The sequence below is a fragment of the Marivita cryptomonadis genome, assembly GCF_002115725.1.
Classification (GTDB): Bacteria; Pseudomonadota; Alphaproteobacteria; order Rhodobacterales; family Rhodobacteraceae; genus Marivita; species Marivita cryptomonadis.
Window position 1 is genome coordinate 115344 of the sequence record NZ_JFKD01000003.1, and the last position, 56167, is coordinate 171510.

General features: G+C 59.2%; 57 protein-coding genes and 2 tRNA genes (2 of these 59 only partly in view). 23 read left to right on the forward strand and 36 right to left on the reverse strand.

What is annotated here, in order from left to right; all coding sequences use genetic code 11:
* The 4 genes from ribD to MCRY_RS04370 form a co-directional block, all read right to left on the reverse strand.
* A protein-coding gene (ribD, locus tag MCRY_RS04355) for a bifunctional diaminohydroxyphosphoribosylaminopyrimidine deaminase/5-amino-6-(5-phosphoribosylamino)uracil reductase RibD (RefSeq protein WP_085628264.1) crosses the window boundary here: on the reverse strand, positions 1 to 144 show its 5' portion. It extends 969 nt beyond the left edge of the window; the window shows 144 of its 1113 coding nt (coding positions 1-144); its start codon is at positions 142 to 144; its stop codon lies off the left edge, out of view.
* A 9-nt stretch (positions 145 to 153) separates the two neighbouring features.
* Positions 154 to 633, reverse strand: a complete 480-nt coding sequence (nrdR, locus tag MCRY_RS04360) for a transcriptional regulator NrdR (protein ID WP_085628265.1) — start codon at positions 631 to 633, stop codon at positions 154 to 156.
* Between the two features lie 170 nt (positions 634 to 803).
* Entirely contained in the window at positions 804 to 1508 is a 705-nt protein-coding gene (locus MCRY_RS04365) for a DUF1353 domain-containing protein (RefSeq protein ID WP_176234495.1), read from the reverse strand.
* Between the two features lie 75 nt (positions 1509 to 1583).
* Positions 1584 to 1988, reverse strand: coding sequence for a secondary thiamine-phosphate synthase enzyme YjbQ (locus MCRY_RS04370; RefSeq protein ID WP_085628267.1), 405 nt, complete (start codon positions 1986 to 1988; stop codon positions 1584 to 1586).
* Between the two features lie 83 nt (positions 1989 to 2071).
* Between MCRY_RS04370 and yghX the strand changes: the two genes are divergently transcribed.
* From yghX to MCRY_RS04385, 3 genes are all read left to right on the forward strand, one after another.
* A complete protein-coding gene (gene yghX, locus MCRY_RS04375; protein ID WP_085628268.1) occupies positions 2072 to 2977 on the forward strand; it encodes a YghX family hydrolase in 906 nt (301 codons plus the stop codon).
* Positions 2978 to 3057: 80 nt separating this feature from the next.
* Complete coding sequence (locus tag MCRY_RS04380) at positions 3058 to 3732, forward strand: SDR family oxidoreductase (protein ID WP_085628269.1); 675 nt, start codon at positions 3058 to 3060, stop codon at positions 3730 to 3732.
* Positions 3733 to 3742: 10 nt separating this feature from the next.
* On the forward strand, positions 3743 to 3940 hold the full coding sequence (locus MCRY_RS04385) for a hypothetical protein (RefSeq protein ID WP_085628270.1): 198 nt from the start codon (positions 3743 to 3745) through the stop codon (positions 3938 to 3940).
* Positions 3941 to 3974: 34 nt separating this feature from the next.
* Here the strand turns inward: MCRY_RS04385 and MCRY_RS22805 are convergent, their stop codons facing one another.
* The 6 genes from MCRY_RS22805 to MCRY_RS04410 all read right to left on the reverse strand — a co-directional run bounded on the left by MCRY_RS22805 (position 3975) and on the right by MCRY_RS04410 (position 10468).
* Positions 3975 to 4142, reverse strand: coding sequence for a hypothetical protein (locus MCRY_RS22805; RefSeq protein WP_171046122.1), 168 nt, complete (start codon positions 4140 to 4142; stop codon positions 3975 to 3977).
* 113 nt (positions 4143 to 4255) lie between these two features.
* Positions 4256 to 4537 carry an HlyU family transcriptional regulator gene (locus tag MCRY_RS04390; RefSeq protein ID WP_085628271.1) on the reverse strand — a complete coding sequence of 94 codons (282 nt, stop codon included), beginning with the start codon at positions 4535 to 4537 and terminating at the stop codon, positions 4256 to 4258.
* A gap of 3 nt (positions 4538 to 4540) precedes the next feature.
* Positions 4541 to 6529 (reverse strand): RNA polymerase sigma factor RpoD, encoded by a 1989-nt coding sequence (gene rpoD / locus MCRY_RS04395; RefSeq protein ID WP_085628272.1) that lies wholly within the window; start codon positions 6527 to 6529, stop codon positions 4541 to 4543.
* Between the two features lie 112 nt (positions 6530 to 6641).
* Entirely contained in the window at positions 6642 to 8588 is a 1947-nt protein-coding gene (gene dnaG, locus MCRY_RS04400; RefSeq protein ID WP_085628273.1) for a DNA primase, read from the reverse strand.
* Between the two features lie 74 nt (positions 8589 to 8662).
* Positions 8663 to 8965: a hypothetical protein gene (locus MCRY_RS04405; RefSeq protein WP_085628274.1), complete on the reverse strand. Its 303-nt coding sequence runs from the start codon at positions 8963 to 8965 to the stop codon at positions 8663 to 8665.
* Between the two features lie 66 nt (positions 8966 to 9031).
* Entirely contained in the window at positions 9032 to 10468 is a 1437-nt protein-coding gene (locus tag MCRY_RS04410; protein WP_085628275.1) for a Glu/Leu/Phe/Val family dehydrogenase, read from the reverse strand.
* A gap of 296 nt (positions 10469 to 10764) precedes the next feature.
* Between MCRY_RS04410 and MCRY_RS04415 the strand changes: the two genes are divergently transcribed.
* Genes MCRY_RS04415 through MCRY_RS04425 form a run of 3 tightly spaced genes read left to right on the forward strand, consistent with a single transcriptional unit; the run spans position 10765 to position 13723 of the window.
* A complete protein-coding gene (locus MCRY_RS04415) occupies positions 10765 to 12435 on the forward strand; it encodes a TadE/TadG family type IV pilus assembly protein (RefSeq protein ID WP_085628276.1) in 1671 nt (556 codons plus the stop codon).
* Entirely contained in the window at positions 12432 to 12971 is a 540-nt protein-coding gene (locus MCRY_RS04420) for a TadE/TadG family type IV pilus assembly protein (protein ID WP_085628277.1), read from the forward strand. Before MCRY_RS04415 ends, MCRY_RS04420 begins: the two co-directional genes overlap by 4 nt.
* Positions 12971 to 13723 carry a TadE/TadG family type IV pilus assembly protein gene (locus tag MCRY_RS04425; RefSeq protein ID WP_085628278.1) on the forward strand — a complete coding sequence of 251 codons (753 nt, stop codon included), beginning with the start codon at positions 12971 to 12973 and terminating at the stop codon, positions 13721 to 13723. Before MCRY_RS04420 ends, MCRY_RS04425 begins: the two co-directional genes overlap by 1 nt.
* Positions 13724 to 13726: 3 nt before the next feature.
* Here the strand turns inward: MCRY_RS04425 and MCRY_RS04430 are convergent, their stop codons facing one another.
* The 7 genes from MCRY_RS04430 to MCRY_RS04460 all read right to left on the reverse strand — a co-directional run bounded on the left by MCRY_RS04430 (position 13727) and on the right by MCRY_RS04460 (position 20337).
* Complete coding sequence (locus MCRY_RS04430) at positions 13727 to 14203, reverse strand: hypothetical protein (RefSeq protein WP_085628279.1); 477 nt, start codon at positions 14201 to 14203, stop codon at positions 13727 to 13729.
* Positions 14204 to 14249: 46 nt separating this feature from the next.
* Entirely contained in the window at positions 14250 to 15200 is a 951-nt protein-coding gene (locus MCRY_RS04435) for an NAD(P)-dependent oxidoreductase (protein WP_085628280.1), read from the reverse strand.
* A gap of 98 nt (positions 15201 to 15298) precedes the next feature.
* The gene (locus tag MCRY_RS04440) at positions 15299 to 17098 is read right to left on the reverse strand and encodes an ABC transporter transmembrane domain-containing protein (RefSeq protein WP_085628281.1); all 1800 of its coding nucleotides are present in this window, start codon (positions 17096 to 17098) and stop codon (positions 15299 to 15301) included.
* Positions 17099 to 17234: 136 nt separating this feature from the next.
* A tRNA-Gly gene (locus MCRY_RS04445) sits at positions 17235 to 17308 on the reverse strand.
* A 91-nt stretch (positions 17309 to 17399) separates the two neighbouring features.
* Positions 17400 to 18137 carry a maleate cis-trans isomerase family protein gene (locus MCRY_RS04450; protein ID WP_085628282.1) on the reverse strand — a complete coding sequence of 246 codons (738 nt, stop codon included), beginning with the start codon at positions 18135 to 18137 and terminating at the stop codon, positions 17400 to 17402.
* Positions 18137 to 19297, reverse strand: a complete 1161-nt coding sequence (locus MCRY_RS04455; RefSeq protein ID WP_085628283.1) for a M24 family metallopeptidase — start codon at positions 19295 to 19297, stop codon at positions 18137 to 18139. Before MCRY_RS04455 ends, MCRY_RS04450 begins: the two co-directional genes overlap by 1 nt.
* Entirely contained in the window at positions 19294 to 20337 is a 1044-nt protein-coding gene (locus tag MCRY_RS04460) for a pyridoxal-phosphate dependent enzyme (protein ID WP_085628476.1), read from the reverse strand. Before MCRY_RS04460 ends, MCRY_RS04455 begins: the two co-directional genes overlap by 4 nt.
* Before the next feature lie 135 nt (positions 20338 to 20472).
* Here MCRY_RS04460 and MCRY_RS04465 point away from each other — a divergent pair, with 135 nt between their 5' ends.
* Positions 20473 to 22125: a thiamine pyrophosphate-binding protein gene (locus MCRY_RS04465; protein ID WP_085628284.1), complete on the forward strand. Its 1653-nt coding sequence runs from the start codon at positions 20473 to 20475 to the stop codon at positions 22123 to 22125.
* Between the two features lie 6 nt (positions 22126 to 22131).
* Here MCRY_RS04465 and MCRY_RS04470 read toward each other — a convergent pair whose 3' ends face one another.
* From MCRY_RS04470 to MCRY_RS04490, 5 genes are all read right to left on the reverse strand, one after another.
* Positions 22132 to 23343, reverse strand: a complete 1212-nt coding sequence (locus MCRY_RS04470) for an APC family permease (RefSeq protein WP_085628477.1) — start codon at positions 23341 to 23343, stop codon at positions 22132 to 22134.
* 117 nt (positions 23344 to 23460) lie between these two features.
* Positions 23461 to 24087, reverse strand: coding sequence for an ABC-type transport auxiliary lipoprotein family protein (locus tag MCRY_RS04475; protein WP_085628285.1), 627 nt, complete (start codon positions 24085 to 24087; stop codon positions 23461 to 23463).
* Positions 24084 to 25823 carry an MCE family protein gene (locus tag MCRY_RS04480; RefSeq protein WP_085628286.1) on the reverse strand — a complete coding sequence of 580 codons (1740 nt, stop codon included), beginning with the start codon at positions 25821 to 25823 and terminating at the stop codon, positions 24084 to 24086. Before MCRY_RS04480 ends, MCRY_RS04475 begins: the two co-directional genes overlap by 4 nt.
* Position 25824: 1 nt before the next feature.
* Positions 25825 to 26607, reverse strand: a complete 783-nt coding sequence (locus MCRY_RS04485) for an ABC transporter ATP-binding protein (RefSeq protein ID WP_085628287.1) — start codon at positions 26605 to 26607, stop codon at positions 25825 to 25827.
* Positions 26604 to 27731, reverse strand: a complete 1128-nt coding sequence (locus MCRY_RS04490) for an ABC transporter permease (RefSeq protein WP_085628288.1) — start codon at positions 27729 to 27731, stop codon at positions 26604 to 26606. The genes MCRY_RS04485 and MCRY_RS04490 overlap by 4 nt, the downstream gene beginning before the upstream one ends.
* 329 nt (positions 27732 to 28060) lie before the next feature.
* On the opposite strand from MCRY_RS04490, the gene MCRY_RS04495 reads away from it, so the two are divergent.
* Complete coding sequence (locus MCRY_RS04495) at positions 28061 to 28897, forward strand: HTD2 family dehydratase (RefSeq protein ID WP_238939404.1); 837 nt, start codon at positions 28061 to 28063, stop codon at positions 28895 to 28897.
* A complete protein-coding gene (locus tag MCRY_RS04500) occupies positions 28858 to 30132 on the forward strand; it encodes a CoA transferase (RefSeq protein ID WP_238939403.1) in 1275 nt (424 codons plus the stop codon). The genes MCRY_RS04495 and MCRY_RS04500 overlap by 40 nt, the downstream gene beginning before the upstream one ends.
* An 8-nt stretch (positions 30133 to 30140) precedes the next feature.
* Here MCRY_RS04500 and MCRY_RS04505 read toward each other — a convergent pair whose 3' ends face one another.
* From MCRY_RS04505 to MCRY_RS04520, 4 genes are all read right to left on the reverse strand, one after another.
* A complete protein-coding gene (locus MCRY_RS04505; RefSeq protein ID WP_085628289.1) occupies positions 30141 to 30917 on the reverse strand; it encodes an alpha/beta fold hydrolase in 777 nt (258 codons plus the stop codon).
* Complete coding sequence (locus MCRY_RS04510; protein ID WP_085628290.1) at positions 30914 to 32455, reverse strand: ABC transporter permease; 1542 nt, start codon at positions 32453 to 32455, stop codon at positions 30914 to 30916. The genes MCRY_RS04505 and MCRY_RS04510 overlap by 4 nt, the downstream gene beginning before the upstream one ends.
* Entirely contained in the window at positions 32452 to 33507 is a 1056-nt protein-coding gene (locus MCRY_RS04515; protein ID WP_085628291.1) for a quaternary amine ABC transporter ATP-binding protein, read from the reverse strand. The genes MCRY_RS04510 and MCRY_RS04515 overlap by 4 nt, the downstream gene beginning before the upstream one ends.
* 81 nt (positions 33508 to 33588) lie before the next feature.
* Positions 33589 to 34554 (reverse strand): ABC transporter substrate-binding protein, encoded by a 966-nt coding sequence (locus MCRY_RS04520; protein WP_085628480.1) that lies wholly within the window; start codon positions 34552 to 34554, stop codon positions 33589 to 33591.
* Between the two features lie 269 nt (positions 34555 to 34823).
* Here MCRY_RS04520 and MCRY_RS04525 point away from each other — a divergent pair, with 269 nt between their 5' ends.
* Positions 34824 to 35708, forward strand: a complete 885-nt coding sequence (locus MCRY_RS04525) for a LysR family transcriptional regulator (protein WP_085628292.1) — start codon at positions 34824 to 34826, stop codon at positions 35706 to 35708.
* 72 nt (positions 35709 to 35780) lie between these two features.
* On the opposite strand, the gene MCRY_RS04530 is transcribed toward MCRY_RS04525, so the two are convergent.
* From MCRY_RS04530 to MCRY_RS04545, 4 genes are all read right to left on the reverse strand, one after another.
* Positions 35781 to 35857, reverse strand: a tRNA-Arg gene (locus tag MCRY_RS04530).
* 80 nt (positions 35858 to 35937) lie between these two features.
* Complete coding sequence (locus MCRY_RS04535; RefSeq protein WP_085628293.1) at positions 35938 to 37320, reverse strand: sensor histidine kinase; 1383 nt, start codon at positions 37318 to 37320, stop codon at positions 35938 to 35940.
* Between the two features lie 24 nt (positions 37321 to 37344).
* Positions 37345 to 38763, reverse strand: a complete 1419-nt coding sequence (locus MCRY_RS04540) for a dihydrolipoyl dehydrogenase family protein (RefSeq protein ID WP_085628294.1) — start codon at positions 38761 to 38763, stop codon at positions 37345 to 37347.
* 3 nt (positions 38764 to 38766) lie between these two features.
* Positions 38767 to 39501 (reverse strand): TVP38/TMEM64 family protein, encoded by a 735-nt coding sequence (locus tag MCRY_RS04545; RefSeq protein ID WP_085628481.1) that lies wholly within the window; start codon positions 39499 to 39501, stop codon positions 38767 to 38769.
* A gap of 503 nt (positions 39502 to 40004) precedes the next feature.
* Between MCRY_RS04545 and rpmH the strand changes: the two genes are divergently transcribed.
* The 3 genes from rpmH to yidD are packed head-to-tail and all read left to right on the forward strand — an operon-like array spanning position 40005 to position 40791.
* Positions 40005 to 40139 carry a 50S ribosomal protein L34 gene (rpmH, locus tag MCRY_RS04550; protein ID WP_072775959.1) on the forward strand — a complete coding sequence of 45 codons (135 nt, stop codon included), beginning with the start codon at positions 40005 to 40007 and terminating at the stop codon, positions 40137 to 40139.
* A 29-nt stretch (positions 40140 to 40168) separates the two neighbouring features.
* Complete coding sequence (rnpA, locus tag MCRY_RS04555; RefSeq protein WP_085628295.1) at positions 40169 to 40573, forward strand: ribonuclease P protein component; 405 nt, start codon at positions 40169 to 40171, stop codon at positions 40571 to 40573.
* Positions 40570 to 40791, forward strand: coding sequence for a membrane protein insertion efficiency factor YidD (gene yidD, locus MCRY_RS04560; protein WP_085628296.1), 222 nt, complete (start codon positions 40570 to 40572; stop codon positions 40789 to 40791). Before rnpA ends, yidD begins: the two co-directional genes overlap by 4 nt.
* A 39-nt stretch (positions 40792 to 40830) precedes the next feature.
* On the opposite strand, the gene MCRY_RS04565 is transcribed toward yidD, so the two are convergent.
* From MCRY_RS04565 to truA, 5 genes are all read right to left on the reverse strand, one after another.
* A complete protein-coding gene (locus MCRY_RS04565) occupies positions 40831 to 41169 on the reverse strand; it encodes an arsenate reductase family protein (protein ID WP_085628297.1) in 339 nt (112 codons plus the stop codon).
* A gap of 34 nt (positions 41170 to 41203) precedes the next feature.
* A complete protein-coding gene (locus MCRY_RS22810) occupies positions 41204 to 41380 on the reverse strand; it encodes a hypothetical protein (protein WP_171046123.1) in 177 nt (58 codons plus the stop codon).
* A 60-nt stretch (positions 41381 to 41440) separates the two neighbouring features.
* Positions 41441 to 42367: an ornithine carbamoyltransferase gene (argF, locus tag MCRY_RS04570; protein WP_085628298.1), complete on the reverse strand. Its 927-nt coding sequence runs from the start codon at positions 42365 to 42367 to the stop codon at positions 41441 to 41443.
* A gap of 9 nt (positions 42368 to 42376) precedes the next feature.
* Positions 42377 to 43558 carry an aspartate aminotransferase family protein gene (locus tag MCRY_RS04575; protein WP_085628299.1) on the reverse strand — a complete coding sequence of 394 codons (1182 nt, stop codon included), beginning with the start codon at positions 43556 to 43558 and terminating at the stop codon, positions 42377 to 42379.
* Between the two features lie 300 nt (positions 43559 to 43858).
* The gene (gene truA, locus MCRY_RS04580; RefSeq protein WP_085628300.1) at positions 43859 to 44629 is read right to left on the reverse strand and encodes a tRNA pseudouridine(38-40) synthase TruA; all 771 of its coding nucleotides are present in this window, start codon (positions 44627 to 44629) and stop codon (positions 43859 to 43861) included.
* Positions 44630 to 44740: 111 nt separating this feature from the next.
* Here truA and MCRY_RS04585 point away from each other — a divergent pair, with 111 nt between their 5' ends.
* The 8 genes from MCRY_RS04585 (at position 44741) to MCRY_RS04620 (ending at position 53320) form a co-directional block, all read left to right on the forward strand.
* The gene (locus MCRY_RS04585; protein ID WP_085628301.1) at positions 44741 to 46156 is read left to right on the forward strand and encodes a YcjX family GTP-binding protein; all 1416 of its coding nucleotides are present in this window, start codon (positions 44741 to 44743) and stop codon (positions 46154 to 46156) included.
* A complete protein-coding gene (locus tag MCRY_RS04590) occupies positions 46153 to 46593 on the forward strand; it encodes a GNAT family N-acetyltransferase (protein WP_244897880.1) in 441 nt (146 codons plus the stop codon). The genes MCRY_RS04585 and MCRY_RS04590 overlap by 4 nt, the downstream gene beginning before the upstream one ends.
* The gene (locus MCRY_RS04595; RefSeq protein WP_085628302.1) at positions 46590 to 47597 is read left to right on the forward strand and encodes a YcjF family protein; all 1008 of its coding nucleotides are present in this window, start codon (positions 46590 to 46592) and stop codon (positions 47595 to 47597) included. The genes MCRY_RS04590 and MCRY_RS04595 overlap by 4 nt, the downstream gene beginning before the upstream one ends.
* A 56-nt stretch (positions 47598 to 47653) precedes the next feature.
* A complete protein-coding gene (locus MCRY_RS04600; protein WP_085628303.1) occupies positions 47654 to 48376 on the forward strand; it encodes a VIT1/CCC1 transporter family protein in 723 nt (240 codons plus the stop codon).
* Positions 48377 to 48605: 229 nt separating this feature from the next.
* Positions 48606 to 51539, forward strand: coding sequence for an isoleucine--tRNA ligase (gene ileS, locus MCRY_RS04605; RefSeq protein WP_085628304.1), 2934 nt, complete (start codon positions 48606 to 48608; stop codon positions 51537 to 51539).
* On the forward strand, positions 51523 to 51759 hold the full coding sequence (locus MCRY_RS04610) for a DUF3253 domain-containing protein (RefSeq protein ID WP_085628305.1): 237 nt from the start codon (positions 51523 to 51525) through the stop codon (positions 51757 to 51759). The genes ileS and MCRY_RS04610 overlap by 17 nt, the downstream gene beginning before the upstream one ends.
* Positions 51756 to 52214: a methylated-DNA--[protein]-cysteine S-methyltransferase gene (locus tag MCRY_RS04615; RefSeq protein ID WP_085628306.1), complete on the forward strand. Its 459-nt coding sequence runs from the start codon at positions 51756 to 51758 to the stop codon at positions 52212 to 52214. The genes MCRY_RS04610 and MCRY_RS04615 overlap by 4 nt, the downstream gene beginning before the upstream one ends.
* Positions 52215 to 52462: 248 nt before the next feature.
* Positions 52463 to 53320, forward strand: coding sequence for a DMT family transporter (locus tag MCRY_RS04620; protein ID WP_085628307.1), 858 nt, complete (start codon positions 52463 to 52465; stop codon positions 53318 to 53320).
* A gap of 19 nt (positions 53321 to 53339) precedes the next feature.
* Here MCRY_RS04620 and MCRY_RS04625 read toward each other — a convergent pair whose 3' ends face one another.
* Complete coding sequence (locus MCRY_RS04625) at positions 53340 to 54173, reverse strand: prephenate dehydratase (RefSeq protein WP_085628308.1); 834 nt, start codon at positions 54171 to 54173, stop codon at positions 53340 to 53342.
* Positions 54174 to 54296: 123 nt separating this feature from the next.
* Here MCRY_RS04625 and MCRY_RS04630 point away from each other — a divergent pair, with 123 nt between their 5' ends.
* Positions 54297 to 54815, forward strand: a complete 519-nt coding sequence (locus MCRY_RS04630; protein WP_085628309.1) for a c-type cytochrome — start codon at positions 54297 to 54299, stop codon at positions 54813 to 54815.
* A 185-nt stretch (positions 54816 to 55000) separates the two neighbouring features.
* Positions 55001 to 56167, forward strand: partial view of an extracellular solute-binding protein gene (locus tag MCRY_RS04635; protein WP_085628310.1) — the 5' portion only. Its footprint extends 783 nt past the window's final position; only the first 1167 of its 1950 coding nucleotides appear in the window; it begins with the start codon at positions 55001 to 55003; its stop codon lies off the right edge, out of view.

Sequence of the window (56167 nt, forward strand, 5' to 3'; positions counted from 1 at the left end):
GCTGGGTTGGGTCCAACCTTCTCCAACCACGACGTCACCGTTGACGATGACGCAGCCCACCGCCGGGTTGGGCCACGTATTTCCAATTCCGCGGCGGCCCAATTCCAGCGCCCGGTGCATATGGCGCGCATCATCCGGGCGCATGGTGCAATGTCACTCTTCGGATTTAGGTTTGTCTTTTTCGTTTGGCCGCAATTCGCTGACGAATTTGTCGAAATCGTCGGCTTCCTGAAAGTTCTTGTAAACACTTGCGAAGCGCACATAGGCAACCGTGTCGATCCGGGCAAGTGTTTCCATCACGATCTCGCCGATCTGTTTGGACGCAATGTCGGTTTCCCCGAGACTCTCAAGGCGCCGCACAATCCCCGAAATCATCTGGTCAATGCGTTCCGGTTCGATCGGGCGCTTCTGCATCGCCATCCGGATCGAGCGCTCCAGCTTGTCGCGGTCGAAATCCTCGCGCCTGCCGTTGGACTTGATAACCACGAGGTCGCGCAACTGCACGCGCTCGTAGGTCGTGAAACGGCCTCCACAGGCTGGGCAAAAGCGTCTGCGCCGAATGGCTACATGATCTTCAGCCGGACGACTGTCCTTCACCTGTGTGTCGATGTTTCCACAAAACGGGCAGCGCATTGGCCGTTCCCCTCTTTTTATCTCTGCCTCAAACTGTGGGTTTTCCCCACTTATCCACAGCCACTATAGGTCAGCCGCGAGGTTTTGGGTAGAGGGGAATTCAGGCCGCAAACTGTGGTGGTGCAGAAGCGCCAAGGTAGGGAATTTCCCTGATGTTTCAGGGGATCGGCTTACAAGACCGGGGCAACTGACGTGCCTGCGATCAGGTTGGCTTCGCGGTTTTGCATCCAAGTCTTAATCTCATCCGCTGTAGGATTTGTCGCGTCGATCCATTCGGCACACCACTGCAATTCACGAAGCAGATCGCTGTTCGGAACATTGTCCAGCCCCCGCTTGGGATCATCCCAGCGTGGGCCACCCAGATAGACGGCCGCGAACATCAGTTTGGCTTTCTGCGGCGGCGTCCCGGATGCAATGAGCGCCTCAAAGAACATACGGTGCACGTCTTCCCATGCGCGGGTCTGAAACGTTGACAGCGCTTCGTTCCCTACGCCGCAAAACGCGTCATGCAAAGCCGCCGCCAAAAGGTAGTCGCGGCTTTGGCGATCGCCGATGATGGGCTCGAAAATCGTGGGAATGGACGCGCCGTCGGTTAGCGTTTTGACCGGAGCTGTCCAGACATCCCCACGCGAGTCGATAAAGGTCAGTTCCTTGGAGGTCGGCAGAAAGGCATGGGCGAACTTCTCGACAAAGACCGGCGATCCGGCCATCTCAAGCGGCGCCCCAACGAACTTGCATCGCTCTGGCGTCGCGCGAAGGGTCAGGCAACTGCCACCCTCGGTCGCCGCGTATCTGGACAGGTAGAACGGCACCACGGTCACGGCGGTGAAAAGTACCCCCACACCAAGCAGTCCTGTCCAGATCAGTTTGCGCATCGTTTCGCCCGTGTTTTGTCGTCGGTCTGGCAGCAGGTCACCAGAGGAGCGAAACATCGCATTACGGTATCTCGGTCAAGACACATGCGCTACCACTCGCCTTGTATGCGGTGGTGACCGGTGTTCGAATAGGAAAATACCCTGCCACGTTCCAAGCGCCAACTGTCCGTTCGAAACTGGGATCGAAAGGCTCACCGGCAGCAGCGCCGCCTTGATATGTGCAGGCATGTCGTCTGGCCCTTCATAGGTGTGGGTCAGGTAGGACATGGACGGATCGGTGCTGGGTGGCACGAGACGGTGGAAGAATTCGGTCAAATCGGTCCGAACTTCTGGATCGGCGTTTTCTTGCACCAAAAGGCTTGCCGATGTGTGCTGCACAAAAAGAGTGAGCAGCCCTGTACCCGTCACCCAACCCGCAACCGAATGGGTGAATTCGTACAGCCCCGGCCCATTTGTGTGTATTTGAAAAACGGTCTGCATAAACGAACAATAGCCACACGCCGCAAGAGCGCTATCCTAACTCACATCGCTGCCGATGCGGCGGCCTGACAGGGAGCAAAGACATGAACGAGATTACCCCGACTAAGCGAATGACGGCCAAGGATTTCGATCAGGAACTGCTTGAGCTGTATGACTATTACGCCCATGGCCGGATCACCAAGCGCGAATTCCTTGACCGCGCGGGCAAGTTTGCGGTGGGCGGTCTGACCGCTGCAGCGCTGCTGAACATGATGTCGCCGAACTATGCGCTGGCCGAACAAGTCAGCTTTAACGACCCCGACATCTTACCGGAGTACATCATGTACCCGTCCCCGAACGGACATGGCGAAGTTCGTGGCTACCTTGTGAGGCCTGCCAACCTGACAGGTCCGGCACCAGCGGTGGTTGTCATTCACGAAAACCGCGGCCTCAACCCCTATATCGAAGACGTGGCACGCCGTGTCGCGAAGGCGGGTTTTATCGCTCTGGCTCCAGATGGTCTGACCAGTGTCGGAGGCTATCCCGGCAACGATGCGGAAGGCCGCGAACTGCAGCGTACGGTCGATGGTGAAAAGTTGATGAACGACTTTTTCGCCGCCTACGAATTCCTTGCCGATCACTCCGACACAACAGGCAAGGTCGGCTGTGTCGGCTTCTGCTATGGCGGCGGCGTCTGCAACGCAATGGCGGTGGCCTATCCCGAATTGGGCGCATCGGTACCGTTCTATGGCCGACAGGCCAGCGCGGCGGATGTACCGAAGATCGAAGCCCCGTTGCTGATCCATTATGCCGAGCTCGACGAGCGGATCAACGAAGGCTGGCCCGCCTACGAGGCAGCGCTGCAAGAGCATGGCAAAACCTATACCGCGCACATCTATCCCGGTGTGAACCACGGGTTCCACAATGACAGCACACCCCGCTATGACGAAGCGGCGGCAGATCTCGCATGGGATCGCACTATTGCGTTTTTCAACGAGCATTTGAGCTGACCTAACGGTTCCGGGGGAACCCGGACCAACCCCTTCTGCGTTGGTGCTCTGACATCAGACATCAACGCAGAGGACATTTCATGACCCGCAAGACACTCTTCATCACCGGCGCCTCCACTGGCATCGGAGCAGCAACAGCGCGCGCAGCCGTGGAAAAGGGTTGGAATGTCGGCCTCTTTGCTCGGTCCGAAGACAAGCTAGCCAAGCTGGCCCAAGAATTCGGCGATCACGCACTGGCGCTCCCCGGTGACGCAACCGATCTCGCCTCTCAGACCGATGCGCTGGCAAAGCTGGCGGATAAATTTGGCGCGGTCGATGCAGCCTTTGCCAATGCGGGCACAGGCCTGAGCGCGTCCGGGACCGAGGCAGGAGACCCCGAAGAATGGCATAACATGGTGCAACTGAACATCATGGGTCTGCTCTGGACGACAATGGCAGCGATGCCGCACCTCAAGTCCGCCAAGGGGCACCTCTTGATGACCGGCTCCGCGGCGGGCCGTCGCCACATCAAAGGGTCGGTCTATGGCGCATCCAAGTGGTTCGTGCATGGCTATGGCGGAAACATCGCAGAGGAAATGCGCGAATGGGGCGGTCGCTGCACAGTGATCGCGCCCGGCATGGTGGACACCCCGTTCTTCGACGACGCCAAGCCTGACAAGCTGAAGCCTGAAGACGTGGCACGGTCGGTGCTCTTTGCACTGAACGCGGACCCACGTGCGACCATTCAGGAAGTCTTTGTGATGCCCACGAATTAAGGAGCGAATTATGACAGCGGAAAACTCAGACCCAAGAACCGGCCCCGGCTCCACATTGGACCCAAACCAAGCCGATCGCACCGGCTTTCCTTGGCCCGACAAATTCAAGGACGTGCCGAAAACGTCGGACAGTCCGAAACAGATAAACCCGGACCCGAAAACAGGCCCGGGTACGACAAGCGATCCCAATCAGGCGGATCGCACGTGAAGAAAAGGCGCGCACCAAGGGCGCGCCTTTTGCGTCAGGATGTGCCTGTCGGGGTCGTGGCCACCACCGGGCCGGTGGATGGCTCCGGCAGGACAGTGTCCACAATATCTCCGGCACTTTGACCGTTCGGAACGTTTGGGTCAGGATACGCCACGGCAGATACCGGCAAGAGCAGGAGCAAAGCAGTCAGGGTGTGTTTCATCTGAGTGTCCTTTCATGACGCTCAGATGTGCATTCCCCGCCATTACAAAAACGCATATTCGCGCAGAGCCATTGTGCGAGATGGCCCTGTCACGTCTGTGTGAATTCCGGGGCTTACCTGAAAATACTTTCGCCTTGCTGGTCCACCAGCATGCGCGCTTTATTCAAAGACGCGGCACATGCCTCATCAAAGCTCTGCAAGGTATCTGCACGCATCATGAAGTGTGATTTGACCTCGCCATCGATTTCTTTCTCGATGCGCGCACCAATGCGCCACGTGCCGCCATCTTTGACCGGCTCGGGGTACAGCGTGTAACCGTTGTGAGTTTCGGCAGGGGTCGAAGGCGGTGTGCTTGATCCACCGCCTCCGCCAAAGAGTTTCTTGAGAAACGACATCGCTTACTGATCCAAGAACGACCGCAGCTTGCGCGACCGGCTCGGGTGCTTGAGCTTGCGCAGCGCCTTGGCTTCGATCTGACGGATACGTTCACGCGTCACGCTGAACTGCTGGCCCACTTCTTCAAGCGTGTGGTCGGTGTTCATGCCAATGCCAAAGCGCATCCGCAGAACACGTTCCTCGCGCGGGGTGAGCGACGACAGAACCCGAGTGGTCGTTTCCTTGAGGTTTTCCTGAATGGCGCTGTCCAACGGCAGCACAGCATTCTTGTCCTCGATGAAATCACCAAGCTGGCTGTCTTCCTCGTCGCCAATCGGCGTTTCGAGCGAGATCGGTTCTTTGGCGATCTTCATCACCTTTCGAACCTTCTCCAAAGGCATTTGGAGCTTTTCGGCCAGTTCTTCCGGCGTCGGCTCGCGGCCGATCTCGTGCAGCATCTGACGACCTGTCCGGACCAGCTTGTTGATCGTTTCGATCATGTGCACCGGAATACGGATCGTGCGCGCCTGATCCGCGATAGAGCGTGTGATCGCCTGACGGATCCACCATGTCGCATAGGTCGAGAACTTGTAACCGCGGCGATATTCGAACTTATCGACCGCCTTCATCAGGCCGATGTTGCCTTCCTGAATGAGGTCAAGGAACTGCAAGCCACGGTTGGTGTACTTCTTGGCAATCGAGATAACCAAACGAAGGTTCGCCTCGACCATTTCCTTCTTGGCCTGACGGGCTTCTTTCTCGCCCTTCTGGACCTGCTGCACGATGCGGCGGAATTCGCTGATATCCAGACCGACATATTGGCCAACTTGCGCCATGTCGGCGCGTAGTTCTTCGGCCTTGTCCAGCGAGCGTTCGATGAACATCTGCCAACCGCGACCAGCCTTCTCGGCCATCTCATCAAGCCAGTTGGGGTCAAGCTCGCGGCCACGATAGGCATCGATGAATTCGCGGCGGTTGATGCGGGCCTGATCGGCAAGCTTCACCATCGCAGAATCGATCGACATGATGCGCTTGTTGATCCCGTAGAGCTGGTCGATCAGCGCTTCGATCCGGTTGTTGTGCAGGTGCAGTTCGTTCACCAGAACAACGATTTCCGAACGCAGTTTCTGATACCGCTGTTCGTCACCTTTGCTGAATGATCCGTCTTCGTTCAACGTGGCTGAGATGCGGTTGTCCTGCATGCTGGCCAGTTCTTCGTAGTCCTGAGCGATGCGGTCCAACGTTTCAAGCACGCGCGGCTTGAGCGCGGCTTCCATCGCGGCAAGCGACATGTTGGCCTGTTCGTCCTCGTCATCATCGTCTTCGCGACGAATAGGATTTCCATCCGCGTCGTATTCTTCGGTCTCGTTATTTTCCTTCTCGGACGAAGACGCCTCTGTCCCAGCAACAACGCTTGAGGCGACATCTTCCTCATCGCCCATCTGGTTGCCGAATGTGGTCTCAAGGTCGATCACATCGCGCAACAGGATGTCTTCACTCAGAAGTTCTTCGCGCCAAATGGTGATCGCCTGAAAGGTCAACGGGCTTTCGCACAAGCCCGCAATCATCGTGTTTCGACCGGCCTCGATCCGCTTTGCGATCGCGATTTCGCCTTCGCGGCTCAGCAGTTCAACGCTGCCCATCTCCCGCAGGTACATCCGGACGGGATCATCGGTGCGATCCAGTTTTTCCGAAGTACCCGATGCAAGGGCAACCTCGCCAGGCCGTGCTGTCTGAACGAGGTCTGTCGAACCCTTGTCATCGTCTTCGTCGGACTCTTCATCATCCTCGGTGACCTGGATGCCCATCTCGGACAACATCGACATAACGTCTTCGATCTGGTCGGAACTGACCTGATCGGGCGGCAATACGTCGTTCAGCTGATCGTATGTGATGTAGCCGCGCTCACGCGCCTCGGCGATCATCTTTTTGACCGCAGCTTGGCTCATGTCGAGGCTGACATCATCCTCGCGGTCTTCGGTCTTGGCGTCGTCGTTATCTTTGGCGGCCATGGATGCTCCTGTCGAGGCGGGGCGATTCGATTGACCCGAATCAATAGCGCGAATTAGTGATTCGCACACCCGTTTACCCTGTTTCGTTTACGCTTTCCTTAGCAAAACACCGTCAACTCCGGGGTTTCTCGAAGCGAATGGTTTCCATCAAAGCGGCAAATGCGCTGCGTTCTTCTCGATTGATCGCGGCCCCGTTCGGGCCAAGATCATATTCAGCCTTGTCTTCGGACTGCGCCTTTTGCGCAATTTGCCGTGCTGCTGCTGCCTGACTCAGTCGCCATGTCAGCGATTCATCTGCAGCACCGTACAAGTCTTCGGCTGCATCGGCAATTTCGGCATCCAGCCCAATCCCTGCTTCCAGTTTTGCCAACTCTTCGGCGATGGTGAGCCGAGCCAAGTCACGGTCGCCTGCATTGCGGATACACGGTGTGATCGCGACATGGCGTGCGCGACACAGCTTTTCAAGGGCCGGTTCGCCAAGTAGCGCGTCGGCAGCGGCTTGCACCACGTCCGCCGTTTGGCCCACATTCTGCAACAGGCAGGTCCTGAGAACGGCATGATCAGGATCGACGCAGGGAAGGTCTTCCAGCTGAGCTTCGAACTCCGCGATCAAGTCAGGCGTGGCTAGAAGCGCGGCAAGGATCACCGCTTCACGCAAACGGGTTTCGACGCCCTTGCCTCCCGCAACAAGCAAAGAGGCGCGCGTCCCTTCTGACGGTTTCGTGGGCAAAGGCGACCCAAAGCGCCGTGTGGTAGACCGGCCCGGTTGCGCAGGTGCGCGGAACAGCCCCCACCTCAGACGTTTGATGTCTTCGCCATAATGGCTGCGCAGTGACGGGTCCTTGATGGTCCTCAGCTTTTCGCGCAGGGTCTTGTCCAGCGCCGCCTTGCGTTCAGGGCTGTCGAACACCCGGCCTTCGGTTTCGCGACGCCAGAGCAATTGAACCATCGGTTGCGCCGTATCCAGCAGGCTGCGCATGGCATCCCGACCTTCCGAGCGGATCAGATCATCAGGATCTTTACCCTCGGGCAAAAGAACAAAGCGCAGAGATTTCCCAGCCTCAAGAAGTGGCAGCGCCGTATCAATCACGCGGTACGCCGCGCTCAACCCGGCCTTGTCGCCGTCCAAAGCCATGATCGGTTCGTCCGTGATCCGCCACAGCATCTGCAACTGGGCCTCGGTCACCGCCGTGCCCAATGGCGCAACCGCGGCCTCGAACCCGCCCGAGGCCAACGCGATTACGTCCATATACCCTTCGGCAACGATCAACGGCTGACCTTTGCCCGCGGCCTCACGCGCTGGACCCTGATTGTAAAGCGTCCGGCTTTTATCGAAGAGCGGTGTTTCCGGGCTATTGAGATACTTGGCGTTGTCATCCGGGTCCATCGCCCGACCGCCAAAGGCAATGGTCCGCCCGCGCGCATCGCGGATTGGAAACATGATACGGTTGCGGAATGTGTCGTAGGGTTTGCCGCCTTTTTGCGACGGCTTGGCAAGCCCTACCTCAATGATCTTTTCCGGCGCGATCCCCTGCCCTGTCAGATGGTCCCACAGTGTTTGCCAGCCCGGTGCCGCAAAGCCGATGTCGAACCGGTCCTGCGTGGCCTCATCCAAACCACGCCGTGTGAGGTACTCACGTGCGTCCGATCCGGCCCCACTGCGCAACTGAAGGCGGAAAAAGCGCACGGCTTTTTCCATGACCTCGACCAGCTCAGTGCGATGATCCGCCTTTTCCTGCGCCTTTGGATCCCGGGCGGGCATAGGCATCCCGGCCTCGGTCGCAAGAATCTCGACCGCTTCCATGAAACCTACGTTTTCGGTTTCACGGACAAATGAGATGGCATCGCCTTTGGCGTGACAGCCAAAGCAATAGTAATACCCCTTGCGATCATCGACGTGGAAACTGGCTGATTTTTCCTGATGAAACGGGCATGGCGCCCACATGTCACCCTTGGCCTGATTGGACTTGCGCGTGTCCCACAGGACCTTGCGCCCCACCACCTGTGACAGGCTGATGCGGGTCCGCAAATCGTCCAGAAAATTGGGTGGCAGGCTCATGCCAAGAATATCGGGTTTCGATCGCCGAGAGTCCAGTGGGCCAACGACGCAACTGAACTAAGAGGACAAGAGCGCTATTGCGACAGGCAGGTTTGGTAAAGCGCGTTGCTGACCTCTGGTGTCAATTGCTCTTCCGGCAACGAATAAATCCAGTCGACCAATTGTACGGCCAGCACTTCGTCATTCTTGGACTTGTTTGGAATGGCCCGGATCACGCGCCGTTCCGCGCGACGCACATTTGTCCCGTTTTTCCGTTCGGCCATGATGTTCGTGGCAATCTGACCGATTTTGCGACACTCGGCTTCCTTGTCTTGCGCCATTGCCGGGACGGACAGGCTGAAGATGAGGGGAACGGAGGCAAGCAGAGTGCGGATCATGGATGTTCTCGTGAATTGGGCCGGGTCAGGCCAACACCTAACCCAGCCCAATCGGAATGTCATCCGTCAGAGACCTTTGGCCCGATAGCTTGCTGCGACCTTGGTGATTGCAACGATGTAGGCCGCCGTCCTCAGATCGCTGACGTCTTCACGCCCGTGCCAAACTTCGCGCATGGACTGGTAAGCAATACGCATCGTGTCATCGAGACCAGAGCGCACCAGTTCCAGTTCATCCGCTCCGCGCAGATACCTGTCTTTGAAGTCAGGCGTCATTGACCACTTGTCCCCCATCATGTCGTCAAGGCGCTGCAATTCGTCGATGACCAACTGGTGCCGCGCTTCTTCCTGACGGCGCTGCATGCGGCCAAAGCGGATATGGCTCAGGTTCTTGACCCATTCGAAGTACGACACCGTCACACCACCCGCGTTGGCGTACATGTCCGGGATCACGACCGTTCCTTTGGCACGCAGAATGTCATCCGCACCGGCCGTGATCGGGCCGTTCGCTGCTTCGATGATCAGCGGAGCCTTGATGCGGTTGGCATTGGTCAGGTTGATGACACCTTCAAGCGCAGCCGGGATCAGGATGTCACAATCCGCCTCGAGCACCTCTGGCCCGTCCGCCGTGTGGCGTGCATCGGGATACCCACTGACGCCACCATGTGAGACGATCCAGTTGCGGACGGCATCCACATCAAGACCGTTTTCATTGTAAAGCGCGCCATCACGTTCGATGATCCCGATGATCTTGCAGCCGTCTTCAGAGCCAAGGAACTTGGCAGCGTGGTAGCCCACGTTGCCCAAGCCCTGAACAACCACGCGTTTGCCATCGAGTGTTCCTGTCATGCGAGCGGCTTTGACATCTTCAGGGTGACGGAAGAATTCCCGCAGCGCATATTGCACGCCGCGTCCCGTCGCCTCGACCCGTCCGGCGATACCACCATTGTTGATCGGCTTGCCGGTTACGCAGGCCCGCGCGTTGATGTCAGTTGTGTTCATCCGCGCGTATTGGTCCGCGATCCACGACATCTCGCGTTCGCCGGTGCCCATATCGGGGGCGGGCACGTTCTGGGCCGGATGGATCAGGTCACGCTTTGCCAGTTCATAGGCAAAACGACGGGTGATCTGCTCTAGCTCGTATTCGTCGTATTCACGCGGGTCGATCCGCAATCCGCCCTTCGATCCGCCAAACGGCGCTTCGACCAAGGCGCATTTATACGTCATGAGCGCAGCTAGCGCCTCGACCTCGTCCTGATGGACGGAGGGCGCGTAACGGATGCCGCCCTTGACGGGTTCCATGTGTTCCGAGTGCACGGACCTGTAGCCAGTGAACGTTTTGATCTGGCCCCGCAGTCGCACGCCGAACCGCACCGTGTAGGTCGCGTTGCAGACGCGGATCTTTTCCTCAAGGCCGGGCGGGAGGTCCATCAGCGCAACAGCGCGATTGAACATCAGATCAACTGATTCCCGAAACGTCGGTTCATTGGCTGGTATCGTGCTCATTTGTCCCTCCCAAGGTTGCGGGCACTTCGCCCTTATTCCACCAGCCTATGACAGCTTGGTTAATTTCATAACGTTTAATCTTGGACACGGTTTAGCAAACGAAACCTCAAAATACGCCAGACTGTTTCGGCCAAGGCATCAATAAGGCCTTGAAACCCCGAATTATCCATAAAAAACAATACACTCCTTATTTTCTTCATAATTGCAGCCGTAATCCCGCCGCGTTTCGCCTTCAGATCTCCCAAAATCTAAGTGGGGTGTCAGACCGTCCTGAAAGGTCGGGAAAGAGGTAACAAATGATCGGACTAAGCAACCTTCTGCCAAGGGTGCGGACCGAGACACGGGGCAAGTCGAAGTTGCGTTCCAGCGCCGCCTCGATCCTGTCCCGGTACTCTCGGGAAACCGACGGCAACATGACCATCTTTGGGATTGCTGGCGTCTTCATCATGTTGGTCTACGGTGGCATCGGGATCGACATGATCTACTCCGAAGTAGAGCGCACGCGACTTCAGAACACGCTTGACCGCGCTGTTCTGGCGGCGGCCGACCTTGAACAGCAGATCGACCCGCAAACACTCGTTCAGGATTATCTGACCAAGATGAACCTGGAAGACACACTTGCAAACGTGAACATCTCGGTTGATTCGGGTTTGAATTACCGGACCGTTACTGCCGAAGCGCAGAGGACCTACAATTCGAACTTCCTGCACCTGCTCGGCTTTGACAAACTGCAATCGACCGGCCTCGCTGCTGCGGAAGAGCGGATCTCCAATATCGAGATTTCCATGATCCTCGATATCTCTGGCTCCATGGGCCAGAATGAGAAAATCGAGAACCTGCGGACTGCGGCAACCGAATTCGTCGATACGGTAATCAACAATGACGATGCCGGTCTAACGACGATCAGCATCGTGCCGTACAACGCAACGGTGAGCCTTGGCCCAACGGTTTCGCAGTACTACACGCTGTCCGACGAGCACGACATCTCGAACTGCGCGATCTTCCCAGACAGCGCGTTTACGTCGCGTTCGATCTCGACCAGCGAGACACTGCAACGTCTGGCGCACTTTGATCCGTACACGCTCGATCAAAACACGGTCGTCACACCTGATTCGTGGTGTCCGGTCGGGACCTATGGATCGGTCATTGCCCACAGCTCTGACCGGGATCAACTGGTTGACCACATCGCGACTCTGAGCGCGGGCGGCAACACGGCCATCGATCTCGGGATGAAGTGGGGTGTCGCACTGCTCGACCCGTCTGCACGTCCGGTCGTCACTGGCCTGATCGGCGAAGGCGATGTTGTGCCCGAAGCCGCAGGTCGTCCCGCGGCCTATGATGCGCCGGATGCGCTCAAGATCGCAGTGGTCATGACCGACGGTATGAACACGACACAGTTCGATCTTGCACCCGAATATGCCAGCGGCATGTCTAATATCTGGATCGATGATCGCGGTGACAACGATGCGACCAATGATCGTTTTTCGCACCGGGTACGTGACTGGAGCGGAACCAGCAACGACGTCTATTTCTGGTCCCGGTTCGAATATAACAGCTGGAACGACAAGTATCGGACCACGCCCGACGGCGGCAACAGCGCACGCCGGATGAGCAACGCAGAAGTCTTTGCACGCTGGGGCACCCGTGCCTTTGGTCAGCGGTTCTTCCGTCAGCCCTATTGGGATGGCTGGGTGTCATACAACCAGTACTACAATGCGTATTACTCGTATGTGCCGATCGTCTCAGGCGACCAAGCCGATGACCGTCTGTCGACAATCTGTAGTGCGGCTCGTGATGCTGACATCACAGTTTTCGCTATCGGTTTCGAAGCACCCGATGCGGGTCAGGCCGCCATGCGTGACTGCGCCTCTTCTCCGGCTCACTATTTCCCGGTCGAAGGTCTCGAAATCTCCGACGCGTTCCAAGCGATTGCCCGGACCATTAACCAGCTGAGGTTGACACAATGATGCGGTTTACTCCTAAAAACATCCGCAGATTCCTGCGGGACGAAAGCGGCTCTGTCGTTACGATCCCCTTCGTCATCTGGCTGCCGGTCTTCCTTGGCGTGATCGTCGCGGGGATGGAAATCGGGGCACTCTCGGTCCGCCACACGCAACTCGAGCGCGGATTGGACCTCGCGGTTCGCGAAGTGCGCCTCGGCACGGGTGAGAACATGGATCACGACACGATCAAGACCATGATCTGCGAGAACACCACCCTGCTGTCGGATTGCGATCAGATGCTGCGCCTCGAAATGATCCCGCTCAGCCTTCGGGAATGGACAGAACCGGCACGTGAAGCGGACTGCTACGACTCTGCAGAACCCGTACGCCCGGCACGCCAATTCGATCCGGGCCAGCCCAACGAACTGATGCTGCTGCGCGCCTGCTACAAGTACAAGCCGATCACTCCGGCCGGCAGTGTGGCGGCAGCGATGCCCAAAGACGCCGAAGGCTACGCAGCTATCGTATCCTTCTCGGCCTTCGTACAGGAGCCTTACTAATGACTGCTCGTATCCAGAAAAGTGTGTCGCGGTTCCTCCGCGACACCAAGGGCGATGCTTCGCTTGAGGCAATCATCATCCTTCCGGCCCTGATCGTGATCTTCGCAATCTCATGGCTGTATTTCGACGTGATGCGCCAACAGGCCATCAACCAGAAAGCCAACTATACAATCGGTGACATCATCTCGCGTGAGACTGAAATCCTCGATGATGAGTACATCGACAGCGCCCGCGACCTGTTGTTCCACCTTGCCCAGGCACAGGGTGACGATGTCGATTTGCGGATCTCGGTGGTGCAGTACAACAAGCAAGGTACAGGCCTAAGTATAGGCAACGAAACCTATGATCTTGTCTGGTCCGCGGCTCGTGGTGACTGGTCTGCTCTGACACAAGGCGACATGACCACGTATCGGCCACTTCTGCCGATCCTTGCGGTTGGAGACCAAACCATCATCGTCGAAACACGCGACTGGTATCAGCCGCTGGTTCATCTGGCGAATGACGGCTTCGACATCTCGACCTATTCCTTCACACGTCCCCGCTTTGCCTCGCAGGTGATCTTTGAAGGGGCCAATGATGGTTCCGGCAAGACCTGGCAGAACAACGGCTGGGGCAACGGTGACCAGGATGCACCGGGCGGCTCGCTCTGCAACAACAACGCAGAAAACGCCGATGAAGGGGATGCCTCCACCGAGTGCGCATCTACCACGACCAAGCCGACCAATGGCAAAGGCAAGAAGAAGAATACCTGATCTTCAAGCCTGACGCCGGGCGATGATGATGGCAATGATATCAGCCATCGGGCGGGCCTGTGACCCAGGGGTCACCCCGCCCACAGCAACCCGGCGACCCAGACGCCACCACAAACCCGGCTGCCACGCCCGTGGCGCCGGGTTCTTCAATTTCAGGGTAAACCCGTTCGATGGCTTCATCGCAAACGCGCCACGATTGACCGCAACGATATCCTCGACCCGAGCGATCATTGTGCCTTCACTGTCCGTCAACGCTTCTTCCGTCAGAAAAAGCTTGCGCGTCGTCGCCACCTGCAGCTTGTACGCCATCCAAAGCGAGACCAGACCCATACCTATCAGGAAGGCTTGCCAAAGCGGATTGGCGGGCGGCTGCAAGAACGCCAGATAAAGCACAATACCGCCCAACATGAGCAGCATCCCGATACCGATGACACGACGGGGACCGCGTGGGTCGACCTCGGCAAGGATCTCATCATGCATGGCGTCTCTCCTTTGATGCAAAGACGCCGATAGCGCATTCATCGCATCAAGGCGAGACCGCTCTGCCGATCTCCGATCCGCGTTCCTCGGGTTCGTCGTCGATGAGTTCGGTCGGGAAGCCGGGTGCTGTGATCGAAAGCCCGGTCGCTTCCTCCAGCCGCTCGATCAACCGATCCGACTGCGCCCGATCGCCGTACCGTGCTTGCCCATCCTTGACGATGTCGATCAGCAAGGGTGACAGTTCCAGCGGCACATTCTTGGCATCTGCCAAGGATTGGAACAGTCCAATATCCTTGAGCACCAGATCCAGTGTGAAATCCACGTCGCGATTGCCCGACAGGATCAACTGGCTTTCGGTTTCATGCACAAACGATGTGCCGGACGACGCCTTGATCGCCTCGTAAGTCGTGCCAAGGTCGATCCCGTGCGCGGCCATCGTCGTCATCGCTTCACAAAGGCTCGCCAGATGGATGGTGGCCAGATAATTGGTCATCACCTTGAGAACCGATGCACTGCCCACGTCGCCTGTGTGCAGCACACGCCGCCCCATATGGGTCAGCAGCGGCAGCACGGTTTCAAACGTCGAGCGGTCACAGCCCGCAAAGATCGAAATATTGCCCGTCGCCGCGCGGTGGCATCCACCCGAAACTGGCGTGTCCGCCGCCTGCCCTCCCCTGTCCTGAACGGCCTTGGCTTGAACGCGGATCGCTTCGGCATCCGTGGTCGACATTTCCAGCCAGATTTTGCCGGGCCCGACCTCGGGCAATAGCTGCTCCAACACCGCCTGTGATGCGGCAGGGCTGGGAAGGCTGGTGATCACCACGTCACAATCACGCATGACTTGGGCAGGACTCGTCCCTGCCTTGGCCCCTTTGGCCACCAGCAAGTCGATCCGCACGGGATCAAGGTCGAAGACGGTCAGGTCCACCCCGTTACGCGCGAGTGTGCCCGCCAGCTTGGCCCCGACAGCCCCCAATCCCACAAATCCAACCTGCATGGCCTTCTCCCTATTCGCCGTTTGGCATCAAGGTGCCGCTGCCGGAGTTGACCTGTCATGGTCAAAACCGACACTTGCCGACCTGCTTGTCGAAATTTCTACTCGGCCGCCATGCCGTCGGTGAATTGCAACCGCGCCAGACGGGCATAAAGACCGTCCTCAGATACCAGAGCATCATGCGCACCCGACGCGACAATGCGGCCCTGATCCATGACGATGATCCGATCCGCCTTTTTCACGGTCGCCAGACGATGCGCGACGATCACGGTCGTGCGGCCTTCGGACAGTTCGTCCACCGCGTGCTGCACCGCCCGTTCGCTTTCTGCATCCAAGGCGCTGGTCGCCTCGTCCAGCAACAGAACGGGAGCGTCCCGCAGAATGGCGCGGGCAATGGCGATCCGCTGTTTCTGACCACCCGACAGCATCACGCCACGTTCGCCAAGATAGCTGTCATATCCATCTGGCAGCGCCTCGATAAAGTCATGCGCAGCCGCAGCCTGTGCCGCAACTTCGATCTCAGCATCGGTGGCATCCGGCCGCCCAAAGCGGATGTTTTCCCGCGCCGAAGCGGCAAAAATCACCGGGTCCTGGGGCACAAGTGCGATATGCTTTCGGAAAGCATCTCGCGTCAGCCCGTCAACCCGCATCCCATCCAGACAAATCGCGCCGGAATCAGGGTCGTAGAAGCGTTGAATCAACTGGATGATGGTCGTCTTGCCTGCCCCGCTGGGTCCAACAACAGCCACCGTTTCGCCCGGTGCGATCCGCAGATTGACGCCATCCAAAGCGGCCACACCGGGACGGCTTGGATAGGCGAAATGGACGTTTTCGAACGTGATCTCACCGCGCACCGGCTGCGGCAGCGAAAGCGGCGTTTCAGGGTCGTTGACTGTGTCCTCGGCATGCAGCAATTCGACAAGACGCTCAGTGGCACCCGCAGCGCGCTGCAATTCGCCAAAGATCTCGGACAGCGCCGCCACAGACCCCGCGACCATCACCGAATAGATCACGAACTGAACCAGCTCACCTGCGCTCATCAAGCCGTTGCGCACATCCGTAGCACCGATCCAGAGAACGCCGACGATACCGGTGAACACAAGAAAGATCACAATCGCGGTCATCTGCGCCCGCGTCCAAATGCGGCGGCGCGCGGCGTCAAAGCTCTTTTCCGTAACATCGCCAAACGCATTGCGCGAAATGTCCTCATGCGTGAACGCCTGCACGGTCTGAACAGACGACAATGCTTCGGACGCGTTGCCGGAAGAGGCCGCGATCCAGTCCTGGTTTTCGCGGCTCAGCTTGCGCATCTTGCGGCCCAGCACGAGGATCGGCACCACAACCGCAGGCACGATCAACAGCACCATCCCGGTCAGCTTGGCCGATGTGAACAGCATCAGGATCATGCCACCGAAGAACAGCAACACATTGCGCAGGGCGATGGAAATCGACGAACCCAGCACGCTTAGGATCAGGGTTGTGTCGGTGGTGATCCGACTCAGCACTTCACCTGTCATGACACGTTCATAGAACGATGGGCTTAGCCCGATCACGCGCCCGAACACGGCCTTGCGGATATCCGCAACAACCCGTTCACCCAACCGCGTGACCAGCGCGTAACGCAGCGCGGTTCCGATCGCGAGCAATCCCGCGATGCCCAGGGCCGCCGAGAAATAGAGATCCAGCAGCGCACCGTCAGAGGTGTTGAAATTGTCGACCACCCGACGCACCGCCATCGGCAGGATCAAAGACACACAGGCTGTCGCACTCAAAGCGAACAGCGCTGCGAACATCAGCAGCCTGTAGGGCAGGATGAATGGCCACAAGGCCGCCAGCGATCCGATCTTCTTGGATTTCTCGCGTTCTTCGTTCTTTGCCGGTATCGGTGTCGCGTCCGCCATCAGGTTCCCGTTTTCAGCTGCACTCGCTTAAACATTGGCCTGCCCGTAATGGTCAAGCCGAACGCGCAGCAAATGCCGATTTGCCGCGCTAAAGTCTTAGAAATTTCGAGGCAACACGAGGATTTTGGGAAGATTTTGGAGCGGGCGGCGGGAATCGAACCCGCGTCATTAGCTTGGAAGGCTAAGGTCTTACCACTACACAACGCCCGCTCAACGCCCTTGGACCTATGATATGGTCGGTGCGCCGTCAAGTGGCTCGGTTCGTCGGATCTCCGGAAAAAACAACCTTGGCATCGGCGCGTCACGCCGCGTCGAAAAGCCGTCCGATACGCGTGCAGCGGCTGGAAAACCCCGCCAGCACCCCAAGATGCCATGCCAGAACCTGATTGCTAGACAGCGCGGGCACGCCCAGTTCGGCCTCGATCTCGTCGATCACCTCAAGCGCGCGCAGATTGGTGCAGGACAAGAACACCGCATCACACGCACCTCTTCGCCCCACATGGATGGCCGCATCCCGCACAGATTGTCTCGAAATACGCACCACGCGCTCTTCGAGCGGTTCATCGAAACTGCCAAACGATGTCACGCTGATCCCAGCCGCCTCAAGCCCTTGGATCAACCGGTCGCTGACTGAGGCGACATAGGGGCTGATCAACCCGATCCGGCCAATCCCGTGCGCCGTGCAAGCCGCGATCAACGACGTCAATGGATCGGACACATAAGGCGTGTCCGCACCTTTCCGGATCAGCTCTGCCACCCGGGCCGCGCCAATGGCCGCACTCGCCGAAGTACAACCATACCCAACCGCCGCCAGTTCTGCGCCGATCGGCAACAGCCGCGCAGACGCCGTCAGGCTGTCTTCCATCGCGCAAAGGCTGTCCAGCGAAACTGTTGCACCAGACGGCACCCGGGACACCAAGAGCTCCACATCCGGTGGCAAGAGCATGCGGAAATCCCGCTCGATGGTTTCATCGCTTTGCAATGTCACCAACCCGATCTGCGTCGGGCGATGCGTGTCGATCGTATAAGGCAGCGCCATCAGATCACCCTCATATCGCGTGATTGCGGTTGCGACAGGAATGCGGCTCCCGACTCGCGGATCACGATGTTCTCTTCATGTACAAGGATCTTGCCGGGAAGGACTGTCACGGACGGCTCAAGCGTAAGAACCATACCCGGCACAAGAACGGTATGATCCTGCGGGATGATCGACGGCCATTCCGTCAATTGCATCCCCAGACCATGCCCAAGACGCCCCGCCTCCATCGCCTCGCCTCCGGGATTCACCACGTCGTTCATGGCATGAAAGAGATTGGCAATCGTCACGCCCGGTTTGGCGATCTCTGTCGCTGCATGCGTGGCGTCGATCAGGCGGGCATGGGCCGTCGCGACATCCGCCGAAGGTACTCCGACACTGTAGTTCCGATCGAAATCACAGAAATAGCCATCCCAGACCAACCCGGTGTCCAACATCAGGACATCACCTGACACAAGCGGAGTATCCGTGGCAGGCGAGATCACGTCAGCATATCCCGACGCATCTGCCGCACCAGCCAAATACGGCACCCAATCCGCACCGTCTTCGAGGCACAGCATCTGAAACCTGCGGAACACGTCCGACAACGACATGCCAGGCGACACGTGGTCAGGCGCTCGGTCAAACGCTCGGGTCGCGATTTGGGCGGCATGTGCGATCTTCGCAATCTCCGCTTCGGATTTCACCATGCGCAGACGCCGCGTGATCGTTGTATCCCCCACCAATCGGCGCGGCGCCAACGCCTGTTCCAACCGACGCAGGTCGGCCAGCGGCATGCGCACATGGCTTTCCATCTGGTCAGCGATCCCAATCCGCCCGTCTTTCGGGACAGTCTCGGTTAGTGCGTCTGTCAGCAGGCCAATGCCGTCATCCGTATAGTCAGGCGCCGCCCATGTGCGGATATCAGTGATCCAGCTTTGCCCCATTAAATGCGCCCCGATAGAGGGGATCACCGCAATCGGATCACCCGACACAGGCAGGATCACGAACCAAGGCCGTGTCGGGCTTTCCCAGAACCGGGTCAGGAACCCGGTGTAGTAGCGAATTTCGGGCTCTGTCGTCAGCAACATCGCAGCAAGGCCCTGCTCGACCATCAAAGCCTGCGCGGCAGAGGTGCGCTGCCGAAACTCCCCAACATGGAAGCCGCGCGGCGGTGATGTCATGACGCCTGCTCGCTGAGGATGACCAAGACACGCGACTCCGCTGTCAGGCCCAAGTCAGCACGTGATGTCCCTGCCGCAAGCAAACCGGCAATCCCCGCCCCACCCGACGGAGTGGTCGGAAAGCCCGCGTCGGCACAGACCGCGCTGCCCGCAGCACCTTCATCCTCCGAAATCAGCATGAAATCGTCCGCATCCCGCGCCAGCCCCTTAAGCGCGATCAGCGACGGCGCTTTACAATCAAGTCGCCCCATCGCAGATTCCGGTCCCTCGGTGACTTGCGCGGCTCCGGCTTTGATCGATGCATAAAGCGCCGGGGCGACTTCGGGTTCGACCACGATAATCCGCGGAGTATCGCCCCACGCAATCCGCGCATAAGCGGCGCAAGCTGTGGCCAAACCACCAACACCGGCTTGCAGGAAAATGTGCGTCGGCGGCGAGGGCATCTGCGCGACAGCCTCCCGCATCAGGACCAGATAGCCCTCCATCAGAGTATATGGCCGGTCGAGGTAACCCGGCCACGAACTGTCCGACAGCAAGGCCCAATCGTTATCCGTTGCAGCCTGCGCGGCGCCTGCCATCGCCTCTTCATAGATCGCCCCGTGTCGGACAACTTCCGCACCAAAACTGCGCAGCCGGTCGGCAAAACCCTCGGGCACCGTATCGGCAAGGTAAACAACGGCGCGCGCGCCAAACGCCTGCGCGCCCGCCGCTACAGACAGGCCGTGGTTGCCTGCACTTGCGGTGACATAGGTTCTGCCGTTGGCGTTGCCGACTTCGGCATCACGCGCAATCACATAGGCCGCACCCAACGCCTTGAAGCTTCCCAACCCCATGCGCGCGCGTTCGTCTTTGATATGCAGGTGCCCAACACCCGCCACCTTCGCCAAGGCAGGCGCATCGTGAAGCGGTGTCACACCGGCGGCAGGACACCGGGTCAACAGGGTTGACGGGCGGTCCGCATCAACGCTGGGAAAAGGAATTTCTGCCAGTGTCGCAAGCACGGCATCTGCAAGGTCGGGGGTTTTGTGCAGCACGTTCATATCCGCACTGTGACAGCACATTGCCGCGTCTGTCACGCCAAGTCCGACATCCTCCGCGCCTAGACCGACCATCTGTTTGCCCTGCCCTGCGAACCGCTTTAGCGTTTGGACAAATCAAAGAAGGCCTTGCTCAGAATGACCCGTCCGAACACCACGATCCGCGCCGCCGACCACCTTGTCGACCTGCTTGTTGCCCAAGGGACAACAGCCGCCTTCGGGGTGCCCGGAGAAAGCTACCTGCCCGTGCTCGACGCGTTCTATGGGCGCGAGACGGACATCCGTTTTGTCACCTGCCGGCAAGAAGGCGGTGCCGCGATGGCCGCTGATGCATACGGCAAACTCACAGGTCGTCCCGGCATCTGCTTTGCCACGCGCGGACCGGGTGCCACCAATGCCAGCGCCGGGGTGCATGTGGCCCATCAGGATTCGACCCCGATGATCCTGTTCCTAGGTCAGGTCGCGCGGGACATGATGGATCGCGAGGCGTTTCAGGAAATCGACTACCGCCGCATGTTCGGCCAGATGGCCAAGTGGGTTGCCCAGATCGACGATGCGTCGCGGCTTCAGGAATACATTTCCCGCGCATTTAGGACGGCTATGTCCGGACGGCCCGGCCCGGTGGTGCTCGCCCTGCCGGAGGACATGCTTTACGATGAGATCACCCAGCCCACGCCGCCTTCGCGGATCGAGACTCCTCGTTTTTTACCATCCGGTAAAATCATGGATGACCTCAAGTCCCGGATCGCCAAAGCCCAACGCCCGCTGGTCATGGCGGGGGGTGGTGGATGGACCAAAACCGGGATCGCAGCCTTGCAACGTTTTGCAGAAACGCAAAGCCTGCCCGTTGCCGTTTCACTGCGATGCCAAGGACTTATGGACAACCGGCATCCGAATTACATCGGCCATTACGGCGTCGGCACCCCGCCCTACCTCAAGGACATCATGGCCGAGACCGACCTGCTCATCGCCATCGGCCCGCGTCTGGGGGAAATGACCACAGCAGGCTATTCGATCCTGACACCGCCGGTATCGGACCAATCGCTGGTGCATGTCTTCCCCGAACCCGAAGAAATCGGCCGCGTCTACGAGCCGGAAATCGCGCTGGTAGCAGATACCGAAAGCTTCTGTACGGCTGTCGCTGACTGGGCCCCCATCGCGCCTGACAGCTTTGCGAACCGTACGAAAGACCTGCACGAACAGTACGTTTCGTTCAGCGACCCAGCCTCGGTCGGGGATGATCCGCTCGCCCCCTATTTCGCACATCTGGCCGAGATCCTGCCCGACGATGCGATCCTGTGCAACGGCGCGGGAAACTACGCGGGCTGGCTGCACCGCTTCTACAAGTACCGCGCACCGGGATCACAACTGGCCCCAACGTCCGGCTCTATGGGCTACGGCCTGCCTGCTGCCATCGGGGCTGCGATCTGTGAACCAGAGCGCGAAATTTTCGCGATCGCAGGGGATGGATGTTTCATGATGACCTGTCAGGAAATGGCCACCGCCGTGCATCACGATCTGAACCTGACCGTGATCATCATCGACAACGCCCGCTACGGCACGATCCGCGCGCATCAGGAACGGGAATATCCAGATCGGGTATCTGGCACGGTACTGACCAATCCCGATTTCAGTGACTTCGCGCGGTCCTTCGGCGCCCATGCTGCCAAGGCACCAGACTACGAGAGCTTTGTTACGGCCTTGGCCGAAGCGCGGTCGCACACAGGGGTCAAGTTGATCGAGGTGAAGGCCGATCCCAACTTCCTGTCACCGGGAAAGCGGCTGTCCTGACTTGGCTCATAACAGGCCCGTTGCGAGCAGCAGCAGGCTTGTTCCAACCCCCAGCACTGGCACAGCCATTGGCACGCGGAAATGCTGGTCAGCAGGTGCGCCGGCCAGCTTGATCCGGATCAGAGCAAGGTTCACCAGAACGAAGACGAACAGCACGATCTGCGACGTGCGTTCGGCCAGCGCATCAATGGGGAACGTCAGAGCTAAGAGCAGGATTGTAAGACCAACGACCAAGGTGGCGACGACTGGTGTCTGGGTCTTGGGCGAGACATAGGCCAAAGGCTTGGGCAGATGTCCCCTGTCCGCCAAACCATAAAGCACGCGTGACGCCATGATCATCTGGATCAGAACGCCATTCACCGTTGCAACGATTGCAACAAGGCTGAACCCCTGTTGCAACGGGGCCGGAGCGTCCGCGAAGACCAGCAACAAAGGTGCCGCCGATGCGGACAGCGTTTCAAGCGGAACCGCCATCAAGACGGCAGTGGTCGTTCCGATGTAAAGCACGGTCGCAAGAACAAGCGTCCACAGGATCGCGCGGGGCATGGTATGCAGAGGGTCTTTCACCTCTTCCGCGACGTTGGCCATGTCTTCGAACCCGACAAAGGCAAAGAACGCGAGAAGCGACGCCGTACCGATCCCCACCCAGTGCGGGCCGGTCAGGGGCGGGATGATCTCAGGTAATGTCACGCCGGATGGGTCCGAAAAGACAAACCCCCAGAGCATCACCATGAGAAGCCCCGAAACCTCGATGACCGTGATCACCGCGGCGACGGTGACTGACTGGGTGATTCCCCAAAGCGCGATCACCGCCATGAGCGCCACAACGGCGACGGTCAGACCTTCGGTTGGCGCACCGGTCAACCCATGCAGATAGGAGGCCGCACCAAGCGACACTGCCGCCGCAGACACCAAACCCGACAGCACGACGGCAAGCCCCACCACCGTGGCCAAGCTTGCAGACGAAAACCCCGCTTCGACGTAAGCCGCCTCGCCCGCGCTGACGGGATACCGGGTCGACAATTCGGCATAGGAAAAGGCGGTGAAGGCAACAACCACCGCTGCCACAACAAAGGACACAGGCGCGAAGACCCCGGCCTCTGCTGCCGTTGCGCCGACCAAAACGTAAATCCCCGCACCCACGGTCACGCCAAGCCCGTAGAGCGTCAGCAAGGGCACATTCAAAGCGCGGCGCAGTTTGTTTTCGGGGGTCACCATGGTGAAACCGGCCTGTCTATCAGGCGGCGCATGGGTGCCCGCCTTGTCACCCATGTTCTAGCGCGGATTGCGTTCATCCAAGATGATATGGGTCAAGCCACGCTTGGCTTCATCGGATCAGAGCGTCGAGCGAACCCATCCAGCAAAGGCGTCGAACACCTGATCCGACGCTGTACTGAAGGCGTCGATCACGACAGATGTCTCGGTCGTTGCAGCCGTAGCGATTGCCGAGAACCGGCGACTGGCGATGATGCTGGCGTCCCGTTCGCGTACGATCCGCACGAGAAGCGCGATCTGCACATTGGCGGTCTCGGTGCCCGGAACCACATCGGCCTGAAAGTCGATGACCTCAGTCACAATGGCGAAGTCCCCACTGACGCCCAAGGGTTTGCGACCGACATAGCGCACAGCACCCGTGGCTTCGATGGAGCGCAGCATCAACGTCTGGATCATCACCGGGGTCGGTTCGCTCCACCGGACGTCGGGAAGGTACTGCGCCTGCAAGGCATTGGGCCGGATCATGATCCGGTCAGTGGCCAAGGCCCCGCTTGTGGTGGGGATTTCGACAATCACATCGCGCGCCGATACGCGCCCGCCACTGGGCGCAATGCCGCCCGGTGCGCGCAATTCGTACACGTCCAGTGGCGTCGCTGCATCGCTGACGGCGGTGATCGCAGCACAGCCCGACAGCACGGCCAGACTTGCCGCCGCGATGATGCTCCGAAGGGGGGCCCATAGTGTCATCGTCTGAACTCCGGGGTTTCGCTGTCGAGGAAGAAGCGCGTCGGGTCTCGTTGTATCTGATCGGTCAAACGGTCGAGATTTGCAATCAATGCACGGCTTTCCTGTGCCAGCCGGGAATAGAGCGGCAGCGCGGTCGTGGTGAATTCGCGGATCGCTGGCGACGCGGCGCTGGTCAGGCTGCGCAGCTCGGCAAAGGTGTCGCTTGCCGCCTGACTGGCAGCACGCAGATCAGCCGACATGCCGGGGATGTCTTCAGACACCTGAGCGATCGCCGCATCGAGGCTGCCCAACGATGCTTCCAACCCGGTGATGATGCCATCCAGATCCTCGTTTATGACACGATCCGCGCCGGTGAAGGCACGTTCTGCCGCGCCAAGAGCACGGTCGCCAGTTTCCAGCGCGTCGTTGATTGCAGCCAGCGTCGTGTTGGCATTGGCAAAGGACACTCTCGCGTCTTCAAGCGTCACTCGCGCCGTGTCCAACACCGCCTCGGCGGATTGGCTGGAGGCGGTCAGGTTGCCGCCAACTTCGGTGGCAACGGTTCGGAAGGTTTCGGCAGTCTGGCGGATGTCGGCGATGATCACGGGCAGATCTTCGTTGGCGATGGTCGCAACAGATGCGATTGCGCGGTCGGCTTCGGCTACCATCGCGCGGGTTTCCGACAAAAGCGGCGCGCCTTCGTCGCGGATCAACGTGTCAATGCTGCCTGCAGTTTCGGTCACGGCCTCGGCGGTGCCATCAAGCCGGGCAATCAGCGCGTCGGTGGCTTGCAGGGTCGTCTGCGCCTCTTGCAAACGCGCGGTTGCGGTTTCGCCGGTGGTGTTCAACGTCGCCATCAGCGCGCGGGCGTCGGCAGAGAGCGCGGTGAGTTCGCTTTGCAATGCGGCAGTGGTGGCCCGCAAATCAGCGGTGGCTTGGGTAAGATCGGTGGCGATGTAGGATTCCGTCTGGTCGATGGCGGATCGCGCGCTGATCAGGGTTTCGGCCCCGGTTGTCAGCACCCCTTTGCCCTGTTCAGAGAGTTCGCCAATCGACACGAGTGTGGCATCAGCGGTTTGCAACACACCCGTAAGATCACCGGTCAGCGTGTTCAGCGTTTCGTTGAAGCGGTTGATCTGCTCGGCAAAGTCATTGACCGTTTCAGAGACCGCTGAAAACCCATCCAGCGTCTCTGCAAAATCGGCAGAGGCGGTTTCGACATTGGCGATGATGCTGTTGATCCGCGCGCGGTTTTCATCCCCCAGCAGTTCCCCCACATCCGACACCAGTTGCAGGGATTCCTGCAAAAGCTGCGGCGCGTCTTCCGACAGGCTTTGCAGCGTAGAGCGTCCTGCAGTGATCTCGGGCACGGGCTGGTCTTCGGTCGGCTCCAACAGTTCAGCGGTGGTCGAACCGGGCCCAATGCCCACAAAGGACACGCCGGTCACGCCCTGCGCTTCGATGGTGGCGATGCTGTCGGTGCGCACGGGTGTTTCGGCATCCACCTCGACCCGAACAAGGATTGTGCCGTCCTGATTGGGGGACAGGCGCACATCCACCACCTGACCGACGGGCAAACCGCTAAAGCGCACGTCAGACGCGTTGCCAAGCCCGGACACCGACGAAAACCGAATGTCGTAATAATCGAACTGGCGGTCCAGCTCGACCTGCGCGAACCAAAGGAAAAACCCAAGGATGCCCAGCAGCCCAGCGAGAGTGAACGCGCCGATCAGGACAAAATTCGCCTTGGTTTCCAAATCAGTCGCCTTTCGTCTTGTCAGGCACAGCGGCGCGGGCGCGGGGGCCGTGGAAATATTCGTGCACCCACGGGTGATCCACCTCAAGCATATCCGCCATGCTGCCGGTCACCAGTACCTTTCGTTCCGCCAGCACCGCGATGCGGTCACAGGTCGCGTGCAGCGTGTCGAGATCGTGGGTCACAAGGAACACGGTCAGACCCAGAGAATGGCTGAGGCCCCGGATCAATTGATCGAACGCCGACGCACCAATCGGGTCAAGACCAGCGGTCGGTTCGTCGAGAAACACGATATCAGGATCAAGTGCGAGCGCCCGTGCAAGGCCCGCCCGCTTGCGCATCCCGCCCGAAAGTTCGGACGGGTATTTGTCACCGGCAAGGTATTGCAGACCCACCATTGAGATCTTGAGATCAGCCAAATCGCGGCGGATCTGCGGGTCAAGACCCGGTATCGCGCGCATTGGCACTTCGACGTTTTCACGCACGGTGAGCGAGGAAAACAGCGCACCGTCCTGAAACATCACGCCCCAGCGACTTTCCAGTTTTTGCCGGGTGTCCTCGTCCGCGTTCAGAACATCGGTTCCCAGCACATCCACTGATCCGGCAGCAGGTTTCTGCAACCCGGCGATGGTGCGCAGCAGAACCGATTTGCCTGTGCCAGAGCCGCCTACAACGCCAAGGATTTCACCGCGATAGACGTCGAGGTCCAGATCCTCGTGCACCACCTGCCGCCCGAACTGATTGCGGATACCGCGCAGCTTTATGACCACCTCGCGTTCGGTCATATGCCGATCCGCGCGAAGAAGATGGAGAAGACGGCATCGGCCACGATCACTGCAAAGATCGCTGTGACCACCGCGTTCGATGTCATCCGGCCCAGCGATTCCGCGTTGCTTTGCACCTGCATCCCGGCATGGCAGCCGACAACACCAATGATCAGGGCAAAGACAGGCGCTTTGACCAGACCGACAAAGACATGGCTGACCGCCGTGCCTTCGACCAACCGTGTGGTGAACATCGCAGGCGAGATGCCAAGGTCGATCCACGCCATCAATGCACCACCGAAAAGCCCGGCAAGGTTGGCGATCAGTCCCAGAATGGGCAGCATGATGAACAATGCCAAAATGCGCGGCACAAAGAGGTTCATGCCGGGATCAAGCCCAAGCGTGCGCATTGCGTCGATTTCCTCGCGCATCTTCATCGACCCGATGGCGGCAGTGAAGGCAGAGGCGGTCCGACCTGCGACGATGATGGCGGTTAACAGGATGCCCAGTTCACGAAGGATGGAAATCGCGATCAGGTCGACGACGAACACCTCGGCTCCGAACTGGCGAAGCTGTGTGGAGCCTTGAAAGGCCAAGACAACGCCGATCAGGAACGCCATCAGCGCCACGATGGGCACCGCCTTGAGGCCCACCTCTTCGCAGTGATGCACCAAAGAGGTCAGTTTGAATTCGCTGGGATGGCGCAGGGCGCGCGCAAGGCGGTGGAGGAATATGCCTAGATACGCCGTCAATGCGCGCAAGAACATCAGGCCCGAATAGACCCGCTGTCCAAACCGGTTGAGCCACGCTGCAAACGATCCATCATGCCGAGGGGGGGCTTCGGGGTTGGGCAGGGCGCGTTCAACGGTCTGCAACAGGCTTGCCGCCTCTGTGCCAGCGCCTGCGATTTCAATGCCCTCCAGCAGTCCGGCGCTTCGCGTCAAAGTGACCAGCGCCCATGCGCCGGCCGTGTCGAGCCGGGTCACAGCGGACAGGTCTATCCGTTGCACCGCACTCGCATCCAACGCCTGCAATTGGCGGCGCGCAGTCGTCACTGTCTGGATTGTCAACGCTCCTGACAGGTGGACCGTGCCTGTATCATCGGCTGGTTTCAGGCCAAACTCCGCCGCGTCAGCGCCCGTCATAGCAGCGCTATCGCAACAAGTTCTGGCGGTTGTGTTGGCGCGATGCGTCCTGAGTCCATGCGCCCAAGCTAACTGGTCCTACCAGCACGTGAAAGCGGTCATCCCCTGCGGCGAAGAGCCTCTGTTTCGCGAACCAATTCAGGAAAACAGCGGAATTTTGCGCGGCGCTGCACATGCAGAAAAACCGGGAATTTCCTTTTCCGTCAAATGCCGCACCTGCGAAACAGCCTGTACGGTATACCGTGGTATTCCCATAAGTACTTAAAATCATTTGATTTTTTTACTTTTCGGCGCTAACTATCGACCTGTGCGCTGTGGGGAGGAAACACATGGACATGCTAAATCTGGATGCCTGGACTGGGCGCGTGACCCATGACGCTGGTTGTGTCACACCCGAATTGGCCCGGCAGCTTCATGCTACGGTCGGCTTCGGAAAAATGCCCAATCATGGTGATCCGCTGCCGCCGCTTTGGCATTGGTGCGCGTTTCCTTTGGCCACGCCGAATGAAAAACTGGGACGCGACGGTCACCCTCGCGAAACCAACCTTCTGCCGCCTGTGCGTCTGGACCGGCGTATGTGGGCGGGCGGGGCTCTCAAATTTTATGGCCCAACGCTGCGCATTGGCGATCCACTCGAACGGCGCTCATCGATCCGGTCGGTGACCGAAAAAGATGGATCAAGTGGGCCGATGGTGTTCGTGACTGTCGATCACGCAATCTACGGCCCCTCTGGCCTTGCCATCGAAGAACGGCAGGACATTGTCTATCTGGAAATTCCAGACACCTACTCACCGCCGAAGAAAAAGCCGCTGCCCACTGCCCCGATCGAGGAAATCGACACAACCGAAGCACTGCTTTTCAGGTATTCCGCAGTCACCTTCAACGCGCACCGGATTCACTACGACCTTGCCTATACCAAGGAGGTTGAGAAATACCCCGGCCTTGTGGTGCATGGCCCGTTGCAGGCCACACTGCTGATGCGCGCCGCAATCCGTGAACGCGGCAGGACGCCCAAGTATTTCGATTTCCGTGGTGTGCATCCGATGTTTGCCGGTGCGCCTTGCGAGATTGCGATGGAAGCCGAAGACGCGGTTCTGAGCCTCTGGACCGGACAGGACGGGCATCAATGCATGCAAGCCACAGCCATCTGGGCGGACGCACAATGAGCGTGCTCAAGGGTATGCGGGTCGTCGAAGGATCGGCCTTTGTTGCGGTGCCACTGGCGGGCATGACGCTGGCGCAGATGGGGGCCGAGGTGATCCGCTTTGACCGTTTGGGCGGTGGGCTGGATGCAGGGCGCTGGCCGTTGGCACCGAACGGCGAAAGCCTGTTCTGGGCCGGGATGAACAAGGGCAAGAAATCCATCGCTTTGGACATGAGATCCCCCGAAGGCCGCGAATTGATCACCCGGATCATCACCGCGCCGGGTGACGATGCAGGGCTGTTCCTGACCAATCTGCGGGTGCGCGGCTGGATGGATTACGAGACCCTGAGTCAGTATCGGCGCGACCTGATCATGGTCACTCTGACGGGGGATCGGCACGGGCGGCCACAGGTGGATTACACCGTGAACCCGGCGTTGGGCATTCCGCACATGACCGGCCCTGCGGACAGCGACGACCCTGTTGCCCATGCGTTGCCTGCGTGGGATCTGATTGCTGGCAACATGTGTGTCTCAGCGCTTTTGGCCGCCGAACGCCACCGGCTGCGCGGAAAGGGTGGGCAAGAGGTCGAGATTGCGCTCAAAGACGTCGCAGCGGCCACGCTGGGCCATCTGGGTATGATCGGGGATGTCACCCTCAACACCGAGGACCGAGGCAAATCCGGCAATGCACTTTATGGCGCATACGGGCAGGATTTCGTCTGCGCCGATGGTCGCCGCGTGATGGTGATCGGCCTGACTGACCGCCAGTGGCGCGGCATCTGCAAAGCGACGGGCACGATTGAGGCGATGACGGCGTTGGAGGGGCGGCTTGGCGTGTCCTTGGCCGACGAAGGCAACCGTTGGCGCTTCCGCGAGGATATCACGGCGATCCTCAAGCCTTGGTTTGCCCAGCGTCGCGTGGCCGAGTTCGAAGCGGCGTTCAACGAGGCCGGGCTGACTTGGTCCGAGTTCCGCAGCGTGCGCGAGGCGGTGGAGAAGGATGTGGACCTGAGCACTGACAATCCGATGTTTTCCGACATCCAGCAGCCGGGGATCGGCACGTTTCGCGTGCCTGCCCATCCGGCAGTATTTAACGCAACGCAACGCAGCGCAGCCACGCCTGCCCCTACTTTGGGTCAGCACACCGAAGAGATCCTATCAGATGTCGCAGGGTGCACAGGCACCGAGATCGCGCGATTGTTTGATGCCGGGATCGTGCAATCTCCGACCTTCGCCAAACCGCGCAACGCGGCCTGACCGGGCGGTCAGGTCACGGGAGCAGAGGATTTCAGCACGGCGCGGCTTTGGTTCTGCAAACCAACATCTTCAAAGAAATCCCGAAGGATGCGGTTGAAGATGCCGGGTTTTTCCAGATGCGCCGCATGGGCGCAGTTGGGGATCACTGCAAGACTGGTATCGTCGATGGCTGTCCAGAGCTGCTCAGTCTGGTGCCATGGATAGGTGCGGTCATGATCGCCCCAGATCACAAGAGTCGGGGCTTTTATGGCAACCAGATTTGGCTCCCCATTCCACCCCTCCATCGCATTCAGGCCTGCTTCGATAGCTTGCAGGCTGCTGCGCTCGGCAATGGCAGCACAGCCTTCGAAGCCAGCGGCCGATTCCCGGTCAAGGAACCATGTTGCAGCGATGCGGCGGGCGGTCTTGCGCGGGCCATCGGTCTGGGCCCGGCTTTTCGAGATGTGGATCGGTTCGAACCGCCCCGGCAAGACACCCGTCGCTCCGGTTCCATAGAGCACAAGCCGGTCCACCCGATCCGGCGACAGCGCGACCATCTCCTGCGCAATCATGCCGCCCATGGAATGGCCCAACAGGTGGAACCGCTCGATGCCCTGCGTGCGCAGGTGGTCCAGCACCCATGTCGCAAAGGCGGTGATCGTGTCAGGCGCGCGCAGATGAGCGTTCAGCCCAAAGCCAGGAAGATCAATCGTCACAACGTCAAGACAGGAGGCAAGCGCCTTGGTCTGCTCGGCCCATTGGCGGCTGCCGCCCATAAACCCATGCACCATGACCAAAGGCATCATTTGCGTGCGCCTTGGACGATGCGATCAAGGATCATCGCACAGAAAAGGATCGAGAACCCGGCAAGGATACCCTGTCCCACATTGGCGTATTGCAGCGCCTCCAGCACATCCTCGCCCAGCCCTTTGGCCCCGATGAGCGAGGCCACAACCACCATCGCCAGCGACAGCATGATGGTCTGGTTGATCCCGGCCCGGATCGATGGGCTGGCAAGCGGCAGGTCCACTTTGGTCAGCAAATACCACTTGTTCGCGCCAAAACTGATCGCCGCCTCACGCACGCTTTCCGGGACGCCACGCAGCCCAAGCACGGTCAGGCGCACCACGGGTGTGCCACCAAAGATCATGGTCACGATGACCGCCGCTGGTTTGCCGACACCGAAGAACGCGATGACCGGGACCATGAAGACAAAGGCGGGCATGGTTTGCATGAAGTCCATGATCGGTTGGATAAACGCATAGAACCTTGGGCGGCGGGCGGCGAACATGCCAAGGGGGATGCCGATGATGATGGACAAAAGCGCAGCTGTCCCAAGAAGGGCAAGCGTCGTCATCGCCGCCTCCCAAAAACCCAAGAGGCCCATATAGGCGAGGAATGCGCCTGAGTAGATCGCGGTACGCAATCCGGCGGTCAGCCATGTGAGCAGCACGATAAGACTGACGATTACGATCCATGGTGTCTGGACAAGGATCACCTCGAGCGCGTCGAGCAGGGATCGGATGCCAAAGGTCAGTCCGTCGAAGAACGCCTCAGAGTTGCTCACGCACCACGCGATAAAGTTCTCAACCAACGTGATCCCAGTCAGACGAATATCAGGGTCAGTTGGAAAGGTACTCAGCAACGAATAGCGCCCCGGAAAACTGTAGTGCACCATGGCAGTGGCCACGATAATCACCATGAAAAGCGCACTCAGAACGATGTGCTGCGGCGGCAGACCGGAACGGACATTGCGGTCCGACAGCCATTCAGAAAATCGGGCTTCAAGCGCCCAGTTGGCGACCGTGGCTTGAATGGCCTTTACCACAATCAACAAGACCACACCGGTCAGAACGATGGTTGGTCCTTCGGCGGCCAACGCTTCGGCCTCTGCGCGGATACCGCCAATATTGGCCTCCAAGGAATCCACTGTGCGCTGAAACGCATCCACACGGTCGGACCCGTTTTCAATTGCGGCGGCCAATTGCTGACGACGCAGTTCAAGCGTGCCTTCAATGGATGCGATCCGCGCCATGGCATCGGCGGCAAGGTCTCCGAACAGGCCGCGTGCGATCTGCACGAAGGCCAGTGCTTCAAGGATCAGAAACGGCAACGCCCACGACCACAGCCCGCGCGCGCCAAACCAGATCGGACCAAACAGACCCGCCATAAGGTTAAACGTGGCGGTGAACCGGGACGACGCCCCGATCTTGTCGAAATTACGGATGTAGTAATCGGGACTTGTGCGCACAAAGGTGCGGATATTCTCGCGGCGCTCTTCTGCATAGGCCAGAGCGGCTTCGCTTTCAGTATCTTCAAGAGGATTGATGTCTTGTTTGTTCATGACACTTCCGTTCCCTCGATCACAGTGCGCAGCAGATCCTTGCGGGTGATGACACCAACATCCTGACCGCCGTCCTGCACGAGAACCGCGCTGTCGGTGTCGATGGCGAGATTGATCAGCGTACTCAGCGTTTCTTGCGCCCCGACCCGAGGCGCATCCGCATCAATCGGACCGTGTGCTGCAACGTGGGCGTCGATTGGCTGCATCACCGCATGGGCATGCACCACCTTGAGCCGTGATATCCCGGCGACGAAATCGGCCACATAGTCGTCAGCTGGGTGCATGACGATCTCTTCTGCCGTTCCCATCTGCACCAGTTTGCCATCACGCATGATCGCGATGCGATCTCCGATGCGGACGGCCTCGTCCAAATCGTGGGTGATAAAGACCGTGGTTTTCTTGAGAATCTTACTCAGCCGAATGAATTCGTCCTGTAACTGGCGGCGGATCAGCGGATCCAGCGCCGAAAACGGCTCGTCCATCAAGAGTACGTCAGGATTCGCGGCCAATGCACGGGCCAAACCAACCCGCTGCTGCATGCCGCCGGACAGTTCGTGGGCGAACTTCGCCCCCCACGCGCCCAGTTCTACAATATCCAGAATGGCCGCAGCCTGACGCATACGTTCGTTCTTGGCGACCTGCCGGATCTCCAGCGGCATCGCCACGTTGTCCAGCACGGACCTGTGCGGCATCAGCGCGAAGTTCTGGAACACCATGCCGATCTTTCGGTTGCGGAAGGTCTGCAAATCTTTGGGGCCCAGCGCCATCACATCGGTGCCTTCGATCTCGATCTTCCCAGCGGTCGGCTCAAGCAGACGGTTGAAATGGCGCACAAGCGTGGATTTTCCGCTGCCGGACAGGCCCATGATGCAGAAGATTTCGCCGCGTTTGACCGACAGGCTCACATCCGCGACGCCAACAACGGCATTGTACCTTGCCAGAACCTCGGCCTTGGTCAGACCTTCCTCGCGGATCGCCCGAAGCGCAGCTTGGGGGTTCGCGCCGAAGATCTTCCAGACATCGGAAATTTCTATGACGGTTTCGTCATCCATCAGGCCACGCCTCGTCATCGGGATTTGGGGGATACTGGCCACCGGACGCAAACCCGGTGGCCAATCGTCAGAGGATGGGACTCAGAGACCCAGCCACGCGTCAACGCGGTCGGAATTCGCATCAACCCATTCCGCCGCCACTTCTGCCGGATCGCGGCCGTTGGCGCTGATTTCAAAGGCCAGTGCGCTCACATCCGAGGCTTCCAGACCGAAATTCTGGAAGAATTCGGAAATCGCCGGAGACCGGTCAACCAGCGAATTCGACCATGCAATCTGAACGTCTTTCAACGCATCTTTCGACGCGACCATTGAATTCTCGTACCAGTTCGGATCATCCGACGGCTGCACCATGACATATTTTTCGGGATCGTATGTCGGCTCTGTGAGCATCATCACATCGAACATGTACCAAACCGCATGCGGTTCGTAGCAATAGAACGCATAGCCTTCGCCCTTGGCGATACTGTCCTTTATACGCGCTGTTTTGACCGCTTCTTCAGCACGGATCGGTTCGATGAAATCAAGCAAGCCGTAGTCGCGTGTCTTGACCTCGTTCACATTGGCCGAGGCCCAGCCCGGAGCGCCGATCCAAAGCTCCCCTTTACCGTTGCCATCGCTGTCCATCAGCGCCGCAACATCTGGACGACCCAGATCAGTGATGTCGGTGATGTTGTTGGCTTCGCCAAACTGCTTGGACACGCAGAAGCCCTGGTTGCCCTTATAGGGGTTCGATGACAGCGTCACGGTGCCCGCATCATCCACATATTGCTTGGTAAAGCTTTCCTGGTTCGGCAGCCACACGTCGGGGTGCACGTCGATATCGCCTTTGCCCTGGTCCATCGCCTGGAAGATCGTGGCATTGTTGCCCGGCACGTATTCCACCGTGCCACCGATGCGTGTTTCCACGACATGGCCCAATACATGCGCGATAGCCTGAGCCCCGGTCCAGGACGGTACGCCGATCTTGACCTCTTCCGACGCAAAGGCCGGCAAGGCAAGTGCGCTGACCACAGCGGCCAGCCCGAGGCTTTTGATATTCTTGATCATGGTCGTCTCCTCTGTTGATGGCTGGAAATTGGTTTCCAGCTCGACATATTTTTCTTGCACGAACCCAAGCGTTCACGCGCTGGCCTTTCCTCCTGCATCTCCAAGACCGACAGGATCCCCCGACGGCTTGGCACAAGAGACTCACGCCCATATCAAAGCGTAGGAACAGTTTTTCCGACCACTCCAATTCAAACATTTCATCAAACTATTCCGATTTTGCATAGAATTTGATACACTCCCAGAAAATTCATACTTTTCAGAGGCTTGATATGGATCTCAATTGGTTGCGCGATTTTGAGTGTCTTGCGCGCACTCAGAACTTCACGCGGGCTGCTGATGAAAGAAACATCACTCAGTCGGCTTTCAGCCGTCGGATCAAGGCGCTGGAAAGCTGGGTTGGGCTGCCTTTGGTGAATCGGGCCACCTATCCGGTTCAACTGACTGAAGCGGGCGCACAATTCCTGCCTGTAGCGACAAGCGCCATGTCGCACCTCTCTGAAGCACGCCAAACACTGCGCGATGCAGACAGGGGGGAACACCGGTTCATTCGTTTTTCGGTCTTGCACACGATCTCGGTCAATTTCCTCGCCAATCGGATCGAGACCCTTCAGCACAGCATGACCGACATTCGCACGCGGGTGATTTCGGACTCTCTCAGCACCTGTTGTGAATTGCTGGTCGAAGGCGCTGTGGACATCATGCTCTGCTACACGCACAGCGCAGTATCACTGACGATCGACGAGGCTGCGTTTGACCGCAAAGACTTGCTGACCGACCGCCTGATCCCTGTCGCCGCCGCGCAGTCTGCACGGGACAACGGATGGAACCTCGACAACCGTACCGGCAAGGACATTCCCTACCTCGCTTATGAACGCACCAGCTTTCTGGGGATGGTCGTGGATCACGCCATAGGGCGAAAACCGTTCCGCGCCGAAACTATCTATGTCGATGGATTGGTCGAGGCCATCAAACGCCGCCTCATGGCGGGAAGCGGTTTTGCCTGGATGCCGGAAACAGCGATTCAGAGTGAATTGGCGGACGGCACATTGGTGCGTGTCGGAGGCGACGATTGGGTCGAACACCTGACCATCGCGGCCTATGCGAACCCGTCCCAATTCGACAAGACAACGCGCGATCTTTGGGATGTTCTCTAGCGTTAAAGTCGTCGCGTGGCGGCAGATTTCAACGCTTCTGTCTGATGCTGGGAAAGACTTACAAGGGGGAAGTGGCGGACCGAGGAGGATTCGAACCCCCGACCCCTTGATTCGTAGTCAAGTACTCTATCCAGCTGAGCTATCGGTCCACGAGGCGTGGGAATAGACCCAGTGCCGGAGTGATGCAAGCGCAAATTCCAAGAAATTTTTTCGCCTTGCCAAGAGACCTCTACGTCAACCCACCCATCGGCAACCGGATGCGAAACGCGGTTCCGGATTCATCCGTTTTCACAAGCGTCAAAGTCCCGCCATGCCCGCGCGCAAGCTCTTCCGCGATGGCCAGTCCAAGCCCGGACCCGCCTTTCCGCGCACCACCCTGAAAGGGCTGGAACAGGTATTCGACCGCCTTGGGCGGCAAGCCCGGCCCGGTATCGGTGACATCGATACACCAAGCATCATCACATATCTTGGCCGCCACATTTATCTCGCCCGGCTGACCAGTGCCAATGATCGCCTGCCGCGCATTGCGCACCAAGTTGGACAACACACGGTACATTTGTTCTGGATCGGCCCGCACCATCAGATTTCCGGGCACGTCTTCGCTTAGGCTCAGATCAAATTCACCAATGGCCAGACGTTCGCTGTCCAGCACATCCGAGACAAGTTGCGCCAGATTGATCAGCGTCAGCGTCGGTGCTGGCTCTTCCGCACGCCCGAACGCCAGCGTGCTTTCACACAAGGAAACCGCACGGGTGATAGAATTCACCAGCTTGGGCGCCATGCGTTTGACTGCCGGGTCTTCGCTCATCTCGATCCGGTCGGTGAAAAGCTGGGCCGAGGTCAAGATATTGCGCAGATCGTGGCTTACACGGGCCACGGCACCGCCCAATTGCGCCAGACGTTCCTTTTGCTTCAACGCCTGTGTCAGCTGGGTTTGCAGAGATTGCAGTGCTTTTTCGGCCTCAAGCAACTCTGTCACGCTGGCAGACGGCTGAATAATCCGGCGCGCGTCTTCGGGCGCTTTGGCATAGCTTTGCATATGACCGACCACGCCCTTGATGGGTTTGACCAGCAACACCCGCACAGCAAGGAACAACAGCCCTGCCGTAAACACCGAGATCACAGCAGAGAGCACCAGAATGCGCAGACCGTAATCGATCATTGCCATGCGCAGCTCGGTGGTATCCAGCGTGATCTCGATCAGCAGCCCCCCATCGCGGAACGGGTTTCCGATCACACGGATGGTTTCGTTCTCGGGATCGATCAACCGCGCCATCGCATCGCGGATCAGTGTCAAAGCCGTGGCCTCGCGCAAATCGAATGTCTGGGATACCTCGCTTGGCATCGGTGAGGACAACACCAACTGCCGCAGTTCATCGCGGCGCAACACTACGTTGAACACACCCGCATTCAACAACAGTTCGGCTTCGAGTTCCGTGTCGATCATGTCGTCCGCCAGCAGGGCGAGCGACGCGATCTGCGCCCGTTCGAGGCGGTTGAGTAGAAAATCCTCACGATACCGCGCGATGGAGGGCACAAAGATCAGAACCTCTGCCAACATCACGAAGACAGTCGTCAAAATGAGGAAACGGCCGGAAAGTGAGTTCAGCATAGACGCAATCCCGGCCTTTTCATGTCAGGGAAGCCACTTCTGAACAAATCCGACAACTTTCTTCACGGTATCACTTTCAAACAGTCGGGGTGAGAAATAAGCACCCGCCGCCCGTTTGTTAAGCTCCCCGATCGTGGGGTACGGGGCGACCATATTGGCGATCTGGCCCATTTTCATCTTGTTGGCGATCACCAGCGCCCAGAGATTGATCAATTCTCCGGCTTGTTCACCGGCAATCGACGCTCCCACCGGACGCCCCTTGACCACCATGACCTTGATCAGCCCACGGGTCTTGCGTTCGGCAATGGCCCGGTCGTTGTGGCTGTAGTGAAAGCGCACAACTTCAAGATTGGTCCCATGCTCTTTGCGGGCCTGCGCCTCGGTCAGACCGACCTGAGACAATTCGGGCTGTGTGTAGGTGGCCCACGGGATGTGCCGCGTGGTGGCCTTGGCAGGCAGACCGAACAGCATCGAGCGGATAATCACACCGGCATGGTATCCTGCGACGTGGGTGAACTGCAGCCCTCCGGCGACATCGCCAATCGCATAGACCTTTTTATTGGATGTCCGCAGGCTGTCATCCACGGCAATTCCTGTCCGTGTTGTCTTGATCCCTGCCTTATCCAGATCCAGACCGTCTGTATTGGCACGCCGACCGACCGCGACCAGGATATGCGTGCCTTTGAACACACGGCCATCCTCGGTCTCAACCTCGATCGCGCCCTCTTTGCCGCGCACTTCCTTGGCGTTCGACCCTTCGGCAATCTCAAGCCCTTCTTCGCGCAAACTGTCGAGAACGATCTCGGCCATTTCGGGGTCATCCTTGCCCAGCGCCTTGGCCCCTTCGATCACCGTCACTTTGGATCCCAAACGCAGATGTGCCTGCGCCATTTCCATTCCGATGGGACCGCCACCGATGACCAGCAGATGCTCGGGCTGTTCACGCAGCTCCCACAACGATTCATTGGTGATATAGGGCACCTGATCCAAACCGGGGATCGGCGGCACGAAGGGGGATGAGCCTGTTGCAATCACCACCCGGCGTGCCGTTATGCGATACTCGCCGGCCTCAACCTCGGTCGGGGACACAAAACGCCCGTATTCCCGGATCACCCGGACGCCCAGACCTTCGAAGCGCTCTTGGCTGTCCACCGGTTCGATCTGACTGATGACATCAGCGACGTGGTCTTTCGCGGCAGCGTAGTTCACCTGAGGCGCGACGCTGGCGATGCCGTAGCGGTCAGCATGGGACATGGCATAGGCGGTTTTGCCCGAAGCGATCAGGGCTTTTGACGGAACACACCCGTAGTTCAGGCAATCACCGCCCATCTTGTGCGCTTCGAGCAGGACAACGCTGGCCCCCATCTGCACCGCGCCTGCCGCCACCGACAATCCGCCGGACCCTGCACCGATAATAAGAACGTCTGTTTTGATCTTTTCCATGGCTCAGAGACCTTTCTTGCCGCGCACGGCCTTCAGAACGATCGGCAGTGCCGCAAGAACACACAAACCAAGGATCGGCAGCAGGATATGGGGTTCAAAGATGATGCCGAGATTCGGCGTCTCACCACGAGCAAAAACCTCACCCAGACCGGCGCCGACTGACGTGTAGACCACGCCACCGGGGATGATGCCAAGAAAGGTTGAAACAAAGAAGCGATACAGCGGCACACCGACCAAAGCAGGAACAAGATTTGCGACAAAGAACGGCACTGCAGGCACCAGCCGTATCAGAAACAACATCGACCACTGGTTTTCGTCGATCCCATCCTTGATCTTGCGCACTGCGCCGTCGCTGGCGTCCATCTTTGCCGACAGGCGTTCACCCAGACCGTAGCGCGCTGCAAGAAAGATCACCGTTGCGCCCACAGTGGCCGCGAAGACGTTGAACAAGGCACCGGGAAACACGCCGAAAAGAAACCCACCGGTCAGCGTGGCGATGGTCGCCCCCGGCAGGGAAAACCCGACGATCAGGACATAGGCCAGAATAAACATACCGGCGGTCAGCAGGTAGTTGGCATCACGAAACGCCTCAAGCGCCTCACGGTTGGCAGCAAGTGTCTCGAAACTCAGATAATCGCGCAATGTGACCGCACCGACCAGCGCAACAGCGCCAATCGCGATCAAGGGCGCATAACGTTTCCATGCAGGGGTGTCTTGGGTGTTGGTCATATCGGTCATGTCATACAGGCCGGGAAAGGCCGCCTCTTCAAGTGTTGTGTTGTGCTTGATCAAAACATGACCCTTGCAGCAGCGCAGCAACACCCGTCTCACGCCTGCTTGATCAACGGCTCCGCTTTGCGTGAGAATTCGTTCAGGATTACGCCAGATTGAAACAATCCCAGCCACCGTTACCGAGTTTTGTTGCAGTCTGTGTCAGGTTCACACGCGGCCGTGTGGCAATGTTTCAAAACACGGCATCATCTACGCCCCCAAACCTCTTCTCTGTTTTGCAAATACCCCGAGAAGACGCCCACACGGCGACGTGGGCAGCACCCCCATAAACGTGGTTCGCAGCAGAACCCGTACGATGCGGCCGTGCATCGTGTCACCGATCAAGAAAAACGGTGTGAATCCCCGACACAGCGTTTGACAACCCAAAAGCACCTGCCTATAGCACGGGCTTCGAATAACCCCGGCGGACGAATCCGCGCCCCCGGACCGACCAGACGGAGTAGGACGCGATGAAACGCACCTTTCAACCATCGAACCTCGTACGCAAGCGGCGCCACGGCTTCCGTTCGCGCATGGCAACCAAAGCTGGCCGCAAGATCCTGAACGCGCGCCGCGCCCGTGGCCGCAAGTCGCTGAGCGCGTAAGCGCCCCGCGACACCACAGGTGATTTGACATGACACCGCCGGAGGCCTCCTCGGACACAAGGGGAAACACGCCTCCGGCGGTGTTGTCATGTCCACCCGTCACCGTTCTGCGTCATCGCGCCGATTTCTTGCGTGCCGCCCGCGCCTTGCGTCGGGGCACGGACGGGATGCTGGTACAGGCACGGCATCGCGATGACGAGGATCCGACGATCCGTGTCGGCTATACCTGCTCCAAGAAGATCGGAAACGCCGTGGCCCGCAATCGTGCCAAGCGCCGCCTGCGCGCGGTGGTGGCCGAAGCCCTGCTGCCCGCTGCGCAACCCGGCTGGGATTACGTTCTGGTCGGCCGCCCCGGCGTCACCATAGACCGTGACTTTCAGGCCCTGAAGGGCGACCTGACCTACGCCCTGCGCAAAATCCACGCAGCGTCATGACCCCGCTGGCCTGGACCCTTGCCCTACCGGTCAAGACCTATCGCCTGATCTTCAGCCCTTGGGTCGGTCACAACTGCCGCTATCACCCCACATGTTCCGCCTATGCGCTCGAAGCGCTGCGCAAACATGGCGGGATCAAGGGCGGCTGGCTCACGCTGCGCCGCATTGGCCGGTGTCAGCCCTGGGGTGGCTCGGGCGTAGACAACGTGCCGGACTGACGCCAGCGCTTGACCGTCCCGACGGCCGCACAATAAGTGTCAGCGCGTCGGAGCGTCCGACAACGCAGCCTGAACCGCAGCATCCCATCCGAGGTAGAGCCTGTCTCCGTCCCGAACGACCGGGCGGGCCATCACCTTGGGCTGTGCCGCGATCTGAGCGTCAACCTCGGACGCCTTCTGCCAAGCGCTCAAGGCCCGGTAATCATTGGTCGAGCGATCGACCAGACGGTCACCGAACTCCGTGATGAACTCGGCCAATTCGGCCTCGCTCAGCGGCTCTGCCCGAATGTCGCGGAAGCTGACGTCCCGACCCTCTGCCTCCAGCGCCTTCTGCGCCTTGCGGCACTCAGAACACGTGCTCAATCCATAGATAACCACAGCGCGGTCTCCTCTTTCCGGTGTAGCCGAAATGTCACGTCTTTTCGGGCGGTGCCTTGTCTTTCTTGGTGGTCTTGTTGTTCCACTGGTTGTTGCTCAGACCCAACGCGCTTGGCAGCGGTTTAGTCTTGCCCACGCTGACCGTGCCACCCTTGTTCAGGTACTCCTGAATAAGCGCGTCGTCGGTGGTTTTCTTCGGGATGTGTTTCATACGCACATGCTTACGGGCAAAGCTGCCCGCAAGTCACGCACCAATCCTCAAGGCTGCCGGTCACACGCCGAGGCAATAACGCATGATCGCTTTCTGCGCATGCAACCTGTTCTCTGCCTCGTCAAAGATCACCGATTGCGGGCCATCCATCACCTCGGACGTCACCTCTTCACCGCGATGCGCTGGCAGGCAATGCATGAACAGCGCGTCGGGTTTGGCGTGTCGCATCAGATCCACATTGACCTGATAGGACCGCAGCATATTGTGCCGCCGCTCTTTGGCAGATTGCGCATCGTGCATCGACACCCAAGTGTCCGCGACCACAAGATCGGCCCCTTCCACCGCCTTGAATGGATCTCGCTCAATGGCGACAGAGACCCCGGCGTTCCGCGCAAGCCCCACAAACTCCATCTCAGGATCAAGCTGAACAGGCCCGGTGAAGGTGAAATCAAACCCGAACTGCGCCGCCGCATGCAGGAAGGACGCACAGACATTGTTGCCGTCCCCACACCACACAACCTTCTTGCCTTTGATCGGCCCGCGATGTTCCTCATAGGTCATCACGTCCGCCATGATTTGGCAGGGATGCGTGCGGTCGGTCAGCCCGTTGATCACCGGAACGCTGGCATATTCAGCCATCTCTTCCAGCACGGCCTCATCAAACGTCCGGATCATGATCAAATCGACATAGCGGCTCATCACCCGCGCGGTGTCGGCAATGGTTTCGCCATGGCCCAACTGCATGTCCGACCCCGACAGCACCATCGTTTGGCCGCCCATTTGACGCACACCCACATCAAACGAAACCCGCGTCCGGGTCGAAGGCTTTTCGAAAATCAGAGCAACCATGCGCCCAGCTAGAGGTTGCGTGTCATCCGGCGCGCCTTTGGGACGACCGTTGCGGCTGACTTTCATGGCGATGGCTTGGTCGATCACAGTCCGAAGGTCGCCCGCGTCGGTTTTGTGAATATCCAGAAAATGCTTCATGTCCAGCCCTCAGCCCTTTGCCTCAAGAACCGCGTCCGCCGCAAAGTCCAAACGGTTCACAGCTTCTGCGATCTCGTCCTCGCTGATGTTAAGCGGCGGCAGCAGACGCACCACATTGTCCGCGGCTGGAACCGTGATTACACCACACCCGTAGCCGGCTTTCACCAACTCGACGGGCGCGACCTTGCATTTGAGGCCAAGCATCAACCCAACGCCACGTACCCCTTCGAACACATCCGGATGCGCCGCAACCAGCCCTTCCAACTTTTGCCGCAGGAATCCGGCCCGCGCGTTCACCGTTTCAAGGAACTCCGGCGTGCTGACAATGTCCATCACCGCGCAGCCCACGGCACAAGCGAGCGGGTTGCCGCCATAGGTCGACCCGTGCGTGCCTGCCGTCATGCCCGACGCCGCCTCTTCGGTGGCCAGAACCGCACCCAGCGGGAAGCCCCCACCGATGCCCTTGGCGACCATCATGATATCCGGCGTCACTCCGGCCCATTCATGCGCGAAAAGACGCCCGGTGCGGGACACGCCACACTGCACCTCGTCGAGGATCAGAAGAATACCCTTCTCATCACAAAGCGCCCGCAGCCCCTTAAGGCATTGATCGGGCAGCGGTCGAATCCCGCCTTCGCCCTGCACAGGCTCGATCAGGATCGCGCCAACCGTGTCATCAATCGCCGCGTGCAGCGCATCGTGGTCGCCCCACCCCACGTGCTTGAATCCGGACAAAAGAGGCGCAAACCCCTTGGTCATCTTCTCAGACCCGGCCGCCGCGATCCCCGCAGAGGATCGGCCATGGAACGACCCGTCAAAGGTCAGGATCGTCGTCTTCTCGGGATGGCCCTTCTCGTACCAATACTTGCGCGCCATCTTGATCGCCAACTCACAGGACTCGGTTCCGGAATTGGTAAAGAACACCGTATCGGCAAAGCTACTCGCCACCAGCTTGTCGGCCAATGCCTGCTGTTGCGGGATTTCATAGAGGTTCGACACATGCCAAAGCTTCTGCGCCTGATCGGTCAACGCATGCACCAATGCAGGATGCGCATGGCCCAGCGCGTTCACCGCGATGCCAGCGCCCAGATCAAGAAAACGTCGCCCGTCCGCCTCGATCAACCAGGTGCCTTCTCCCTTCACGAAATGAAGTGGCGCACGGGAATAAGTCGGCAGGACAGAGGGGATCATGGGAAACCTCGTTTTAAGAAGCCTAAGCCGTGCCAAGCGGCGCGGGCCAAGTCAACGGAAAGGATGATGAATTCAGACAAAAGGTGACGGAACGCCCACAATTAGGGGCAGCAGAGCAAGATCAGCAGTCTCGTCGGATGTCGGTCAGCTTTGTCATGCGACCACTTACTTTCAAACCAATCCGAAAAGCAATCCCAGACCTTCTTCTTTTTCCAAATATTGCCGGGGTTTGGGGCAGAGCCCCAAGCAGATTTTTCGAAAAATCTGACACCGCGATGCGCCATGCGCAGCGCAAGATATCTATGTGTCAAAGGGGTCGTCAGGGTACCCAACGCCCATCAGATACAACCCCTGCGGCGGACACACCGGACCACAGGCCGCGCGGTCCCGCGCGTCCAAGGCCTGCTTTACGTCCTCCGGCTCCCAAGCACCCGATCCAACCCGTTCAAGCGTGCCGACAAAGCTGCGCACCTGGTTGTGCAGAAACGACCGCGCGCGCAGCCGAAACTGAAACTCGGTGCCCCAATCGGTCTCGACACAGGCAATCTCCAACCCATCCAGCGTCTTTACCGGGGATGCCGCCTGGCAAATGGTCGACCGGAACGTGGTGAAGTCATGCAGCCCGATCAGATGCTGCGCCGCCGCCTGCATCGGCTCTAACGCAAGTGCGTTCTTGACCTGCCAGACCTGCCCCGCCTCCAGCGTCAATGGCGCACGGCGCGACACCAACCGAAACAGATACCTCCGCTCCAATGCCGAGAACCGTGCGTGCCAGTCCTCTGCAACTTCTGCCGCATCGACAATCGCCACCGGCAACGGCTTCAGATGGTGGTTCAACGCCTCCGACAAACGGAAGGGCGACCAGTCCTTGGCCAGATCGCAATGGCAGACCTGCCCACGCGCATGAACCCCTGCATCGGTGCGCCCGGCTGCGGCAATCGTGTGCTCCCCCGGCTCCAACTTGGCCAACGCGGATTCGATCGCGCCCTGCACAGACGGCTGCTCCGCCTGCCTTTGCCAACCGGCAAAAGGCGCACCATTATATTCGACTTTCAGGGCGTATCTGGGCATGTGCCCCGCTTAGCCTGACGATTTGCGCCGAACAATCCCCCTTGCGCAGCACTGGTAACCGGGGACATGCGCCTTTATCTCTGGGGCCAACGCAAAGAAAAGAGGCCGCCCTTGGTCATATCCAGCATCGCCGACACGCTGACCCGCGGCTTTGAGAACGTCACAGACACCGTGTCCGGCACGTTCTTCGAGCCAACGATCCGGCTTGGCGTGACCGGACTGGCCCGCTCGGGCAAGACGGTGTTCATCACCTCGCTGGTGGCGAACCTGATGGATCGTGGGCGGATGCCGGGTCTTTTGGCGCAAAGCGAAGGTCGTATCCTTTCGGCTTATCTCCAGCCACAACCCGACGATACGCTGCCACGCTTTGATTACGAATCCCATCTGGGCGATTTGACGGCACGCGACCCACACTGGCCCGACAGCACCCGTACGATCAGCGAATTGCGTCTGTCTTTAAAGGTGCGCCCCTCAGGTTTGCTGTCGGGGCTTCAGGGCCCTCGAACCATACATCTCGACATTGTGGATTATCCCGGTGAGTGGTTGCTGGATCTTGGTTTGCTCGACAAAAGCTACAGCCAATGGTCTGAAGAAACCCTTAAACGCATCGAGACCCGGGATCTTGCCCGCGACTACCTCGCGCTTGCCCGTGCCGAAGACATGTCAGCGCCACTGGAGGAACCCCGCGCGCAAAAATTGGCGGCCAGCTTCACGACCTATCTGAACGCTGCGCGACAGATGGGATTTTCTGATTGTACCCCGGGTCGCTTCCTGCTGCCCGGTGACCTTGCCGGAAGTCCGGTCCTGACTTTCGCCCCCCTGCCGCCCACGCCGAACCCACCCCGCAAATCGCTTGCCCGCGAGATGGAGCGGCGGTTCGAGGCGTATAAATCCCAAGTCGTCAAACCTTTCTTCCGCGATCACTTTGCAAAGATCGACCGTCAGGTCGTGTTGGTTGATGCCTTGGGCGCGATCCATGCGGGTCCACAAGCGGTCGAGGACATGCGGCAGGCGATGTCGGACATCCTCAGCGCTTTCCGCCCCGGGCAAAACCAGTTCCTGACACAGCTCTTGATCGGTAAAAGGGTCGAAAAGATCCTGTTTGCGGCCACTAAGGCCGACCACCTTCACCACACTCAACACGCTCGTCTGACTGCCATCATGGAAGCCCTGACCCGCGACGCCCGCGACCGCGCACAATTTGCAGGCGCCAAGACCAGCGCCATGTCCATCGCGTCCTTGCGTGCCACGGTCGAGGAAATGCGCGCACATCAGGGCGGCGAACTTGCCTGCGTCCGGGGCACGCTTCTCGACAGTGGCAAACAGGCCGCGTTCTATCCTGGCGAACTGCCACAAGATCCGACCCACCTGCTGGGCCCCGCCCGCGACGGTGCCGCGAAATGGCTGGATCAGGAATATCAGGTCATGCGGTTTGCCCCCGCGCAACTGAATCTCAAACCGGGCGATGGCCCGCCGCATATTCGGCTTGATCGCGCGGCCCAGTTTCTGATCGGTGACAAGCTGTGACCGTGCTCCGCCCTGCCACTCCGCTAGACGCTGGCCGTGTCGGCGCGATCCTGTCCGCTTGGGTCGACGAAACCCCGTGGATGCCCCGCATCCACACCCGCGCCGAGGATATCGGTTTTGCAGGCATGATGGTGGATCGCGGCTGGGTCACTGTTTCCGAAAACGAAACAATCACTGGCTTTCTGGCGCGCAACGGCGACGACATCCATGCGCTCTATATTGATCCCAAAGCACGCGGACAGGGCATCGGGTCAAAGCTGTTGACCAATGCCATGCACCAAGAGGACCAGCTCACGCTCTGGACCTTTCAGGCCAACACCCGCGCACAGGCATTTTACGAACGCCACGGCTTTACCCCCGTCGAACACACCGGCGGCGCAGGCAATGATGAAGGCCTGCCCGACATCCGGTATCTCTGGCAAAGGACGGACACATGACAAACGCCAAAGGTCCCGTCCTGTTCGATCTGGACGACGCTGCACCAACCCAGACCCCGGCAGAGGCGCCTCCAGTTCCCGACACACTGGACCCAGCGCTGCAGGGGCAAGCCATGACCACGGCCGCAGCCCTTGCATCGCGTCCTGTGTCGCGACTGGCGCGTTGGTTCTGGTCGCTGCTCTTTGCGCTGATCACAACCATAGCCTCGGTCGCGGCGTGGAACTTCGTGACCACTCTGGTGAGCCAGAACCTCTATCTCGGCTATGCGGTGGCGGCGCTTTTTGCAGTGTTTCTGTTGGTCGTTCTGCTGATCGTGATCAAAGAGCTTTCGGCATTTGCCCGCCTTGGACGCATTGATCGCATCCAGCACGCCGCCGAGACAGCCCTAGCGAGCGCAGACCTGACCGCCGCGCGGACGGTCATCAAAGACCTGACCGGCCTCTATGCCGGGCGCGATGACACCAAATGGGGCCGCGATCGCCTGAAGGACCGCGAGGCGGATATGTTCGACGCCTCCGCCCTGATCGCGCTGGCTGATCACGAACTCCTTGGCCCGCTCGACGCCGCTGCCCGGCGCGAGGTTGAGGCCGCCGCCCGTCAGGTTGCGACCGTCACAGCACTCGTGCCTTTGGCTCTCGCCGATGTGGTCGCTGCCCTCGGCTCCAACATACGTATGATCCGCCGCATCGCCGAGATCTACGGTGGACGCTCTGGAACGTTGGGCAGTTGGCGCCTGACCCGTGCCGTCCTGTCCCACCTTGTCGCCACTGGCGCTGTTGCAGTGGGTGACGACATGCTTGAACCGATCCTTGGCGGGTCGATCCTAGGCAAACTTTCGCGTCGCTTTGGCGAAGGGCTTGTGAACGGCGCGCTGACCGCCCGCGTCGGTGTTGCGGCCATCGAAGTCTGCCGCCCTCTGCCTTTCGCACCCGGCAAACGCCCCTCGGTCCGGTCGATCATCAAAACCGCCCTTTCGGGCCTTGTCACCACCAAGTCCCGCTGATCCGTCTTTGATCCAGCGCATGGCAGGCTCAGCGCACCTACCCCAATCTGGATCACATGACCCAATCCCCCGGTGACCACGGCCACAGCCAAGCCGAAATCGAAGCCCGCATCGACGCCCCTGCCGGGCGCGGCTACCTGCGCGACATCGTCTATGGCGCCATCGACGGATCGGTGACCACCTTCGCCATCGTGGCCGGAGTTGCGGGCGCGGGCCTGAGCCCGTGGATCATCATCGCGCTCGGAATCGCCAATGTGCTGGCAGACGGGTTTTCCATGGCCGCCGGAAACTACTCGGGCACCAAGGCCGAACTCGACGACGCCCGCCGCCTTCGCGAGGTCGAAGAACGCCACATCCGCAAATATCCCGAAGGCGAACGCAACGAATTGCGCGAGATTCTGCGCCGCAAGGGACTGTCGGGCGATGCGCTCGACGGTGCGGTCAATCAGATCTCGCAGAACCGCGAACAATGGGTGCAATTGATGCTCGAAGGCGAATATGGTCTCGCCTCTGTCGACCCCCATCCGTTCAAGGCCGCATGGGCCACGTTTCTGGCTTTTCTCGCGGCGGGTATGATCCCGCTTTTGCCGTTTCTTATGGGATTGGAGGATGCTTTCCGCATCTCGACACTCCTGACGCTGATCACCTTCTTCGCTATCGGCGCCTACAAATCCAAATGGTCGCTGGCTCCTTGGTGGCGCTCGGGACTTGAAACCCTTCTCATCGGCGGCACAGCCGCGGCCATCGCCTATCTGGTCGGCACCATGTTCGAGACCTGACCGGCCCCCGTCTTCGTTTTCCAAATAGGGGGTTTGGGGGGCTGGGAAACACTGTCTGGACGTCTGCCTCAGTCACTCCTATAACGCGCCGCATGACGCATCTGATCGCGATCATTATTCGAATTACATGCCCGGCGCTCTGAGCAATCGAGCCGCCGGGACAAGGCGTATGGACACCCGCGCCGATCCTCTCACACATTCCTGATCCGAACACCCGAGGACGCTCCAAATGTGCGCCGACACACCCGAATACAAAGACACGCTGAACCTGCCCAAAACCGATTTTCCGATGCGCGCCGGGCTGCCCAACCGCGAACCTGCATGGCTTGAAAAATGGGCCACGATGGGCATTTACGACCGCCTGCGCGACAAGGCTGCCCGCGCCCATGAGGGCGAAAATGAACAAGCTCGCAAACCGTTCACTCTCCACGACGGCCCTCCCTACGCGAACGGCCACTTGCACATCGGTCACGCACTGAACAAGATCCTCAAGGACATGGTCGTGCGCTCCCAACAGATGATGGGCCGCGACGCGCGCTATATCCCCGGCTGGGACTGCCATGGCCTGCCCATCGAATGGAAGATCGAGGAACAGTACCGTGCGAAGGGTCTCGACAAGGACGAGGTCGATGTCGTGGCCTTCCGTCAGGAATGCCGCAAGTTCGCCGAAGGCTGGATCGACATCCAGCGCGACGAATTCAAGCGTCTTGGTATTACCGGGACATGGGACAAGCCGTATCTGACGATGGACTTTCGCGCCGAGCGGATCATCGCGGAGGAATTCCAGAAATTCCTGATGACCGGGACGTTGTATCAAGGGTCCAAGCCCGTGATGTGGTCGCCGGTGGAAAAGACCGCGCTGGCCGAGGCCGAGATCGAATACCACGACCACAAGTCGCACACGATCTGGGTGCCGTTTAAAGCGACCAACGGCGAAGGTGATCTGCAAGGTGTGAAAGTCGTCATCTGGACAACCACACCCTGGACCATCCCGTCGAACAAGGCCGTCGCCTATGGCAATGACATCGCCTACGGATTGTACGAAGTCACAGGCCGCCCAGAGGAATGCTGGGCGCGCATCGGTGACCGCTACTTGCTGGCCGATACCTTGGCCGAAGACGTGCTTGGCAAAGCCCGCCTTGAGCCGTCGATGTACCGCCGCCTGCGCGACGTGTCCGCTGATGAGTTGGGCGCACTGACGCTGGCACATCCGTTCCGGGGCCTCGACGGCGCGGACGGGTTCTGGGATTACGACGTGCCGATGATCGACGGGGATCACGTGACAGACGATGCGGGCACCGGCTTTGTGCACACCGCGCCAAGCCACGGTCAGGAAGACTACGAAGCGTTCGTCGCCCGTGGCTGGATGGACCGGATGACCCACAACGTGGGCGAGGAATCCGAGTTCCTGCCACACGTGCCGTTCTTTGCAGATCTCAAGGTGCTCGATCACAGGGGCAAGGAAGGCAAAGCCAACACCGCCGTGATCGACAAGCTGGTCGAAGCCGGTGGATTGCTCGCCCGTGGGCGCATGACCCACAGCTATCCGCATTCGTGGCGCTCCAAGGCGCCAGTGATCTACCGCAACACGCCGCAATGGTTCGCTGCGATCGACCGTACGGTTGGCGACGGTCAGGATGACTACGGCACAACGATCCGCGAACGGGCGCTGAACTCCATCGACCAACTGGTCAAATGGACACCACAGACCGGGCGCAACCGTTTGTATTCGATGATCGAAGCACGCCCAGATTGGGTGCTGTCCCGTCAGCGCGCATGGGGTGTGCCGCTCACGTGTTTCGTCAAGAAAGGCGCGTTGCCAACCGAAGCCGACTTCCTGCTGAAGGACGACACCGTCAACGCCCGAATCCTTGAAGCATTTGAGGCCGAAGGCGCGGATGCATGGTACAAACCCGGCGCGAAAGAGCGGTTCCTAGGCAATGACTACGATCCGAGCGAATGGGAACAGGTGTTCGACATTCTGGATGTGTGGTTCGATTCCGGTTCCACCCACGCCTTTGTCCTGCGCGACCGCGAGGACGGATCCGAGGACGGGTTGGCCGATCTCTACCTCGAAGGGACCGACCAGCACCGTGGGTGGTTCCACTCGTCAATGCTCCAGTCCTGCGGCACGCAGGGCCGTGCGCCTTATCGCGGCGTGTTGACCCACGGGTTCACGCTCGACGAGAAGGGCAACAAGATGTCCAAGTCTTTGGGCAACACGGTGGCCCCCGAGGACGTGACCAAACAGTACGGTGCCGATATCCTGCGCCTGTGGGTGGCACAGGCCGATTACACCGCCGACCTGCGGATCGGGCCGGAGATCCTGAAAGGTGTGGCCGACAGCTACCGCCGTTTGCGCAACACGATGCGCTATATGCTGGGCGCTCTGAGCCATTTCGAGGAGTCGGACCGCGTTGAGCCTGCGGACATGCCCGAGTTGGAGCGCTATGTTCTGCACCGACTGGCGGAACTGGATGAGGTCGTGCGCAACGGCTACGATTCCTACGATTTCCAAGGCGTGTTCCAGCAGTTGTTCAACTTCTGCACCGTGGAACTGTCAGCCTTCTACTTCGACATCCGCAAGGACGCTTTGTATTGCGACGGCGACACCGAACGCCGCCGGGCGGCGCGGACGGTGATGGATATCCTGTTCCACCGCCTGACGACTTGGCTGGCTCCGGTGCTTGTGTTTACGATGGAAGATGTCTGGCTTGATCGCTTCCCGGGTGAGGACTCGTCGATCCATTTGCAGGACATTCCCGAAACGCCCGCGTCGTGGAAAGACGAGGCGCTCGCTGCGAAATGGGCCAAGGTGCGCCGCGCCCGCCGGGCTGTGACAGCAGCGCTTGAAGTGCAGCGGACGGACAAGGTGATCGGTGCCTCGCTTGAGGCAGCGCCGGTGGTTCACATTGAGGATGCCGAAACGCTCGACGCGCTGAAGTCGGTGAACTTCGACGACATCTGCATCACCTCCGGCATCAACCTGACCGGCGACCCGGCCCCGGCTGAGGCGTTCCGCCTGCCCGAGGTGACGGGGGTTGGTGTGGTCTTTGAAAAGGCCGATGGCGCAAAGTGCCAGCGGTGCTGGAAGATCCTGCCCGATGTCGGGACGCACCAGCATCCGGGCACCTGCCAGCGGTGCAATGACGCCCTCGGATAACGCCATCGCGGACGTCCTGCTCGACCTCGCGCATCAGCGCGGGGTCGGGAAAACCTTTTGCCCTTCCGAAGCTGCGCGGCAATTGTCGGACGATTGGCGCCCCTTGATGGCAGACGTGCGGCGGGTGGCGGCGACGCTTGATCTTCGCGCAAGCCAGAAAGGCCAAACAGTCGATCCGTTGACAGCCAAAGGCCCGATCCGGTTGGGGCTTCCGGGATGAGCCATTTTGAACATGCAGTTGAGTCACCACTGGGGCCGTTGACCTTGATTGCCGATGCGGTGGGGATTACGGCGCTTGAATGGCGCGATGGACGGAGGGACGGGACACCTGTTCTGACGCAAGCTGCCACGCAACTTGATGCGTATTTCGCAGGGAAACAGCAGGATTTCACTGTTCCGATCCGGCTGACCTGTTCCGATTTTCAGCGGACCGTTTGCGCGGCCATGTCTGCGATCCCATTTGGCGAAACGCGGACTTATGGAGATTTGGCAGCACAGCTGGGCGTTCCTGCGCAGGCGATTGGGCAGGCTTGCGGGGGCAATCCGATTGGAATCCTCATCCCGTGTCACCGGGTGTTGGGGGCCAATGGGCTGGGGGGGTATTCCGGCGATGGTGGGGTCGAGACCAAGGTTTGGCTGCTTCGGCACGAAGGGGCGGCCGGATTGTTGATTTGAGGCGGTGGCGCGTGTGAGCACGCGTCCTTCGAAAATGTTTCGCATGCGAAACAATAGGTCCGATGCGGACCTAACTTTGCAAACCCGATTAATGGCGCGTTAGACTTTGCAAACCGTTAAGAACTGGTAAAGCCACAGGCAGCACCAGCATCGACTTCGCGCGCTGACGCTTGTGCATGAGCATTTATGTGCTACTCCGAACAAGCGCGGTGTGACGTGCTTCGCATAGGTTCAAATAAAAGCGCAGCATGACAGAACAAAACCGTGCCATCCTTCTGATGATCGCCGCGATCTTCTGCTTTTCGATCATGGACGCGACGGTCAAAGCCTTGGCTCCGAACGTTGGTGTGCTTCCTGCTCTTTGGGCGCGGTACGCGGGGCAGATGCTTTTGGTATTTGTCTTGGTTCTGCCGAGACTCAAAACCGTGGTGCGCACGAAATACCCCGGTTTCCAATTCTTTCGGTCTCTTCTGCTGATGAGCGCCACAGCCTGTTTCTTTACTGGCTTGAGCTTGATCCCGCTATCGGATGCGGCTGCTTTGATGTCGACCAATCCCATGCTGATCACGCTGGGTGCAGCGATGTTTCTGGGCGAGAAGCTTGGGATACGTCGCATTGCCGGGATTGTTGCTGCGATGATCGGCGCTTTGATCATCATTCGGCCTGGCAGTGATGTGTTCAGTGCGGCTGCGCTTTTCCCGCTGGGCGCTGCTGTCTGCTATTCCGCCTATGCCCTGCTGACCCGCCGGGTGGGTGCGGATGAGGATGTCTGGACATCGCTGTTCTACACCGGGTTCGTTGGTACCGTATTGCTGAGCATTCTAGTGCCGTTCCAATGGCAGACGCCAAGCGCCACGGATATCGGGCTGATGGTGATTGTGGCTCTGGCAGGGACCACCGGTCAGCTTGCGTTGATCCAGGCGTTCACCAAAGGCGAGGCCGCGATGCTGGCCCCGTATTCCTACACCGGGCTTGCCTTTGCTGCCTTTTGGGGCGTGCTCTTTTTCTCAGAGATTCCAGACTTCTGGACTGTTGTCGGAAGTCTGGTGATCGCGGCGGCGGGACTGTACGTCTGGCACCGGGAAGCCCGCGCCAAGACTGCGTGACACCGCCTGTCGCCTTTGATCAATCCCTGCGCGGATCGCGAGGATATGTTCCCAAAATATTCAGCATGTCGGTGAAATAATCCAGTTCTTCCAAAGCCAGCGCGACATCGGGGTCGTCGGGGTGGCCTTCGATATCTGCGTAGAACTGGGTCGCCGTGAACGAGCCGTCGACCATATAACTTTCCAGCTTGGTCATGTTCACGCCATTGGTCGCGAAACCACCCATAGCCTTGTAGAGAGCGGCAGGTATGTTGCGGACCTGAAAGACGAAAGTGGTCATCATACCGTGTTCGCCGCGACGGGTTTGATCGCCTTCACCGCTCATCAGCAGGAAACGCGTCGTGTTGCTGTCGGTGTCTTCGATATGACGGGCCAGCACATTCAGGCCGTAGATCTCGCCCGCCAGTTCACTGGCCAAGGCGGCGGCGTGTTTTTCGCCGCGTTCCGAGATTTCACGGGCGGCGCGGGCGTTGTCAGCATTCACGCGGCCGCGGATCCCGTATTTGGTGAGGAACGTCGCGCATTGTGGCAGCAGAACCAGATGTGAATGTGCCTCGGTCACGTCTTCGAGTTTCGCCCCCGGCACGCCGAGCAGGTTGATGTGCACACGGACGAACGCTTCGTCGATGATCTTGAGACCACTTTTCGGCAATAAGCGGTGGATGTCAGCGACCCGGCCATAGATCGTATTTTCGACCGGGAGCATCGCAAGGTCGGCCTTGCCTGTCTGCACCGCCGAGATCACGTCTTCAAAAGTGCGGCAGGGCAAAGGGTCCATATCGGGACGCTTGTATCGGCAGGCTTCATGCGAATAGGCCCCGAGTTCACCCTGAAAGGCGATGGCATTGGTCATGTGAACTCCGACAATTGGCCCTTCGGGCGTTTGGTCGCGGCTTCTACACCTTGCCTTGCTGAAGGGGAAGCAATAGATACCCGCGCGACACGCAAGAAACACTAGCGGACGGGTACGCACACAATGTTGGATACAATGACCTTCACCAAGATCGTCGGCAGCTTTTGTGGCGCGCTTCTGATCTTCCTTCTGGGCAAATGGGCAGCAGAGACACTTTATCATGTCGGTGGCGATCATGGTGAAGCGGTTGCAGTCTATGTGATCGAGACTGGTGAGGACGAGGCCGGCACCGAAGAGGTTGTCGCCGAAGTCAACTTTGACACTCTTCTTGAAACCGCAGACGCATCAGCGGGTGAACGCCAGTGGGGCAAGTGCCGCGCATGCCACGTGCTGGAAGCTGGCGAAAACCGGGCCGGACCGTATCTCTACAATGTCGTTGGTCGGGATGTCGGCGTTGCAGAAGGCTTCAACTACTCGGGCGCTTTGAACGAGGTGGCCGACGTCTGGACCGTCGAAAACCTCTACCATTTCATCGAAAATCCGCGTGGCTGGGCCCCCGGCACATCCATGGGCTTTGCTGGATTGTCCGACTCTGAAGATCGCGCAAATCTGATTGCCTACCTCGCGACATTCTCTGAATAATCTTCTGATCATACCCTGACAGATCAGGCCGCTACCCTCGGGTAGCGGCTTTTCTTTTTCACAATCACGTTTTTTCCTCGGCATTTACGCCGGGCTCACGCATTCTCACCTTGAATGTGGGCGAATTCGTTCTTTAGCTTACATATTAGCGCAGAGATGCACGAATGAGCTACGGAGACTAGAACATGTCCAACAGACGCGGCCGGCCTTCCTTTGCAGATATTGATCGTCGTCAAACGCTGAAGTTGCTGGGTGGCAGCGCCGTTGCTGCAGGCGCGGGCGCTTCCGGGACTCTGGCTTTTGCAGAAAGCCACGGCGGCGGGGATGAGATTATCCGTGCACATGGATATTCGTATTTTGGCGATCTGTTGTATCCGCCAGATTTCTCGCATTTCAACTACGTGAACCCCGATGCCCCCAAGGGCGGGCAGATCACGCTGAGCGCGCGGGGCACGTTCGACGGCTTCAATCGCTGGGCGTGGCGCGGCAATCCGCAGACCAATTCGGATGTCGTGGGAGAGTCACTGTTGGCTGGCGACACATTCGGGACAGCGGTTCCGGCGGATTCACTGACCGATCAGTACTGCCTGATTGCTCGCGAGGTTGAATACCCCAAGTCCAAGGAATGGTGCGTGTTCCACCTGCGCGATGATGTGGTTTTCCGCAATGGTGCGCCACTCCGGGCGCAAGACGCGGCATTCACCTTCAACCTGTTTATCGAACAGGGCATCCGGTCGTTCTCGCGGTCTGTCAGTGAACGGATCGAAGGGGTCGAGGTGATTGACGACTACACGTTGCGCTATAAGTTCGTGGACGGAATTTCGCGCCGGTCGCTGATCAGCCAAGTGGGTGGCATGATCGTGTTGTCCGAGGAATGGTACAAGGAAACCGGTGAACGGCTGGACGAACCGTCGGTGATGTCGCCGATGGGATCCGGCCCGTATCAGGTGGGTGACTACGAGTTCAACCGCTACGTGGTTTATGAGCGGAACCCGAATTACTGGGGCTGGGACCACCCGATCAACGTAGGACGCCACAACTTTGACCGCATTCGCATCGAATACTTTGCAGACGCGACGGCCGAATTCGAAGCATTCAAGGCAGGCGAATATACATTCCGGTCCGAAGGGTCGAGCAAACGCTGGGCCACGGGGTATGAATTCCCGGCAATCAATGACGGGCATGCAAAACGCGAGGCGCTTCCCGATCAGACGGCCCCTCTTAACTCCGGCATCATTTTCAACACGTTGCGCGCACCCGTCGATAACCGCAATGTGCGCCATGCCCTGTCACTGGCCTTCAACTTTGAATGGACCCGCGAGTCGCTTGAGTTTGACCTGACGACACAGCGC

What these genes read in the sequence shown, in the direction of transcription:
- MCRY_RS04625 (WP_085628308.1), bottom strand. Translation starts at nt 54,173, where the DNA reads ATGACCAATGCCATCGCCTTTCAGGGTGAACTCGGGGCCTATTCGCAT.
- MCRY_RS04595 (WP_085628302.1), top strand. Translation starts at nt 46,590, where the DNA reads ATGACAAACGCCAAAGGTCCCGTCCTGTTCGATCTGGACGACGCTGCA.
- MCRY_RS04475 (WP_085628285.1), bottom strand. Translation starts at nt 24,087, where the DNA reads ATGACACTATGGGCCCCCCTTCGGAGCATCATCGCGGCGGCAAGTCTG.
- MCRY_RS04600 (WP_085628303.1), top strand. Translation starts at nt 47,654, where the DNA reads ATGACCCAATCCCCCGGTGACCACGGCCACAGCCAAGCCGAAATCGAA.
- nrdR (WP_085628265.1), bottom strand. Translation starts at nt 633, where the DNA reads ATGCGCTGCCCGTTTTGTGGAAACATCGACACACAGGTGAAGGACAGT.
- MCRY_RS04370 (WP_085628267.1), bottom strand. Translation starts at nt 1,988, where the DNA reads ATGCAGACCGTTTTTCAAATACACACAAATGGGCCGGGGCTGTACGAA.
- MCRY_RS04440 (WP_085628281.1), bottom strand. Translation starts at nt 17,098, where the DNA reads ATGGCGGACGCGACACCGATACCGGCAAAGAACGAAGAACGCGAGAAA.
- MCRY_RS04575 (WP_085628299.1), bottom strand. Translation starts at nt 43,558, where the DNA reads ATGATCCCCTCTGTCCTGCCGACTTATTCCCGTGCGCCACTTCATTTC.
- MCRY_RS04540 (WP_085628294.1), bottom strand. Translation starts at nt 38,763, where the DNA reads ATGGAAAAGATCAAAACAGACGTTCTTATTATCGGTGCAGGGTCCGGC.
- MCRY_RS04515 (WP_085628291.1), bottom strand. Translation starts at nt 33,507, where the DNA reads ATGGATGACGAAACCGTCATAGAAATTTCCGATGTCTGGAAGATCTTC.
- rnpA (WP_085628295.1), top strand. Translation starts at nt 40,169, where the DNA reads ATGACACCGCCGGAGGCCTCCTCGGACACAAGGGGAAACACGCCTCCG.
- MCRY_RS04365 (WP_176234495.1), bottom strand. Translation starts at nt 1,508, where the DNA reads ATGCGCAAACTGATCTGGACAGGACTGCTTGGTGTGGGGGTACTTTTC.
- MCRY_RS04455 (WP_085628283.1), bottom strand. Translation starts at nt 19,297, where the DNA reads ATGACATCACCGCCGCGCGGCTTCCATGTTGGGGAGTTTCGGCAGCGC.
- MCRY_RS04435 (WP_085628280.1), bottom strand. Translation starts at nt 15,200, where the DNA reads ATGCAGGTTGGATTTGTGGGATTGGGGGCTGTCGGGGCCAAGCTGGCG.
- MCRY_RS04495 (WP_238939404.1), top strand. Translation starts at nt 28,061, where the DNA reads ATGGACATGCTAAATCTGGATGCCTGGACTGGGCGCGTGACCCATGAC.
- argF (WP_085628298.1), bottom strand. Translation starts at nt 42,367, where the DNA reads ATGAAGCATTTTCTGGATATTCACAAAACCGACGCGGGCGACCTTCGG.
- MCRY_RS04450 (WP_085628282.1), bottom strand. Translation starts at nt 18,137, where the DNA reads ATGGCGCTGCCTTATACGATCGACACGCATCGCCCGACGCAGATCGGG.
- MCRY_RS04470 (WP_085628477.1), bottom strand. Translation starts at nt 23,343, where the DNA reads ATGGTGACCCCCGAAAACAAACTGCGCCGCGCTTTGAATGTGCCCTTG.
- MCRY_RS04545 (WP_085628481.1), bottom strand. Translation starts at nt 39,501, where the DNA reads ATGACCGATATGACCAACACCCAAGACACCCCTGCATGGAAACGTTAT.
- MCRY_RS04415 (WP_085628276.1), top strand. Translation starts at nt 10,765, where the DNA reads ATGATCGGACTAAGCAACCTTCTGCCAAGGGTGCGGACCGAGACACGG.
- MCRY_RS22805 (WP_171046122.1), bottom strand. Translation starts at nt 4,142, where the DNA reads ATGAAACACACCCTGACTGCTTTGCTCCTGCTCTTGCCGGTATCTGCC.
- MCRY_RS04410 (WP_085628275.1), bottom strand. Translation starts at nt 10,468, where the DNA reads ATGAGCACGATACCAGCCAATGAACCGACGTTTCGGGAATCAGTTGAT.
- MCRY_RS04630 (WP_085628309.1), top strand. Translation starts at nt 54,297, where the DNA reads ATGTTGGATACAATGACCTTCACCAAGATCGTCGGCAGCTTTTGTGGC.
- MCRY_RS04385 (WP_085628270.1), top strand. Translation starts at nt 3,743, where the DNA reads ATGACAGCGGAAAACTCAGACCCAAGAACCGGCCCCGGCTCCACATTG.
- MCRY_RS04485 (WP_085628287.1), bottom strand. Translation starts at nt 26,607, where the DNA reads ATGACCGAACGCGAGGTGGTCATAAAGCTGCGCGGTATCCGCAATCAG.
- MCRY_RS04390 (WP_085628271.1), bottom strand. Translation starts at nt 4,537, where the DNA reads ATGTCGTTTCTCAAGAAACTCTTTGGCGGAGGCGGTGGATCAAGCACA.
- ileS (WP_085628304.1), top strand. Translation starts at nt 48,606, where the DNA reads ATGTGCGCCGACACACCCGAATACAAAGACACGCTGAACCTGCCCAAA.
- truA (WP_085628300.1), bottom strand. Translation starts at nt 44,629, where the DNA reads ATGCCCAGATACGCCCTGAAAGTCGAATATAATGGTGCGCCTTTTGCC.
- rpmH (WP_072775959.1), top strand. Translation starts at nt 40,005, where the DNA reads ATGAAACGCACCTTTCAACCATCGAACCTCGTACGCAAGCGGCGCCAC.
- MCRY_RS04610 (WP_085628305.1), top strand. Translation starts at nt 51,523, where the DNA reads ATGACGCCCTCGGATAACGCCATCGCGGACGTCCTGCTCGACCTCGCG.
- MCRY_RS04430 (WP_085628279.1), bottom strand. Translation starts at nt 14,203, where the DNA reads ATGCATGATGAGATCCTTGCCGAGGTCGACCCACGCGGTCCCCGTCGT.
- yghX (WP_085628268.1), top strand. Translation starts at nt 2,072, where the DNA reads ATGAACGAGATTACCCCGACTAAGCGAATGACGGCCAAGGATTTCGAT.
- MCRY_RS04420 (WP_085628277.1), top strand. Translation starts at nt 12,432, where the DNA reads ATGATGCGGTTTACTCCTAAAAACATCCGCAGATTCCTGCGGGACGAA.
- MCRY_RS04500 (WP_238939403.1), top strand. Translation starts at nt 28,858, where the DNA reads ATGCATGCAAGCCACAGCCATCTGGGCGGACGCACAATGAGCGTGCTC.
- MCRY_RS04465 (WP_085628284.1), top strand. Translation starts at nt 20,473, where the DNA reads ATGACCCGTCCGAACACCACGATCCGCGCCGCCGACCACCTTGTCGAC.
- MCRY_RS22810 (WP_171046123.1), bottom strand. Translation starts at nt 41,380, where the DNA reads ATGAAACACATCCCGAAGAAAACCACCGACGACGCGCTTATTCAGGAG.
- MCRY_RS04405 (WP_085628274.1), bottom strand. Translation starts at nt 8,965, where the DNA reads ATGATCCGCACTCTGCTTGCCTCCGTTCCCCTCATCTTCAGCCTGTCC.
- MCRY_RS04615 (WP_085628306.1), top strand. Translation starts at nt 51,756, where the DNA reads ATGAGCCATTTTGAACATGCAGTTGAGTCACCACTGGGGCCGTTGACC.
- MCRY_RS04510 (WP_085628290.1), bottom strand. Translation starts at nt 32,455, where the DNA reads ATGAACAAACAAGACATCAATCCTCTTGAAGATACTGAAAGCGAAGCC.
- MCRY_RS04525 (WP_085628292.1), top strand. Translation starts at nt 34,824, where the DNA reads ATGGATCTCAATTGGTTGCGCGATTTTGAGTGTCTTGCGCGCACTCAG.
- MCRY_RS04490 (WP_085628288.1), bottom strand. Translation starts at nt 27,731, where the DNA reads ATGACGGGCGCTGACGCGGCGGAGTTTGGCCTGAAACCAGCCGATGAT.
- MCRY_RS04425 (WP_085628278.1), top strand. Translation starts at nt 12,971, where the DNA reads ATGACTGCTCGTATCCAGAAAAGTGTGTCGCGGTTCCTCCGCGACACC.
- MCRY_RS04535 (WP_085628293.1), bottom strand. Translation starts at nt 37,320, where the DNA reads ATGCTGAACTCACTTTCCGGCCGTTTCCTCATTTTGACGACTGTCTTC.
- rpoD (WP_085628272.1), bottom strand. Translation starts at nt 6,529, where the DNA reads ATGGCCGCCAAAGATAACGACGACGCCAAGACCGAAGACCGCGAGGAT.
- yidD (WP_085628296.1), top strand. Translation starts at nt 40,570, where the DNA reads ATGACCCCGCTGGCCTGGACCCTTGCCCTACCGGTCAAGACCTATCGC.
- MCRY_RS04460 (WP_085628476.1), bottom strand. Translation starts at nt 20,337, where the DNA reads ATGAACGTGCTGCACAAAACCCCCGACCTTGCAGATGCCGTGCTTGCG.
- MCRY_RS04380 (WP_085628269.1), top strand. Translation starts at nt 3,058, where the DNA reads ATGACCCGCAAGACACTCTTCATCACCGGCGCCTCCACTGGCATCGGA.
- MCRY_RS04520 (WP_085628480.1), bottom strand. Translation starts at nt 34,554, where the DNA reads ATGATCAAGAATATCAAAAGCCTCGGGCTGGCCGCTGTGGTCAGCGCA.
- MCRY_RS04505 (WP_085628289.1), bottom strand. Translation starts at nt 30,917, where the DNA reads ATGATGCCTTTGGTCATGGTGCATGGGTTTATGGGCGGCAGCCGCCAA.
- MCRY_RS04620 (WP_085628307.1), top strand. Translation starts at nt 52,463, where the DNA reads ATGACAGAACAAAACCGTGCCATCCTTCTGATGATCGCCGCGATCTTC.
- dnaG (WP_085628273.1), bottom strand. Translation starts at nt 8,588, where the DNA reads ATGAGCCTGCCACCCAATTTTCTGGACGATTTGCGGACCCGCATCAGC.